General features: G+C 71.4%; 56 protein-coding genes (1 of these 56 only partly in view). 26 read left to right on the forward strand and 30 right to left on the reverse strand.

Annotated elements, in window-relative coordinates; all coding sequences use genetic code 11:
- Nucleotides 1–232: transposase family protein (locus ABZ807_RS22240; RefSeq protein ID WP_357161069.1), on the forward strand; the 232-nt coding region annotated here is incomplete at its 5' end.
- A 219-nt stretch (nt 233–451) separates the two neighbouring features.
- Nucleotides 452–1390 carry a hypothetical protein gene (locus ABZ807_RS22245; RefSeq protein WP_357161072.1) on the forward strand — a complete coding sequence of 313 codons (939 nt, stop codon included), beginning with the start codon at nt 452–454 and terminating at the stop codon, nt 1388–1390.
- Between the two features lie 35 nt (nt 1391–1425).
- Here the strand turns inward: ABZ807_RS22245 and ABZ807_RS22250 are convergent, their stop codons facing one another.
- Nucleotides 1426–2028 carry a hypothetical protein gene (locus ABZ807_RS22250; protein ID WP_357161075.1) on the reverse strand — a complete coding sequence of 201 codons (603 nt, stop codon included), beginning with the start codon at nt 2026–2028 and terminating at the stop codon, nt 1426–1428.
- A 17-nt stretch (nt 2029–2045) separates the two neighbouring features.
- Nucleotides 2046–2897, reverse strand: a complete 852-nt coding sequence (locus ABZ807_RS22255; RefSeq protein ID WP_357161078.1) for a hypothetical protein — start codon at nt 2895–2897, stop codon at nt 2046–2048.
- Nucleotides 2898–3130: 233 nt separating this feature from the next.
- Here ABZ807_RS22255 and ABZ807_RS22260 point away from each other — a divergent pair, with 233 nt between their 5' ends.
- From ABZ807_RS22260 to ABZ807_RS22275, 4 genes are all read left to right on the forward strand, one after another.
- On the forward strand, nt 3131–3748 hold the full coding sequence (locus tag ABZ807_RS22260) for a hypothetical protein (protein WP_357161081.1): 618 nt from the start codon (nt 3131–3133) through the stop codon (nt 3746–3748).
- Nucleotides 3749–4445: 697 nt separating this feature from the next.
- Complete coding sequence (locus ABZ807_RS22265; RefSeq protein WP_357161084.1) at nt 4446–4787, forward strand: metalloregulator ArsR/SmtB family transcription factor; 342 nt, start codon at nt 4446–4448, stop codon at nt 4785–4787.
- Nucleotides 4784–5257 carry an SRPBCC family protein gene (locus ABZ807_RS22270; RefSeq protein ID WP_357161087.1) on the forward strand — a complete coding sequence of 158 codons (474 nt, stop codon included), beginning with the start codon at nt 4784–4786 and terminating at the stop codon, nt 5255–5257. The genes ABZ807_RS22265 and ABZ807_RS22270 overlap by 4 nt, the downstream gene beginning before the upstream one ends.
- Nucleotides 5254–5886 carry a DUF998 domain-containing protein gene (locus ABZ807_RS22275; protein ID WP_357161090.1) on the forward strand — a complete coding sequence of 211 codons (633 nt, stop codon included), beginning with the start codon at nt 5254–5256 and terminating at the stop codon, nt 5884–5886. Before ABZ807_RS22270 ends, ABZ807_RS22275 begins: the two co-directional genes overlap by 4 nt.
- Nucleotides 5887–6826: 940 nt before the next feature.
- Here the strand turns inward: ABZ807_RS22275 and ABZ807_RS22280 are convergent.
- The 3 genes from ABZ807_RS22280 to ABZ807_RS22290 all read right to left on the reverse strand — a co-directional run bounded on the left by ABZ807_RS22280 (nt 6827) and on the right by ABZ807_RS22290 (nt 9508).
- Nucleotides 6827–7591, reverse strand: coding sequence for a DUF4097 family beta strand repeat-containing protein (locus ABZ807_RS22280; protein ID WP_357161093.1), 765 nt, complete (start codon nt 7589–7591; stop codon nt 6827–6829).
- Nucleotides 7592–7664: 73 nt separating this feature from the next.
- Nucleotides 7665–8306 carry a response regulator transcription factor gene (locus ABZ807_RS22285; protein WP_357161096.1) on the reverse strand — a complete coding sequence of 214 codons (642 nt, stop codon included), beginning with the start codon at nt 8304–8306 and terminating at the stop codon, nt 7665–7667.
- Complete coding sequence (locus ABZ807_RS22290; protein ID WP_357161099.1) at nt 8294–9508, reverse strand: histidine kinase; 1215 nt, start codon at nt 9506–9508, stop codon at nt 8294–8296. The genes ABZ807_RS22285 and ABZ807_RS22290 overlap by 13 nt, the downstream gene beginning before the upstream one ends.
- A 133-nt stretch (nt 9509–9641) precedes the next feature.
- Between ABZ807_RS22290 and ABZ807_RS22295 the strand changes: the two genes are divergently transcribed.
- Nucleotides 9642–11837: an MMPL family transporter gene (locus ABZ807_RS22295; protein WP_357161102.1), complete on the forward strand. Its 2196-nt coding sequence runs from the start codon at nt 9642–9644 to the stop codon at nt 11835–11837.
- A gap of 55 nt (nt 11838–11892) precedes the next feature.
- Complete coding sequence (locus tag ABZ807_RS22300) at nt 11893–12096, forward strand: hypothetical protein (protein ID WP_357161105.1); 204 nt, start codon at nt 11893–11895, stop codon at nt 12094–12096.
- A 52-nt stretch (nt 12097–12148) separates the two neighbouring features.
- Here the strand turns inward: ABZ807_RS22300 and ABZ807_RS22305 are convergent, their stop codons facing one another.
- Entirely contained in the window at nt 12149–13264 is a 1116-nt protein-coding gene (locus ABZ807_RS22305; protein ID WP_357161108.1) for a MerR family transcriptional regulator, read from the reverse strand.
- A gap of 560 nt (nt 13265–13824) precedes the next feature.
- The gene (locus tag ABZ807_RS22310) at nt 13825–14133 is read right to left on the reverse strand and encodes a hypothetical protein (RefSeq protein WP_357161111.1); all 309 of its coding nucleotides are present in this window, start codon (nt 14131–14133) and stop codon (nt 13825–13827) included.
- On the opposite strand from ABZ807_RS22310, the gene ABZ807_RS22315 reads away from it, so the two are divergent.
- On the forward strand, nt 14112–15968 hold the full coding sequence (locus ABZ807_RS22315) for an APC family permease (protein WP_357161114.1): 1857 nt from the start codon (nt 14112–14114) through the stop codon (nt 15966–15968). The two genes, ABZ807_RS22310 and ABZ807_RS22315, sit on opposite strands and share 22 nt — an antisense overlap.
- A 225-nt stretch (nt 15969–16193) precedes the next feature.
- On the opposite strand, the gene ABZ807_RS22320 is transcribed toward ABZ807_RS22315, so the two are convergent.
- The 3 genes from ABZ807_RS22320 to ABZ807_RS22330 form a co-directional block, all read right to left on the reverse strand.
- The gene (locus tag ABZ807_RS22320; protein ID WP_357161117.1) at nt 16194–16367 is read right to left on the reverse strand and encodes a hypothetical protein; all 174 of its coding nucleotides are present in this window, start codon (nt 16365–16367) and stop codon (nt 16194–16196) included.
- A gap of 16 nt (nt 16368–16383) precedes the next feature.
- Nucleotides 16384–16884, reverse strand: coding sequence for a hypothetical protein (locus tag ABZ807_RS22325; protein ID WP_357161120.1), 501 nt, complete (start codon nt 16882–16884; stop codon nt 16384–16386).
- A 190-nt stretch (nt 16885–17074) separates the two neighbouring features.
- A complete protein-coding gene (locus ABZ807_RS22330; RefSeq protein ID WP_357161122.1) occupies nt 17075–17203 on the reverse strand; it encodes a hypothetical protein in 129 nt (42 codons plus the stop codon).
- Nucleotides 17204–17578: 375 nt separating this feature from the next.
- Between ABZ807_RS22330 and ABZ807_RS22335 the strand changes: the two genes are divergently transcribed.
- A complete protein-coding gene (locus ABZ807_RS22335; protein WP_357161125.1) occupies nt 17579–18145 on the forward strand; it encodes a hypothetical protein in 567 nt (188 codons plus the stop codon).
- A gap of 174 nt (nt 18146–18319) precedes the next feature.
- On the opposite strand, the gene ABZ807_RS22340 is transcribed toward ABZ807_RS22335, so the two are convergent.
- A complete protein-coding gene (locus ABZ807_RS22340) occupies nt 18320–18874 on the reverse strand; it encodes a GNAT family N-acetyltransferase (protein WP_357161128.1) in 555 nt (184 codons plus the stop codon).
- A 602-nt stretch (nt 18875–19476) separates the two neighbouring features.
- Complete coding sequence (locus ABZ807_RS22345) at nt 19477–20637, reverse strand: aminoglycoside phosphotransferase family protein (protein WP_357161131.1); 1161 nt, start codon at nt 20635–20637, stop codon at nt 19477–19479.
- A 159-nt stretch (nt 20638–20796) separates the two neighbouring features.
- Between ABZ807_RS22345 and ABZ807_RS22350 the strand changes: the two genes are divergently transcribed.
- The 7 genes from ABZ807_RS22350 (at nt 20797) to ABZ807_RS22380 (ending at nt 24924) form a co-directional block, all read left to right on the forward strand.
- Entirely contained in the window at nt 20797–21504 is a 708-nt protein-coding gene (locus ABZ807_RS22350) for a hypothetical protein (protein WP_357161134.1), read from the forward strand.
- Between the two features lie 7 nt (nt 21505–21511).
- A complete protein-coding gene (locus ABZ807_RS22355) occupies nt 21512–22081 on the forward strand; it encodes a MauE/DoxX family redox-associated membrane protein (protein ID WP_357161137.1) in 570 nt (189 codons plus the stop codon).
- Complete coding sequence (locus tag ABZ807_RS22360; protein ID WP_357161140.1) at nt 22078–22626, forward strand: hypothetical protein; 549 nt, start codon at nt 22078–22080, stop codon at nt 22624–22626. Before ABZ807_RS22355 ends, ABZ807_RS22360 begins: the two co-directional genes overlap by 4 nt.
- The gene (locus tag ABZ807_RS22365) at nt 22623–23636 is read left to right on the forward strand and encodes a peptidoglycan-binding protein (protein WP_357161143.1); all 1014 of its coding nucleotides are present in this window, start codon (nt 22623–22625) and stop codon (nt 23634–23636) included. The genes ABZ807_RS22360 and ABZ807_RS22365 overlap by 4 nt, the downstream gene beginning before the upstream one ends.
- Complete coding sequence (locus tag ABZ807_RS22370; protein ID WP_357161146.1) at nt 23633–23812, forward strand: hypothetical protein; 180 nt, start codon at nt 23633–23635, stop codon at nt 23810–23812. Before ABZ807_RS22365 ends, ABZ807_RS22370 begins: the two co-directional genes overlap by 4 nt.
- Nucleotides 23813–23926: 114 nt before the next feature.
- The gene (locus ABZ807_RS22375) at nt 23927–24397 is read left to right on the forward strand and encodes a hypothetical protein (RefSeq protein WP_357161148.1); all 471 of its coding nucleotides are present in this window, start codon (nt 23927–23929) and stop codon (nt 24395–24397) included.
- Between the two features lie 92 nt (nt 24398–24489).
- Nucleotides 24490–24924 carry a VOC family protein gene (locus ABZ807_RS22380; protein WP_357161151.1) on the forward strand — a complete coding sequence of 145 codons (435 nt, stop codon included), beginning with the start codon at nt 24490–24492 and terminating at the stop codon, nt 24922–24924.
- Here the strand turns inward: ABZ807_RS22380 and ABZ807_RS22385 are convergent.
- A complete protein-coding gene (locus ABZ807_RS22385; protein WP_357161153.1) occupies nt 24902–26026 on the reverse strand; it encodes a hypothetical protein in 1125 nt (374 codons plus the stop codon). The two genes, ABZ807_RS22380 and ABZ807_RS22385, sit on opposite strands and share 23 nt — an antisense overlap.
- A gap of 252 nt (nt 26027–26278) precedes the next feature.
- On the opposite strand from ABZ807_RS22385, the gene ABZ807_RS22390 reads away from it, so the two are divergent.
- A complete protein-coding gene (locus ABZ807_RS22390) occupies nt 26279–27817 on the forward strand; it encodes a gluconokinase (protein ID WP_357161156.1) in 1539 nt (512 codons plus the stop codon).
- Nucleotides 27818–27904: 87 nt separating this feature from the next.
- Here the strand turns inward: ABZ807_RS22390 and ABZ807_RS22395 are convergent, their stop codons facing one another.
- The 11 genes from ABZ807_RS22395 to ABZ807_RS22445 all read right to left on the reverse strand — a co-directional run bounded on the left by ABZ807_RS22395 (nt 27905) and on the right by ABZ807_RS22445 (nt 40837).
- The gene (locus ABZ807_RS22395) at nt 27905–28486 is read right to left on the reverse strand and encodes a hypothetical protein (protein WP_357161159.1); all 582 of its coding nucleotides are present in this window, start codon (nt 28484–28486) and stop codon (nt 27905–27907) included.
- A 32-nt stretch (nt 28487–28518) separates the two neighbouring features.
- Nucleotides 28519–29034, reverse strand: coding sequence for a hypothetical protein (locus tag ABZ807_RS22400; RefSeq protein ID WP_357161162.1), 516 nt, complete (start codon nt 29032–29034; stop codon nt 28519–28521).
- 19 nt (nt 29035–29053) lie between these two features.
- The gene (locus ABZ807_RS22405) at nt 29054–29320 is read right to left on the reverse strand and encodes a hypothetical protein (RefSeq protein WP_357161165.1); all 267 of its coding nucleotides are present in this window, start codon (nt 29318–29320) and stop codon (nt 29054–29056) included.
- 46 nt (nt 29321–29366) lie between these two features.
- Nucleotides 29367–32117: an AAA family ATPase gene (locus ABZ807_RS22410; protein ID WP_357161168.1), complete on the reverse strand. Its 2751-nt coding sequence runs from the start codon at nt 32115–32117 to the stop codon at nt 29367–29369.
- 110 nt (nt 32118–32227) lie between these two features.
- Nucleotides 32228–32986, reverse strand: a complete 759-nt coding sequence (locus ABZ807_RS22415) for a MerR family transcriptional regulator (RefSeq protein ID WP_357161171.1) — start codon at nt 32984–32986, stop codon at nt 32228–32230.
- Between the two features lie 156 nt (nt 32987–33142).
- The gene (locus tag ABZ807_RS22420) at nt 33143–33781 is read right to left on the reverse strand and encodes a hypothetical protein (protein ID WP_357161174.1); all 639 of its coding nucleotides are present in this window, start codon (nt 33779–33781) and stop codon (nt 33143–33145) included.
- Nucleotides 33782–33991: 210 nt separating this feature from the next.
- On the reverse strand, nt 33992–36271 hold the full coding sequence (locus ABZ807_RS22425; RefSeq protein ID WP_357161177.1) for an EAL domain-containing protein: 2280 nt from the start codon (nt 36269–36271) through the stop codon (nt 33992–33994).
- A gap of 75 nt (nt 36272–36346) precedes the next feature.
- Nucleotides 36347–37840: a hypothetical protein gene (locus ABZ807_RS22430; RefSeq protein ID WP_357161180.1), complete on the reverse strand. Its 1494-nt coding sequence runs from the start codon at nt 37838–37840 to the stop codon at nt 36347–36349.
- A complete protein-coding gene (locus ABZ807_RS22435; RefSeq protein ID WP_357161183.1) occupies nt 37837–38925 on the reverse strand; it encodes a hypothetical protein in 1089 nt (362 codons plus the stop codon). Before ABZ807_RS22435 ends, ABZ807_RS22430 begins: the two co-directional genes overlap by 4 nt.
- Complete coding sequence (locus tag ABZ807_RS22440; protein WP_357161186.1) at nt 38922–40325, reverse strand: MFS transporter; 1404 nt, start codon at nt 40323–40325, stop codon at nt 38922–38924. The genes ABZ807_RS22435 and ABZ807_RS22440 overlap by 4 nt, the downstream gene beginning before the upstream one ends.
- A 218-nt stretch (nt 40326–40543) precedes the next feature.
- Nucleotides 40544–40837 (reverse strand): hypothetical protein, encoded by a 294-nt coding sequence (locus tag ABZ807_RS22445; RefSeq protein WP_357161189.1) that lies wholly within the window; start codon nt 40835–40837, stop codon nt 40544–40546.
- Between the two features lie 213 nt (nt 40838–41050).
- Between ABZ807_RS22445 and ABZ807_RS22450 the strand changes: the two genes are divergently transcribed.
- From ABZ807_RS22450 to ABZ807_RS22460, 3 genes are all read left to right on the forward strand, one after another.
- A complete protein-coding gene (locus tag ABZ807_RS22450; RefSeq protein WP_357161192.1) occupies nt 41051–41383 on the forward strand; it encodes a YciI family protein in 333 nt (110 codons plus the stop codon).
- Between the two features lie 5 nt (nt 41384–41388).
- Complete coding sequence (locus ABZ807_RS22455) at nt 41389–42594, forward strand: sigma-70 family RNA polymerase sigma factor (RefSeq protein WP_357161194.1); 1206 nt, start codon at nt 41389–41391, stop codon at nt 42592–42594.
- Nucleotides 42595–43052: 458 nt separating this feature from the next.
- Nucleotides 43053–43520, forward strand: coding sequence for a hypothetical protein (locus tag ABZ807_RS22460; protein ID WP_357161197.1), 468 nt, complete (start codon nt 43053–43055; stop codon nt 43518–43520).
- A 637-nt stretch (nt 43521–44157) separates the two neighbouring features.
- Here ABZ807_RS22460 and ABZ807_RS22465 read toward each other — a convergent pair.
- The 5 genes from ABZ807_RS22465 to ABZ807_RS22485 all read right to left on the reverse strand — a co-directional run bounded on the left by ABZ807_RS22465 (nt 44158) and on the right by ABZ807_RS22485 (nt 49225).
- Nucleotides 44158–45012: an SRPBCC family protein gene (locus ABZ807_RS22465; RefSeq protein WP_357161200.1), complete on the reverse strand. Its 855-nt coding sequence runs from the start codon at nt 45010–45012 to the stop codon at nt 44158–44160.
- Nucleotides 45005–45565, reverse strand: a complete 561-nt coding sequence (locus ABZ807_RS22470; RefSeq protein WP_357161203.1) for a helix-turn-helix domain-containing protein — start codon at nt 45563–45565, stop codon at nt 45005–45007. Before ABZ807_RS22470 ends, ABZ807_RS22465 begins: the two co-directional genes overlap by 8 nt.
- A gap of 94 nt (nt 45566–45659) precedes the next feature.
- Complete coding sequence (locus ABZ807_RS22475; RefSeq protein ID WP_357161205.1) at nt 45660–47003, reverse strand: class I SAM-dependent methyltransferase; 1344 nt, start codon at nt 47001–47003, stop codon at nt 45660–45662.
- Nucleotides 47000–48382, reverse strand: a complete 1383-nt coding sequence (locus ABZ807_RS22480; protein WP_357161208.1) for an FAD-binding oxidoreductase — start codon at nt 48380–48382, stop codon at nt 47000–47002. The genes ABZ807_RS22475 and ABZ807_RS22480 overlap by 4 nt, the downstream gene beginning before the upstream one ends.
- Before the next feature lie 120 nt (nt 48383–48502).
- Nucleotides 48503–49225 (reverse strand): FadR/GntR family transcriptional regulator, encoded by a 723-nt coding sequence (locus tag ABZ807_RS22485; protein ID WP_357161211.1) that lies wholly within the window; start codon nt 49223–49225, stop codon nt 48503–48505.
- 221 nt (nt 49226–49446) lie between these two features.
- Here ABZ807_RS22485 and ABZ807_RS22490 point away from each other — a divergent pair, with 221 nt between their 5' ends.
- The 5 genes from ABZ807_RS22490 to ABZ807_RS22510 all read left to right on the forward strand — a co-directional run bounded on the left by ABZ807_RS22490 (nt 49447) and on the right by ABZ807_RS22510 (nt 56030).
- Nucleotides 49447–51063 carry an ABC transporter substrate-binding protein gene (locus ABZ807_RS22490; RefSeq protein ID WP_357161214.1) on the forward strand — a complete coding sequence of 539 codons (1617 nt, stop codon included), beginning with the start codon at nt 49447–49449 and terminating at the stop codon, nt 51061–51063.
- An 86-nt stretch (nt 51064–51149) separates the two neighbouring features.
- On the forward strand, nt 51150–52109 hold the full coding sequence (locus ABZ807_RS22495) for an ABC transporter permease (RefSeq protein ID WP_357161217.1): 960 nt from the start codon (nt 51150–51152) through the stop codon (nt 52107–52109).
- Nucleotides 52109–54073: a dipeptide/oligopeptide/nickel ABC transporter permease/ATP-binding protein gene (locus ABZ807_RS22500; RefSeq protein WP_357161220.1), complete on the forward strand. Its 1965-nt coding sequence runs from the start codon at nt 52109–52111 to the stop codon at nt 54071–54073. The genes ABZ807_RS22495 and ABZ807_RS22500 overlap by 1 nt, the downstream gene beginning before the upstream one ends.
- Complete coding sequence (locus ABZ807_RS22505; protein ID WP_357161223.1) at nt 54070–55101, forward strand: ABC transporter ATP-binding protein; 1032 nt, start codon at nt 54070–54072, stop codon at nt 55099–55101. Before ABZ807_RS22500 ends, ABZ807_RS22505 begins: the two co-directional genes overlap by 4 nt.
- Nucleotides 55098–56030 carry a dihydrodipicolinate synthase family protein gene (locus tag ABZ807_RS22510; protein WP_357161226.1) on the forward strand — a complete coding sequence of 311 codons (933 nt, stop codon included), beginning with the start codon at nt 55098–55100 and terminating at the stop codon, nt 56028–56030. The genes ABZ807_RS22505 and ABZ807_RS22510 overlap by 4 nt, the downstream gene beginning before the upstream one ends.
- A gap of 5 nt (nt 56031–56035) precedes the next feature.
- Here ABZ807_RS22510 and ABZ807_RS22515 read toward each other — a convergent pair whose 3' ends face one another.
- Nucleotides 56036–56616, reverse strand: the 3' portion of a protein-coding gene (locus tag ABZ807_RS22515) for an acetylxylan esterase (RefSeq protein ID WP_357161229.1). 412 nt of this gene lie beyond the right edge of the window; only the last 581 of its 993 coding nucleotides appear in the window; the start codon falls outside the window, past its right edge — the gene reads right to left on this strand; the stop codon is at nt 56036–56038.

The raw sequence follows: 56616 nt of genomic DNA on the forward strand, positions 1-56616 counted from the left end.
AGCCCCGATCAAGCAACCCACCGACGGACAACGGCTCGCTCCCGACAACCGCGCCTACAACCGACTGCTACGCGGACTGCGCTGGCAGGGCGAACACGGCTTCGCAATCCTGATCGGACGCTGGAAAACCCTGCGGCATACCACCGCCAGCCCACGCCGAATCAGCGACATCGTCGCGGCCGCACTGCACCTGACCCATTTCGAGTACAAATACCTGCTGCAAAGTAGCTGAGATTACTTCAGTGTACGGTGCCCTTCTTGCACCAAGCCCTGCAAAACTACCGGATCTGCCGCCGTCCGGGCGCTGACCTTCGTCGGTGAGCGACCGGATCTGCCGATGTGGGTGCACTCGATCAGGGTCGGGGGCAGCGTTAGCAACCAGGCTGGTGATGGCACCTAGGCAGCGGTATCTCTGTCGCATCGCATAGATCCGGAGCGCTATCGTCTTCCCGTGTCGATGTCTGACCTGTGGCAGCCGCTGTCTGCTCGTCAAAGCGGGAACCAGCAGTGGAACGAGAAGGTTTCCCCGGCCCTGGCCACTGAGCTAAGGAAGTGGATCTTCCGTGCCGGTCAGGGCATAGATAGATCGGACCTTGAGCGCGTACCTGTGCTACTTGGCCTCCGGCAGGACTGGGAGCCTGAGCCATACGACGAGAGCGACCCCCCTTTCTGGCGCGACCGCCGCGTGCGGGTGTCCCACGCCTTGGCCCACGTCGTGCCGGACCGCGCCCTACTCGACCTGGTCGATGCATTCCTGGATTTGCTTCCTGCTCGCTCGCCCGAGCCGAAAGCTACCGACCCAATGTCGCGCTTCTTCGCGGCGATGGCAGCGATAAAACACGACCACCGGAAAATCCTCCAGCAGCACCTCGACGACGCCCGGCTGATCTACGTCATCTCGAAGGACGGATGTCGTCTGGTGCGCCGCACAGACCCGGCAAGTGAACTAGCGCTCAGAGATGCGAGTAGTGCGCTTGAACGGATGCCCGCGTCTGGCTCGGCTGTGGACTTCCTCCGATCAGCTTGGACCGCTATTAGTGGCCTGCACCCGGATGCCCCGCAGGCCTACAGCGACGCGATCAAGGCCGTCGAGGCCTCAGCGCATTCAATCGTGCAGCCAAACAACGCCAAGGCGACCCTTGGCACCATGCTCGGTGAACTTCGGAGTGTGCCGCATCGATTCTCGGCGGACATTGGGCAGCCTGGAACCGCCGCCGGCCTCGAAGCAGTTGTTGCGATGATGGACGTGCTTTGGAAGGGGCAGACCTCGCGGCATGGAGGACAGCGTCCGACGGTGTCGGAGACAGCGGCCCAGGCACGCGCCGCAGTGCATCTCGCCACGACGCTGGTGACGTGGTTCGCTGCAGGCGTCGTTCAGCGGCAGCCTTAGGCTGACATGTGCCCGAGACGCGCGTAAATCTGCCGTCATCCGTGTGGCGGGCGGTTCAGCCGATTCCGACGGGTTTCAGCGGGGATTTCTTGGCACGTCTTGCATTCCTTCGCGTGGCGCTCGTCTGCAAGGCCTGCCGCCCGCACAGTTTCCCAAGCCAAGACCCGTGCCGCATCGGTCGCGGCGCGAGATGCAAATAGATATTCCTTTGGCCCAGCTTTCTCGGCTACCTTCACCACGACGATATGGCCGTCATCATCACCACCACCGTGACTGGCCGAAATCTCGATACCACTTGTTGCGTCCATGATCAGCGGAGGCTGCCCCTTGCTTCGTTGGGCGTACCCATCGCCCACTACATAGGCGTCAAAATGCTCGAACCGATCCCGCAGATCCTTGAGTGCTGGTTGCGCGGTGACAAACGCGCGGACGGCCTTGCTGTCCGCGCCGCACACCTTTTCGGCCCCGCGATGGACATTGCGGATGGCGTCGACAAGCACTAGCGAAAGGGCATCTCGGGCACCAATGGAGGCCCCGACAGCCTCGTCGTCCCAGGTCGACTCAAGCTGCTGACATATGTGGGCAGCAGCTGCCGCCCACATGTGCGTCCACCTTGCGACCTCGACTGTTTGGGTCATCTATATTCCTTCGCGCTTCAGCGGCTGCAGGTGTCGGGCGGGGCGAGTAGATCGTCGATCGCCGCGTGGAACTCTTCGAACGTCCGGATCTGACCAACCCGGTCGAGATAGCGGCGAAAGGATCGACTGAAGTGGTCGGCCAGATGGCCGACCTTCTCGGTCGCTTCGGACGTCTTGACAGTGAGGTAGCTGCTGGCGCCGATACCGAGATCGTGCATCACTGCCAGATCGACGAAGATGTCACCGGGCTGCAGGATGTCGGCCAGGTATGGGCGGTCGGCCTGATTGAGCGAGGCGGCCAGAAAACCGGCCCGGGCTGGATCAGAGAGGGCGAACAGCGTGAGCTCCGAGCTGGCATCGCCTGCGACGGCCAAGTCGAGGTTGGTGAAGTCTCGGAAGCTGTCCAGCCCGAACAGGCCGGCGAACTCTGCGTGGCGGCGTTCCCACAGATCCGGCGCCGGCCACAGCGAAACGCAGGCGCGAGCGGGAACGAACCCGACGTCGGCGCTGAGGCACTCGGGCTGCTCAACGTCAACCTCATACTCCCACCGGACCAGTTGCACCGTCTGACGGTCGACGCTTAGACACTGCGCCGCCTGGTCTCGGTAGTAGGTAGGAATGGCGAACCGGCTTCGACCTGCGGTCAGGGCCCACGCCAGCGCACGCCATACTGCCAGGGCCTCCCCGTCGTTGTTGTTGATCCCGTGCCGTTGCCACGGGTTGATGTCCGGATCTTCCGGATAGTTCTGCTCCCACAACCCCGACCACGCCGGGCCAGGCAGATCTGCCTCATCGGCGCGGATCACATACGTGTGCAGCCCATCGCGGTGCTGGTGCTCGAACCTTAGAAACCGCTCCGGATCTGCCACGCCATCAGGATGCCGGAAGCCAGCCGTCGATACCGAGCCGGACCGGCACCGGCCGCGGATGGCGCACTCTCATGCCGCGAGCCGGTCACTACGGAGGGTAGCGGTTGTCTCGACAGGCGTAGACGTACGCCGAGGAGCGCCAGCGCTGCAGGCCACCCGTCGACCATGTGATGGGAGGACGTCGACCGGATCCCTGATGGCCCGTAGTCGCGGACGCCGGCATGATGACCGTCATGGACGTCGAGGAACTGATCGCGCGCCATCCGCAGGTCTTCCACACGATGTCGGCGACCGCGTGGCCATCGGTGCAACGACACGGCCTCCTGTCCACGCAGCAACTGATCGATTTGTTCGACCTCGACGCCGCCGAGCGTGACCGACTCCTGAGCGCCCCTCGCAAGCAGTCCAGCGTTCTGCGCGCGCCCGGCCTGCCGCCTGCCGTGATCCGCGATCAGAAGCCGATGAAATTCGTCGCGGAGAAGATTGATCCAAACTCCTCGCTGACCGAGTACCTCGCGGCCATCAACTCCCGGGTCTTCTTCTGGGCCAGCGCTGAGCGGCTGGACCGGCTGCGTCAAGCGAGGGAGTACCGCACCGAGGACCAGGTGGTCCTGCACGTCGACACCCGCGCCCTCGTCGAGCGACACGGCCCACGAATCGAACTTTGCCGGCTCAACTCCGGGGCCGTGACGCAGAAGAACCACCCCATGCGGGGGCATCGATCCTGGCTGCCGATCGCCGAGTACCGCCGCCGGTACGGCCGCGATGGCGCCTTGGTCGAGGTCACCGTGTTGGACGCCGTTTCTGACATCCTCGACCTGACCGACAAGATTGAAGGCACCATCGACTGAGACGCACACCCATCGCGGTCACAGGACTGCATTGCGCTCCGCCCGGCAGGCAGGCGCGCTCGTACACCTGCTCGGGATCAGCCTTCACCAACCCGCCGGGGCCTCCTCGTCCTCAACGACTCCAGTGGCCACCACTGTCCGGACCGATAAGCGGGCAGGACGCGGCGTTCATCAGCCCTACAAGCCCGGCCCCGCGTGCGGTGCGGCCTGGCTGAACTGCAGTCCTCGACCGATCTTGACATCCGGTCATGCCGCTGCGAGCGTGCTGGTGTTTGTCTCGCTGGTGACGCACGGGTGATTCGGCCCGGGTGTGCCTCCAACGCCTGCAGGCGCAGCCGCGGCGCACCGGGCCGAATGACGACCAACAGCGGGCGGCCTGCCGACGCGTCCTAACCGCCATCGACCCCGGCCGACCCAACTCTTTGACCGGGCCCGACGCCGCAATGTCCGCTCGTTCCGCCGTGAACACACAAAGCTCACCGGCGATCGTCACGCTCCGTACGGTGCTTGCAGGCCCGATCGGCGTAACTTGTGCTGTTTGTCGTTGCAGATGAGTTTGGAGACGCCGACGGGCTCCGGCCGCACCGGTCGACGATCGGGTCGCCCGCCTCCTCCTGTTGATCAAGGAAGCGGGTTGACCGCCCGCCCGGCGTCCGCGTATTCTTCCGACTAGTTAATTAACCGAGAGGTAAAGTACGTGACGGCGGACGACGAACTGAGCGTGACGTTCGCGGCACTGGCGGATCCGACGCGCCGGGCCATCCTGGCCCGACTGGCAAGGAGCGAGGCGACGGTCGGCGAGCTGGCCGAGCCGTTCGAGCTGAGCCTGCCGGCGATCTCGAAGCACCTGAGAGTGCTTCAGCGCGCCGGGCTCGTGGAGCAGAGCCGGCACGCGCAGTGGCGGCCGTGCCGGCTACGCCCGGAGCCGCTGCGCGACGTGGTCCAGTGGATGGCGCAGTACCGCGCCTTCCTGGGCCAGAGCTACGACCGGCTGGACCGGTACCTCACTGAAATCCAGGAAGGAAACGCGGGGCAATGACCGACATCCAAACCGAAGGCGCCGACCTGATCATCGAGCGCACCTTCGCGGCACCGCCGGAACTGGTGTGGCGCGCGTTCACCGAGCCCGAGCACATCACGCGCTGGTGGGGACCTGCCGAGAGCAGCACGACCGTGCTGGAGATGGACGTACGGGAGGGCGGGCGGTGGCGGTTCATCAACCGCTCGGCCGACGGGGAGCAAACGCCGTTCAAGGGCGAGTACCTGAAGATCGTGGCGCCGGAGCAGCTGGTGCAGACGTTCGTCCTGGACGTGCCCGGTTTCGACGACCAGGCGGTGTTGGAAATGACCACGTTCACAGCGACCGACGACGGCACGCGGGTCGTGACCCGGTCGCGGTTCCCCTCGGACGCGACGCTCGCTGGCGCGGTGAACAGCGGGATGGCGCGGGGCGCGACCGAGTCGTACGAGCGGCTCGACGTGCTGCTGAGCGAGATGGCCGTCCGGTGAGCGCGGCGCTGGCGGGGACCGCCGGCCGGCGGTTCGCCCTTCTCGACTGCGGGATCGTCGCCGGGCCACTGTTCGCCGGCGCGGTGCTCGTACAGGCGGCCGCCCGGCCCGGCTTCGACCCGTCCCGGCACCCGCTGAGCCTCCTGGCGCTCGGGCCGCACGGCTGGGTGCAAGTGAGCGCGTTCGTGCTCACCGGGTTGCTGGCCATCGCGGGTGCGGTCGGCGTGCGACGGGCCCTGCACTCGGGTCCGGCCGGCACCTGGGGACCACTGCTGTACGGACTGTTCGGCGTCGCGATGATCGCCAGCGGCGTGCTGCCGGCCGACCCGTACAACGGCTACCCCGCCCAAGAGGCGGAGACGATCACCTGGCACGGCGTGGCGCACGATAGCGCCGCCACGGTGAGCGGGATCGCGGTGCTGGCCGCCAGCCTGGTGTTCGCCCGCCGCTACGCCAAGCTCCGCCGGCGCGGCTGGATGGCCTACTGCCTGACTGTACCCGTACTGGACCTGGCATTGAGCGGTGCGGCGGGCGCCGCTTCCGACTTCCGGTTGCTGCTGCTGGCCGGCATCGTGGACTGGACGTTCCTGGCCGTGATCGCCGTCCAACTCCGAGGCAACGCGAAGTGATCGTCGTTGATCAAGGAACAACCGCCATGCGCCTGCCCGAACAGTCGCGTGCTGTTCATAGAACCTTTCAACCACCGGCCAAGAGCATCGGTCGACGCCTGGACATGCGACGAGTCAGGGCCTGCGGGTCTCGGACCGCGTCCGAGAATCATGGTCAGATGCACTGATCTGCCGCGATCCGCGCGGTAGCAGTCGAGCGGTGTGGCTGGGCTGTTTCGGGAGCCCGCCCATGGTGAGCGGGCTCCCCGGAGCCTGGCCCGACTCGAACGGTGCTGCCACCCCTGAGTTCAGTGACGCGCGGTACCGGCGCCGCGCGCTGGGCAGGCCGGTCCCCAATCGTAGTGCGCCCGGCCCCATTGCAGAGGCGTCCGCACATGCCGCGATCAGCGCGCTGAGGTGTCGCAGATCAGTTGGCGGACGACTGCCGCACATCAGCCGACGGAGGACAACAGGTCACCGGATGACGTTGCCGAATTCCGCTCTATCAGATCAACGCGGCCTGCAAAGCGGGCCGCGCCGGCCCGGCCCCGGCCTGCTGACGACCTCCGGCCGGCATCGGCCGGGCCGGCCGACCACGCTGTCATCGACCAGCAACGAGCCGCCGCGGCGGACGTCCACGAGACGTTCACCGCATTCCGCCACGGGCATAGCGGCGACCCTCGGATCCGACATCAAGACGATCTCACTCATGACGCGATCATCTCGCAGAGCTCACCCCGGCGAACCTTCCCGGTCACCGCACCAGTAGCGCGAACCGTACCGTTTGCAGGTAGTTGATCAAGCGCTGGCTCTAGGGCCAGCCCTTGATCAGTTCTCCTCGGTTTTCGGCCTGCGGTGTCCGCGAGCACGTGCGCGAGCGAGGGGCCGTCAGACAATCGAGCCATGTGGTGACGTAGCCGATCACACGGATGTCACCCGACCGGACTGGCTGTGATCGCCGTCAGCCCACACGGATGTCACCCGAGACCGTCTCGACGGTGATGGTCCGGTCGCCGGTCGGCGCGGAGGGCAGCGACACGTCCTGGTCGCCGCTGACGGACTTGATGTCTAGGCGGTAGCCGTCGGCCGGTGCCGGCAGATGGATGGTCACATCGCCCGAGGTCGAGCGGGCCCGCACCGTGCCCGGCGCGGCGGTGAACTCGGCCCGGATCTCGCCGGAGACCGTCTCGATCGAAGCACCCGAGGCCCCGTTGCTGACCGTCACGGCGCCAGAGGTGGCGTGCACATCGACGGCGGTGGAGTCGGCCTTCACCTCGACGTCGCCGGAGACTACGTCCAGCTTGATCCGACCGGTGAGCCCGTCGACTGAGACGTCGCCGGACGACGTCTCCGCCTGGATGGCGACGTTCGCCGGCAGCTGCACGAAATAGTCCACCGAGCAGGCGCTGAGCACAGTGTTGTCCTGGCAGTCGTGGCTGATCTGCAGGGTGGTGCCGGACCAGGTCTCGGTGACCCTCGGCTTGGTGCGGTCCCACTTGAGGGTGCGCTCGATGCGGACCTCGTCGTAGTCGCCGCCCACCACCCTGACATCACTCGCCTCGAAGTCTACGAAGATCAGCCTCTCGGGTATCCGCTGCTCGGTGTGCTGCTGGACCTCGGTCTGGTCCGGGCCGCGGGACGACACGAGCCACACGGCGGCAATGCCGGCGGCGATGGCGACGACGGTGACGATGGCGCCGACGACGATCCAGCCGACCTTGTTCATGGTGGGACTCCTCTTCGTTTCGCGGGCGCGGTACAGCGCCCGTAACGTCGTACGGGATAGATGTGAGTGAAATTCAGGCGGCCAGGAACCGCAGCACAGCAAGCACCCGGCGGTGGTCGTTGTCGGTCAGCGGAAGATCGAGTTTGGTGAAGATGTTGTTGACGTGCTTGCCGACGGCGCTCTCGCTGATGAACAGCGCCGTCGCGACGCCGCCGTTGGAGCGGCCCTCGGCCATCAGCCCGAGCACCTCGCGTTCCCGGGCGGTGAGCCGTTCCAGCGGGTCGCTGTTGCGGCGGACGAGCAGCTGGGCCACCACCTCCGGATCCAGCGCGGTGCCGCCGGCGGCCACCCGGCGGACCGCGTCGAGGAAGTCGGTGACGTCGGCGATCCGGTCCTTGAGCAGGTAGCCGACCTTGCTGGTGGTGCCGGACAGCAGCTCGGTGGCGTAGCGCTCCTCGACGTACTGCGACAGCACCAGCACCGCGATGTCCGGCCACTGCCGGCGGAGCACGAGGGCGGCGCGCAGCCCCTCGTCGGTGAAGCTCGGCGGCATCCGCACGTCCAGCACCACCAGGTCCGGCTGGTGCGTGGCGACCTCCCGCAGGAACGCCTCGGCGTCACCCGCGGCCGCCACCACCTGGAGGCCCGCGCTGTCCAGCAGCCGGATCAGGCCCTCTCGCAGCAGGACCGAGTCCTCACCGATTACGACTCGCATGGCAACTCCACGATGATCCGGGTTGGTCCGCCGACCGGGCTTTCGATCCGCAGCGTGCCGTCCACCGAACCGGTGCGCCGTGCGAGACCACGCAGCCCGGTGCCGGCATCCGGGTCGGCGCCGCCGCGCCCGGTGTCGATGATGGCGATGTGCAGCACATCACCGATCCGCGCTACCTGGACTTCGGCCCAGTCGGCCTGAGCGTGCTTGGCCACGTTGGCCAGCGCCTCCGAGACCACGAAGTAGGCGACCGCCTCGATGGTGCGCGACGGACGGGCCGGTACGGAGACCCGCAGCCGCACCGGCACCGGCGAGCGGGCAGCGATGCCCGACAGCGCGGCGTCCAGCCCCCGGTCGTCGAGCACCGCCGGGTGCAGCCCGCGCACCAGGTCTCGCAGCTCGGCGAGCGCCTGCTTGGCCTCGTCGTGCGCCTGCTCGATGGCTGCTCTGGCCTGCGGATCGGTGTCGGTGAGGCTCGCCCGGGCCATGCCGAGGTTCATCGCCAGCGAGACCAGCCGCTGCTGGGTGCCGTCGTGCAGGTCGCGTTCGATCCGGCGGCGTTCGGCGTCTGCGGCGTCCACCACGTCGGCCCTGCTCTCCGCCAGCGCCGTCACCCGCTGGGCCAGCACCTCGGCCCGGCTGGTCTGCAGTAGCGAGCCGGCCAGCGCGATGTCCAGCCGGGCCAGCCCGCGAGCGGCGACGAGCGCCACGATGATCAACGCGACACAGCCGACGCACGCCAGGGTGAGGCCGACCGGCTCGTAATCGGCGATGCCGTAGGCGCTGCCGGGCGGCAGCAGCCAGCCGAACGAGATGAGCAGCACGGTGCCCAGCGCCGCCGACCACAGGCCGACCACCAGCAGGAAGCCGGCGAAGCCCAGCGGCACGACCAGCAGGTGGTAGCACAGCGCGCGCCAGGGGCCGGGCTGCCGGGCCCGTTCCCACCAGCGGCCTGCGGTGCGACGCTGGACGGTCAGCTGCACGCCGTACCCGGTGAGCCTCGACCGCTGCACGGCGGTGAGCACGCCGACGGTGCCGAACAGCAGCGCGATCGCGATCGGCACTCCGATCACCGTCACCGCCAGCACCAGGCACAGCGCAATGGCAACCAGCAGCACGACGCCTGACAGCATCCCGACCACGCCGCCGACGACAACGAGCACCGTCGAGCGTGCTGTGCGGAACGGTCCTGTCATCTGCATGGTGCAACCGTAATAACCGGTCCTAGGCAGGCGCGATGGGGCGGGACACAGCCGCCCGGTGGGGTTTACCCCACCCCCGTAACGGAGGCCTGGCTTACTGACGCCGTGGCGCCGGTGGCCGAGGGTTGTCGGCATGCTCACACGATTGGGACGTCTATGTCACCGGCACCGCTGGCCGGTGCTCGTGTTGTGGTTGGCGGCAATGGTCGTCGGCGGTCTCGCCGCCGGGCCGGTGTTCGACGGGATGTCGAACTCCAACCAGCTCAACGGCACCGAGACGGGTGCGGCCCGGGAGGCGTTGCGAGCCGGCTCGGACGCCGGCGACGACCTGGTGGTCATCGTCGAGGGCGTCGATCCGGCGGGCGCCGCCGTCACCGCCGCGGTCACCCTGGCCCGTGCCGACCTGGCAGCGTTGCCGGGCGTGCGCGAGGTCTCGGACCCGTTGCCGGCCGTCGACGGTCGCGGGTTCGCGCTGCGGGTGACCCTCGACCGGTTCACCGATGATGATCGTGAGGAGGTGGCGGTCGAGGTCGCCTCGGCCCGGCTGCGTCAGCTCGGCGCCGACGCCGGGCCGGGCGCCGTCACTCGGCTGGGTGGCGAAGCGATCATGGATGGCGAGGTCAACGACGCCGTGCAGGCCGACCTGAGCCGGGCGGAACTCGGTTCACTGCCGCTGACGCTGCTGGTCCTGGTCGTCGTGTTCGGCGGCGTGGTCGCGGCCGGCCTGCCGCTGCTGGCCACCCTGGCCACCGTGCTCGGCTCGTTCGGGGTGCTGCTGGCCTTCTCCCGGTTCGTCGACCTGGACTCCAATGTAGTCACCGTGGTGTCGATGCTCGGCCTCGGGCTGTCGATCGACTACGGGCTGCTGCTGATCGCCCGCTACCGGGAGGAACTCGCCGCCGGCCGGGCACCGGCCGACGCGGTGGCCGCCACCTGGAGCACGGCCGGGCGGACGCTCCTGTTCAGCGCGCTGACCGTGGCCGCCGCGCTGTCCGGTCTGCTGTTCATCCAGGTGCCGCGGCTGCAGGCGATGGGTGCCGCGGGCATCTCCGCAACAGTGGTCGCGCTGCTCAGCGCGCTCACCCTGACGGCCGCGCTGATAGGGGCAACCGGCCGCTGGATCAAACCTGCCCGGCCGGGCAGGTGGCTGCGGCGGGGCCGCGCCGAGGTCTCGCCACGCGACGCGGCGGCAGCCTTGGCGGTACGGGGTGCCCGGCCCGAACCCGGGTTCTTCGCTCGGCTGGCGCGCCACACCCAGCGCAGGCCGGTGTTGATGACGGTGGTGGCCGGCGTGGTGCTGCTAGCGGCCGGTGCACCGCTGCTGGGGGCAACGATCCGGCTGCCACAGCTGGAGAGCCTGCCGCACACTATCGAGTCGGTGCAGGTCGCCGAGGATCTGGGCAGCCGGTACGGCCAGACGGTGCAGCCTGCGGTGACCGTGGTGGCCCGTACCGACCTGGCGGCGCTGGACGGCTGGGCAGCGCGCTGGGCGGCCGAACCGATCGTGGCACGGATCGATGCCGCCCGGCAGGTCGGCCCGGACCTGGCCCTGCTCACCATCGCGGTGCGCGGCGACAGCCAGTCAGCCCAGGCGCAGGACCTGGTCGAACGGATCCGGGCCGACCGACCGGCCGGCGTGCAGTCCTGGGTGATCGGCGACGCCGCCGTGCTGCTCGACCTCAACCAGCGCATCCGCGACGGGCTGCCAGCCGCCCTGCTCACGGTCACCGTGGCGATGCTGCTGCTGCTGTTTCTGATGACCGGTTCGCTGGTGATCCCGGTGAAGGCCCTGGTGATGAACGTGGTGTCGCTCGGCGCCACGTTCGGCGTGCTGGTGGCGGTCTTCGAACGCGGTTGGCTAGCCGGGCCGCTGGACACCTTGACGGTCGGCGGGCTGAGCCCGTTCGTGGTGGTGCTGGTGTTCGCGTTCGGGTTCGGACTGTCGATGGACTACGAGGTATTCCTGCTCGGCCGGATCAAGGAATACGTCGATGCCGGTGACGCCAATGACGACGCGGTGCGCAAGGGGCTGCAGCGCAGCGGCCGGCTGATCACCTCGGCGGCACTGCTGATGCTCATCGTGTTCGGGTTCTTCGCCGCCGCCCGGGTCGGCGACCTGGAACAGATCGGCCTGGGCCTGTTCGTGGCCGTGCTGGTCGACGCGTCCATCGTGCGCTGTGTGCTGGTCCCGGCGACGATGACGCTGCTCGGCCACTGGAACTGGTGGTCGCCGCCGGCCCTGCGCCGCTGGCATGACCGGCACGGGCTGCGCGAACACCAGCCGTCGCCGCTGGTCGAGGCGCCGCCGCTGGTCGGCTCGGCCGGGTGAGCATACGTGCGGGTCCAGGCGAGAAATGCCGTGGACCCGCACACCCTTGCGGATAGTGCACCGGGTCACCGGTCTGGTCACCGGCGGGATCGGGTTCTTCGGTCCGCCGGACGCCGACGGCAAGGTCGAGCTCGGGTACGGGGTGGCGCCGAAGGTCAAGGGCTGCGGTTATGCAAAACATGATTCCGAATGTGGCGGTGCCCGAACCTGCTCGGCTAGATACGTCGTGACCGGGGAGAAAGCAATCGCCCAGGCCTAGCAGCCATGGCTGCGCGGTGCAGCTTTCTGGCGGCGTTCTCGCATACGCTGGTTCATGCCACGAGCAGGCGGAGGCCGAGCTCTGCCGTGTCGAGGGCGACGAGGTCGCGGTTGCGCTCGGCCCACCGGCCTGAGGAAAGGTCTTCGCGGAGTGTGCTGACTGCCCGTTGCTCAGCCTGCGGTCCGACTCTGGTCCATACCGAAACCGCGCGGCGTACATGTTCGTCCAGGTACGCCTCAGGCCGGCGCCAGTATGCCTCGAAGAAGCCGTCAGCGCAGTCCCACGGGACGAGCACCGGCTCCGCGCGTCCTCCGATCGCGCGGGTCAGGTCGGCCAAGGACGGCCAGCCGACGAGGAGGTCTGCGAACTCAGGTAAGTAGTCGCGGGTGAGCCAGAACCGCTGACGCCAGCCGGTGTCATCGGCGTCGTACGTGAACACCACCACGCGGCGGGCCACACGCCGCATCTCACGCAGCCCGGCGACCGGGTCCGGCCAGTGATGGACGGTGCTGACCGCCATCGCGGCGTCAAAGGACTGGTCCTCGAACGGCAGACTCTCCGCAGCGGCGGCCACGCACGGCGCCGCGCCCACGGGACGCTGCGCCCGCATGACCGCCGACGGTTCTACCGCCGTGACGTCGCGGTCGGGTGGTTCGTAAGAGCCGGTGCCAGCCCCGACGTTCAGCACCGTACGTGCGTCCCCCAGCGCATCCCAGATGCGCGCGGCGATCCGTGGCTCGGTGCGCCGCGTCGCTGGGTAAGCGGATCCGATGGCGTCGTACAACTGCGCGCCGAACACTTTCAGTTGCTCCTCTGGCGTCGTCCTGATTCCCATTGCTCGTGCCTCCAGTTCCCTGTCTATGGCCGTCACCATGGCAGCAGCGCGGTCGCGCTGGTCCATCAGCAGGCCGCGCAGCCGGCACAGGTGCGCGACTGCGTCGGTGGCCGGATCGTCAACCAGATCCGCGATTTCCCGCAATCCGAAGCCGAGCCGCCGGTAGGCGAGCACCTCCCGGAGTCGCTCCACGTCGCCCGCGGAGTAGGCCCGGTGCCCAGCCGCGGTCCGCGTGGACGGCTCCAGGAGGCCGATCTCGTCATAGTGATGCAGTGTGCGGACGCTGACGCCGGCCAACTCCGCCACACGCCCCACGGTCAGGTACTCCTCCACACCACCGACTATGTGGCATGACGCCGCGTGAGGAGCAAGCGCTTCGCTGCTGGCATGATCGAGTTTCCGCTCATCGGCATGTCAGTGCACCCAAGCCGGTGGGCTTCCGCTGCCCTTCGCGGATCGGATCAGTCTGGCGGCGCTGCGGCGGGCGACCAGCGCTGAGCCGATCAGGGCATGCGTCGGCGTACGGCTGGTAGCGTCACGATCGACCCCTGAGCTGTGGGAATGCGGTTCGGGTTCTGCCACATCCGGTCCACCAGCAGTTCGTGAGCTGCGAAGGCGCGAATGCGATGTGGCGGTACCCGAACTGCTCCCAATCAGGCCGCTGGGAGCGTCAGGGCGCGCACAGCGGGCAACTCGACCAGCCGTCGGGGCAAGCTCGTTGAGGGCGGCGAATCGTGCGGCGCCTGGTGCTGTCGTCTGGCACGCAAGCCGATCAAGGTCATAACGCTCAGTAGCTGGGCCCTGAGCCGAGCGGCATCCTGTTCTGCCGAGATGAGGTGCGGGGCACGTCGTTGTCGGCTGGGCGCTTTTGTGCGTCCTCAGCTCTCCCCGCTTCAGTCGGCCTCGGCCGCGACCCCGCGGACTCCGCGTGGCCGACCTGCCCGTACCCACAGCCCGTAGAACACCCCACCGACGAGCAGCGCGGCGGCGAGGGACGCGATCGGGTAGCCGCGGGCGAGGTTCACCACCAATGTGAGGGCGACTCCGACGGCGCCGACAAGGCTGACCGCGAGCTGCACGGGTCGCCGTTCGCGACGGAAGAACACCGCCATGGCGCTCAAACCGGCGAGGAAGCTCAGGAACACCGCGACGGCGTAGAAGACCACCAGACGCTGCTCACGTGCGTCGGCGGCGACGGTCACGACGGCCGCTCGTCGCCCTGCCGGTGCTCTCCTCGGACCTGCTCTCCTCGGTGGCGTACGGCCCGGAGGCGATGCTGACCATCCTCGCGCTCGCGGGCAGCTCCGCGTTGGGCCTGTCGTTGCCGATCGCCGCCGCGCTGGTGGTGCTGATGATCGTCGTCGGGCTCTCGTACCGGCAGACCATCCCCGCCTACCCGCACGGGGCCGGCTCCTACATCGTGGCCAGCGACAACCTCGGCCGCCGGCCCGGCCTGGCCGCCGCGGCCGGGCTGATGATGGACTACGTCCTCACCGTCTCGGTCTCCGTGTCGACCGGCATGCAGACGGTCACCTCGGCCCTGCCCGTGCTCGCGCCGCTGACCGTCCCGCTCGGCCTCCTGGTGATCGCCGGGTTGCTCGCCGGCAACCTGCGCGGCGTACGCTCGGCGGGCAATCTGTTCGCCGCGCCGACGTACCTCTTCCTCGGCGCCATGATCCTGCTGCTCGCCGTCGGCCTGGCGCAGGCGGCGGGGCGCGGGTTCACCCCGGTCCCGCCAGCCCCGGTCCCCGTCGTCGAGGGAGTGGGCCTGCTTCTCGTGCTGCGCGCCTTCTCGTCCGGGGCGACCTCGATGACCGGCATTGAGGCGGTGTCGAACGCCGTACCGGCCTTCCGGCCGACGGAGTGGCGCAACGGCCGTGCCACGTTGACCTGGATGCTCAGCCTGCTGGTCGTGATGTTCGCCGGGCTGATGGTGCTGATCCACCTCGACGGCGTGGTGCCCAGGCCAGAAGAGACCGTGCTCTCCCAACTGGCCCGTCGCACGTTCCCGACCGGCCCGTGGTACGTCATCATCCAGGCCGCCACCGCGCTCATCCTGCTGTTTGCCGCCAACACGGCGTACAACGATTTTCCCCGGCTGCTGTTCTTCATGGCGCGGGACGGCTACGCGCCCCGCCGTTTCCTGCACATGGGCGACCGTCTCGGGTTCAGCAACGGCATCATCGCCCTCTCCCTCGCCGCCGCGATCATCTTTTTCGCCTTCGGCGGCCAGACGCAGTCGCTCATCCCGCTCTTCGCGGTCGGCGTCTTCCTGGCCTTCACCCTGTCGCAGGCCGGCATGGTCGTCCACTGGCTCCGACAGCGGGGGCGGCACTGGCGCCTGCGTCAGGCGGTCAACGCGTCGGGTGCGCTGCTGTCCGCCGTGGTGCTGCTCACCGCCGCGGTCACCAAGTTCGCCGCGGGCGCCTGGGTGGTGGTGATCGCCATCCCGGCCATCATCCTGCTGGCCCTGCGGATCCGCCGCCACTACGACACGGTGGAGCGCGCGTTGCGGCTGCATCCGCCGCCAACCGCCCCCAGGAAGCGACTGGTCCCGCCGCCGCCCGCCCAGCCCGCCAACTGCGCGACCGGCGGCGCGGAGATCCAGGAGACCGAGGAAAGCCCGCAGGAGGTACGGCATCTGGTCGTCGTGCCGGTCGCCCGGTTCAACCTGGCCGCGCTGCGCGCCCTGGCGTACGCCGCCTCGCTCGAGCCGCCGGCGTTCGCCGTACACATCAGCCCGGACGACGAGGAGGCGGACCGGTTCCCGGAGCAGTGGGGGACCTGGGGCGACCATCTGCGCTTGGAGATCATCGTCTCGCCGTACCGGGCGATCATTCCGCCGCTGGCGCACTATCTCGACGCGCTGCACACGCTGCGGCCGGACATCGTGCTCACCGTGGTGCTGCCGGAGATCGTGGTCCGGCACCGCTGGCACGAACTGTTGCACAGCCGTACGCGCCAGCGGCTCCGGCGAGCCCTGCGCCACCTTCCCGGGATCGTCATCACCAGCGTGCCGATCCATCTGTCCGAGTGACGCGGGGCCTACCGGCACCGTCTGCCCGACGTGGCGCCCTGTTGTGCCTGCCGAGAATCCCGTCCGGCCCGCTGTTCCCATCGGCAGGACCCGCCACAGGACGTGCGCCGGGAGGTGCTCGACGCGGCCGCCCAACTGCTCGACAACACCAGGGGCCTCGCTACTGCCGCCACCGTGCCATCACCGGCTCCGCCGGCCGGGTCGACCGCCGCCGCATGCGAGACGTCACTCCCGGCGCCCGTCGAGGCCATCAGCGCCGCCGTCGACCACGCCCTGGGCCGCCAACGGGCCAACCAACACCATGGCGTCCTCATCGTCCTCGCCCAGGTGCTCACCGAGAATCGCGTGCAGCCGGGCGATGCCTGCGACGCCTCCGGCTAGCTTCACTCTGCCCAGCACCCGGCCGGTCTCCATCTCACTTCGCCCGTGCGATATCGCGGGCGAGGTGAGAGGGGCGCAGGCCGGTAGACCGTAGCCGGCGCACGTCAGCGATCGTGTCGTGCATGAGCTGAACATGGAAGTAGTTGACGTGTTCGACGACTGCGAACAAGGCAAAGGCGAGCCCTGGCCAGGTGGCGCGCCCGGGATCCGTGGCTGTGGCGTACCCGATGATTACGACTCCAGAGCCGAGAAGCAGCGGGTTGACGGCGCGCGCAGCGCGAAAGGCAACGCCGGCCGGAAGGTGGCGCCCGTGACTGCACATCTGGTGCAGTTTGGCTCCCCAGTAGGCGGCGCCCTCGATCAGCAGGACGGCGAACAGGCCGAAGCCGATCAGGTTGGGTGCCGTGGCCGGTAAGCCGACGAGGCCGAACCACAACCCGGCCTGCAGCGGTACGTTGACCAATTCCATGGCGGTGAGCGAACGGAGCCTCCGGTAAACAGACCGAGGCATCGCGTCGGCGACGGTGGCTGGCACGCCACCATTGTGGATCATTGCCGGGTACAGCACGCATCCTCACATGCCGCGATCCGATCGCCACGTTACGTGACGGCTCTGCCCGGCTGGTCGGCGTGCGGACATGCCGATGACAGGACGGGTGACCAAAGCCTGCGCAAGGTAGAAAATCAGGCCGGGCGGCGATTGTGAATGCGAGACAGGGTGTCGGTCAGCGGAACTCGTCCGCGTGATCGGCGGCCCATCGCGCGAAGGTCGTCACGAACGCGGGCATTGCATAGATGCCGCGGAACGGCTCCGGCGGAACCGCATCCGGGCCGGCAGCGGGCACGGGGCTCATCTCAAACGCATCGTAGTAGTCACTGATGCACCCCACCCTCTAGCCTCACGCAACGTGAGGGTCAAGCCGGGCCCGTGAACCTCGCCCTACCCCAACGATGCGACCAACGTTGTGGCCGGGTACAGCTAGGACGCGGTAGCGGTGGAGGTCCAGGGACTGTTCCAGCGTGGTGCGCTCATCGGCGGTCACGACGGGAAACCCGACCAGCATCGATTTTCTCACGACGGTCCGCACGGCTCGGCGCATGATCACGTGTGCGGATCTGCCGTCGACAGCGCGTTGGAGACGACCGGATCTGCCAATTTCAGTGCGGTGCGCGGGCCAGCCGACGGGCCGACTAATGAATCGCACACCGTGCGGCTACGCTGCGGGGCAATGTCGACAAGAGAGGACCAGGTGTTTGATGCGGTGGTCCGACGGATCGCCGCTGGCGGGTACATCGACGAGGTGGCAGCCAGCCGGTTGGCGCCGCTCCGACCGGCGCCGCCTGCCGCGGTCGCGGAGGCCCAGGAACTGGCCGGCCGATCACTGCCATCGCTGCTGCGCCGGCTCTACCTGGAGGTCGGCAACGGCGGCTTCGGCCCCGGTTACGGTCTCCTCGGCCTCAGGAATGGGCATCGAACTGGCGGCCTGGACGCGCTGACCGGGCTCAAGGGCGGTGTCCTGACCCTGTGCGACTGGGGTTGCGGCATCAGCAGCGAGCTCAACCTCGCCGACGGCCAGGTCTGGGGCTACGACCCGAACCCGGCGCCGGACGGCGTGTCATGCACATTCCCGCAGCACATGACGATCGTTGACTGGTTCTCCAAGTGGGTAGAGGGCACGCTGTACCAGCCGTGGCTGGTCCAGGACCCGACGACCGGCGAGTGGCGCGGCGCAACCGACGCCGAGTACGCGGAGATGATCGAGGAGGCGTTCGGCCCCAGCGGTCCCGAGGACTGACTGACCGCCGGACGCTGAGGGCCACACCCCGCCGGCGTGCTGACGCCTAACAACGGGCACGGTGCGAACCCTGGGCCACACGCACGCTCATGCCGCCGTCCGTGCCGATCGTTGACGCGTACGTCACTGGCCGTAACCGACACTGGCCGACGCGGGTGTCCGGTCGTGCCGAGATCAGTGCGTCCGCTTCTTCCCGCTCGACGCATCGAATGGCGCGGTCTCCGTGGGCTCATCGAGGCGCAGGATTGTTTCCTCGATCTCTGTGTTCCGCCCGTTGGCGAACGAGGTCTCCGTGCCTGTGATCGCGAATCCTGCCTTCTGTAGCACCTTGAGCGATCCCACGTTGTCACTCGCGGCGCGGGCGAACAGTGGCCGGACGGGAACCGATTCGAGGAGGAGGGCAAGCGCTCGGGAGGCGATGCCCTGCCCCCAGAAGGATCTGTCGATCCAGTAGGTGACCTCGGTATCACCCTCGATTACGAAGCTGGCGATATTACCGACGAGCCCTCCGTCGAGCGTGATAATGCGGGTGGTGACCTCAGGCGATGTCCTGATCTTCGCCAGGTGGACATCGAAAGCGGTGCGATCGTCGGGATCCTTGGCGGTGAAGGCTGCCATCCGGACCGACTCGGGATCCCGCATCTGTTCGAACAACGCGTCGAGGTCGGCGTCGTCGACCGGTCGCAGCGCCACCTCAGCCACAAGCGTCCCCCAGACCTGGTCCAGCATCCATCAGCGAGGCGCACATACCAGCAGCATCCGACAGTCGGTGGAGATCCGACATCCGCATTTGCCGCGACCAACTGCTCTGCGGCGCGGGGCTCGCGGAGACAAGGCGTACCTGGCGGCCGACGGCTCCGCCGCCCCGACCAGCTGCGCGGCTGGTGTCAGCGCCCGGCTCGAACTGCTGCGTGATCGTTGGTTCCCAGGACTGGTTTCCAGCCGACGCCGCTGGCGCGCTGGAATGGCTGGCGGGCTGCGAACAGGCCGGGGACCTCGTGGGCTTCAGCGTCGACCGCTGGTCGCGTGCCGAGGTGCGGCGGCGGCCGGTCGCCGCCGGGCGACCAGCGGCCGGTGGAACGCCACCGTCAGGGCGGTGAGCGCCGCCGCGCCAACGCGAACCCGCCCGCCAACGCCGCCGAGGCGTCCGGGTCGCCATCCAGAACGGGGTGGGGCTGGAGGCGTACTCGGTCAGCGACGCCGGGTCCTGCCAGGCCGTCAGCATCGGACGCAGGTGCTGGCCGAACAGCAGGAAGGCGACGCCGGCAGGGGGCGAGGTCACCGCGGCGTGGGACCTTCGTCCCTGGTGGACGGCTCCAAACGGGTGGCGATCAGGCCGCGTCCACATAAGGGGCAGCGGCCTGCGCCAACCAGTCCGGCACGTCTGCCTCGTGGTAGACCCGCTCGCTCGGCTCGATCCCCGCCAGGAAAGCCGCGTACACCGCCGCCAATCGCAACGCCGCGACCGGCCGCAGCAGCTCCACGGCCCGTTCCGGCTCGCAGCCCGGCACGCTGGCCCGCCATCGCGCGGACCACGCCGCAAGCAGCGACGAGGCCGCCGCCGGGTCGAGCCGCTCGGTCAGCCGGAGGATGTCGAACGCCGGGTGCCCGACGAACGAGTCCCCCCAGTCGATGATCACCCGCCGCTGCCCGTCGCTCCGGACGTTGCCGGGGTGCAGGTCCCCGTGCACCAGCGTGTCCGGCAACCCGCACCGCCGTACCTCCTCCAGCCGCGCCGCCAACCCGTCGAGCAGGGCGGGGGCGGCGTGCGGAGCGAGTGCGGCGCGGATCCACCGGGCAAGGCCAGCGCCGCAGAGGTCCGGCACGCCGGCCGCCACCAGGTCGTCGGCGAGCGGCAGCGCACGTACCTGAAGGGCGTGATGGTCCGCGGCGATGGCCTGGCGTTCAGCGCTGTCTGCCTCGTAGCGGTCCTCCCCCGGCACGTGGTCGAGCAGCATCCGCCCGTCACCGTCGTCGGCGAGCAGCGTCGGCACGAGCCCGGGCACCACCGCGTCGAGCCGGCGCAGCACCGCCGCCTCGTGCCGGAAGAAGGCCGGCACCTGCTTGAGCCAGGCGGTGCCGCACGGCCCGTCGAGCCGCCAGATCGCCGACAGGTTCCAGGTCCGCTGCTGCGCCGCCTCGGTCACCGGCCGTCCGAGCCGGTCGAGCGCCGCCCGCGCCCAGGCCAGGCTCGCCGCCGGTCCGCCCGGCTCCGCCCAGGGCGCGCGCAGCGGATGCGGCGCCAGCTCCACCGACACCGGCATCAGGGGTACGCGGACCGGGCCGGCCGCCTCCGCCAGGTAGGCCACCGCACCCCCGGGCGGCGCGGGGCGCTCGCCGGCGAGCAGTCGAAGGACGGTCACCTCGACCGGCGCGCCTCGCACCACCGACTCGACCTCCTGCCACCAGGGCGTCGGCACGTCGTACGGGGGCAGCGCCCCGAGCGGCCGGCCGGCGGGGTCGACCAGGACGAGGGTCACGGTGCGAATCACGGTCGCCGACGGTAGTGCCAGGGCACGGCGGGCGGCGAACGGTTATCCCACCGGAGGCGGTTGTCGGCAGGAACCGCAGCCTGACTCTGGACAGAGACAGTCATGTGCACGGATGATTCGAGTTCACCACGTGCCGTACCTGCGGGGGAGGTGGTGGGGATGGCAGTCGCGGAGGCAGCCGTCGCGCACCGCGCCATGGATGGTCGTCGGTTCCTGCTCAGCGGCCCACTCGACTTCAGCGCGCCGTTCACCTCGGTGGTCGAGCTGACCATCGCCGGGCGGCCGCACGAGTTCACGTCCGGCTCGGTCGGCCTGGCCGACGAGTTGGCACAGGCGCTCGGCGTCAACGACTTCGACGAGGAGCTCAACTATCAGGGCGGCGTCCTGCTGACGGCGCGCGCGAGGTCGTACGACGCGCAGATCCGGCTCAGCGAGGACCGGCTGGTAGCGGCGTGGCGAGGGCGCCGATACTGCTTCGTCACCCAGCTGTACGGCGCCACGACCGCGGATCTGCTCGCGGTGCTGCGGACACTGCGGATCGCGGAGCACGCCGACGGTCTCGCCGTGCGCCCCGACAGCAGGGCCGGCAGCCGGTTCACGGCGCCGGCAACCGTGATCAAGCAGGTGCCCGGGCTCGGCCTGCTGGACATGACGCCGCTCACCGCGGAGCGCGCGCGGCAGTTGCCGTCGTGGCGAGGGTTGCCGACCCGGGCGGGAGAACTCTTCCGGGACACGCTCTCGGACGGCAAGCCCTACTTCGTGCTCGCTGGCACGGACACCTGGGTGACCGTGCTGCCACTGGCCGACACGGTGGTCGACCAGGTACCGGACCTGGTGGCTCGGCTACGCGTCCAGTCGGGCGAGTGAGGACGTCGTGTCAGCCCTCGTCGCCAGCGTCGCGGCGTACACCGTGCTGCTCACCCTGCTCATCGCCTGCGGTGAGCACCTCTCGAAGCCGGCGGCGCTGTCGGCGGCGCTGGCCGCCCACCGGGTGGTTCCCGCGCCGTCCACCGTCGCGGCGGTGGTCATCGCGACCGAGGGCCTGCTCGGCGCGGCCGGAGTCGTCGCCCTGCTCCGCGACGACGGTGGCCGGCTGCTGGGCGTGGTCCTGGCCGGCGGTGCCGCGCTCCTCGCCACGTACGCGGGCTACGGCCGGTACGTGGGGTCGACGGGGCGGGCCGTCCCCTGCGGGTGCTCGCGGGTGGAAGTGCCGATGACCGGCTGGGTGGTGGCGCGCGCGTCCACGCTCGCCGGCATGGCTCTGGTCGGATCGGTGCTGTCCGGCGCGGTCGTGCCGGTGGGGCGCGCCGGCACCGCACTCACGATCATCCTGCTCGCCGCGGCGACGTTCACCGCGCTCCTGACGCACCTGCCCGCCGCCATGCACGACCCGACCCCGGATCAGCCGGCGGCTGGGGTGACCCGAGGAGGCGTACCCGGATGAGCTTCCAGACGAGCGCGTTGATCCTGAGCTGGATCGCGATCCTGCTGCTGGCCCTCGTGGTGTCCGGCCTGGTACGTCAGGTGCACGCCCTGTCCACCGGCAGCGTCGGTCGCCCCGCGTCCGTCGGCCTGCGGCCCGGCTCGCCGGCGCCCCGGTTCCGTGACCTGGCGCCACCGTCCCCGGCCACCCTGGTCCTGCTCTTTCTGGACCACGGCTGCGCGACCTGCGACCACCTGCTCGACGAGGCCGCCGAACAGGTCCACCGGGCCGGCGTCGTGCTTCGAGTCCTCTACCGGCACACTGTCCCGCCCCGAGCGGCCGACCTGCCGATGACCGTCCTCGACGAGCAGGCCGACCTGTTCGACCGGTACGACGCGATCGCCACCCCGTTCGCGGTCGTGATCGACGTGACCGGGCGCATCCAGCGATCCGAGCCCGTCGGCTCCCGGGTGGCACTGCGCCACCTGCTCGACCAGGTCGACGACCCGTCCGGCAGCGCCACCGGACCGACCGTCCACCCGAGTCACCGGGGAGGCAGCCTGTGACCACCCTCGACGCCGTGCCCGCCCTGCGGGGAACGGACCCGGGCACCGGCACCGTGTCCTGGCGGCGCCCGCCGGCGAGCCGGACCAGGAGTGGTCTCACCACGTCCTGGGCGCTGTCCCGCCGCACGCTGCTCCAGGCCGGCACCGCGCTGGGAATGGCCGCGCTGAGCATCTTCCCGGCCGCACGCCGCGCCTACGCCGACGGATACACGATCTACGGCGGGTGCCCGGCGTACGCCAGCGACCACAACTGTTCCCCCGGCTGCGGTCCGAGCACGATCTTCGCCGCTGCCTGCAACACCAGCGGGACGTACACGGGCTTCCACAAGAACGACGGCACGAACTGGATCCTGCGGCCGAACCAGTGCTACGCCGGCACGTACGACGGCTGGCTGTGGCGCTACCAGGGCGCGTGCGGCGCGTGCGCCTGCTCGGTGGAGCGCCGCTGCCACGACGGGTACAAGAAGACCAGCTCGGGCTGGGTAAGGTCGATCTGCCGCTGGACCACCGACTGCGGGTGCCTCACCACGGTCAGCTGGCCCACCACGCGGCGCGGCCACACCGGCCCGAACGTCTACACCGTGCAACACCTGCTGACCGCGTGGGGCCATCCCACCACGGTGGACGGGAGCTTCGGCAGCGCCACCGAGACCCGGGTGAAGCAGTTCCAGTCGGCAAAGGCGATCCCGGCGACCGGCGTCGTCGACGCCCAGACCTGGCCCGTCCTCGTGGCCACCGTGTCGGCCGGGGGAATCACGGTGAGCCGCGTCATCGGCCCCCGCACGCGTCTACCCGTCCGAGTGGCCACCATGCACCGCTCGTACAGCGGGCACGTCGTGCGTGGCGTGCAGCGGCAACTCAACAAGCACGCGTACGGGCTGGCTGTCGACGGGGTCTTCGGTTCGACGACCGATACCGCGGTACGGGACTTCCAGCGGCAGAACCGGCTCACCGTCGACGGCATCGTGGGACAGAGCTGCTGGCGCACGCTCACCGGCGGCGCCGTATGACGGGTCAGCCACCACCCGTACGACCCGTTCCGCCGCCGCGCCGCTGGGCCACCGACCCGCTCGTACCCGTCCTGCTGTTCACGGCCGGCGCGATGCTCGCCGCCGCGTACGGGCACGTGCTCACCTGGGCGGTGGTCGGCGGGCTGGCCGGCTACACGCTCTCCGGCTCGGTTTGAACCCGCAACAGCGCGTACGCGCTGGCCTCGCCCGGGCGGCGAGATCGACATCCGCAGGGGAAGCTGCTCACCCTGTTCGTCCTGGGGCTGATCGCCGGTGGCCTGCTCAGCGGGGTGGCCCTCGGCGCGCTCTCCGGGCTGTCGGCGCCGCTGCCGGCGTCCTGGCGGTACGCGGCCATCGTGTCGGTGGCGCTGCTGGGCGTGCTCCGGGAGGCCAGGGTGGTGACCATCCCCCTGCCGCAGAATGCCCGTCAGGTGCCGCAGGACGTGCTGCGGCACAGCCCGCGGCGCGGAGCGCTGCGATTCGGATTCGAGCTCGGCACCGGCGTGCGTACGTACCTGTCGGCCACCGCCCCGTACGTGCTCGCGGTCGCGGTGTTCCTCGGCGGTCAGCGCCTGCAGGTCGCCGCGCTCGCCGGTGTCGGTTTCGGCGTGGGGCGCGCCACCACCCCGCTCATCCGCCGCGCCTCCGGGGCGGTCGAGGGCTGGGACGCCGACCTGCTCGGACGACTTCGCATCATCACCGTCTGGGGGTGCGCCGCGCTCGCCGCCGCCTTCGGCCTGCTCCTTCTGCACCAGTTGTAGCGGCTGCGCGCCGACGAGCCCGCACAGCGCCGTCTCCCCTCCGTCGGGACGGCACACCGCGAGGCAACGGTCCCGGCGGTACGGTCTGAGGAATGCAGCAGCGGATCAGCCTGATCACCCTCGGCGTCGCCGACCTCCCCCTCGCCCGCGCGTTCTACGAGCGCCTCGGCTGGCGCGGCCAGGAGGTCGAGGAGACGGTCTTCTTCCAGGCCGGCGGTCTCGCCCTGGTGCTGTGGGGCCGCGCCAAGCTGGCCGCCGACGCCGGCGTGCCGGACACCGGCCCGGGCGGGGTGACGCTGGCGCAGAACGTCCGCTCCCGCGCCGAGGTCGACGACGTCCTGGCCACGGCGGCGCAGGCCGGCGCGCGGATCACCCGCCCGGCGGCGCAGACCTTCTACGGCGGCTACGCCGGCTGTTTCACCGACCCGGACGGCCACGTCTGGGAGATCGCCTGGAACCCGGGCTTCCCGCTCGCCGAGGACGGCACGCTGACCGTCCCGGACTTCAGCCGAACACCGTCCGCTTGACACCACGGTGGTCGGCGCAGGCGTCACGCCGCCCACCGGTGAGGCTGACCGCGCCGTCGCGGCACTGCACCAGGTAGCCGCGCCCGGCCCAGAAGTCCTGTACGCAGTCGAAGTAGTCGCAGACCCGGTGGTCGGGCCGGCGGATGCGCGTCCCGCCGCAGAAGTCGTACCCCACGGGGTTGGCCGGCGCGCCGCAGCGCCGCTCGCGCGGCTGCGGGGGCGCGGGTGACGGGCGTCGCGGCTTCGGTGCGGCGGACGGCGGCGGCGCGGCGCGGGGGGCGAACACCCGCGCGGGCACCGGCGTCGCGGCGACCGCGACATCGGACCCGGGGCTGACCGGCGGGTCGGATTCGAAGAGCACCGCGGGCACGACCAGGGCGAGCGCGGCGGCGACGGCGACGGTGCGCCGGCCGCCGGGAAGGCGCCCGGTGAGCCGGGCCTGCCCGGGGGTGGCGATCGCCGGCCGGAACGGCCTGGTCTGCTCGTGCTCGGCGATCCTTTCGTCGAGCTGCGCGATGACCGCCGCGCGCTGCTCGATGGCGTCGGCGAAGGCCAGGGCGAGGATGAACCGGAACTCGGCCGCCGCCGTGGGTGGCACCAGCAGCCCGCAGGTCCGCTGCCGGTCGAGGACCTGGATCAGCGACACCGGGGCCGCCGGGTCGTGGGACAGGCCGGTCATCTTCCCGTACGCCCAGTCGCGCCGGCCGCGCCCGCCGAGCAGCACCAGACGACGGCTGGTGATCACGGCCATCCCGGCGTCGGTGACCTTGACGCCGTCGGGGAGCCGGTGGCGCAGCGGCGCCGGCAGCGGCTCGACGGTCAGGTCGGGGGCGGGCAGCACCGCCGTGTGCCGGACCTCGACCAGTTGCGCGGCGGGCAGCGCCCAGAAGACCACCTCGCCTGGGGTGAGTTCCAGGGGCAGCCCGTGGCCCGCTGCCACCGAGCCGTGCAGGTCGACGGCGAGGGCCCGCAGCCGCCGCAGCTCGTCGTCGCGGTGCCGCCACGCCTGCTCGGCCTCGCGGTATGCCCGCAGCCGGCGCTCGTTCTGCCGGCCCGCCCAGGTGTACCGCCAGGTGGAACCCGTCGAATCAGTTTCTGCCACGCCGACTCCTTCGCCGCGCGAGCCACCAACCGGGGTGTCACCCGGATCAACGGTGCCGGCGAGTCCGGCGGACACGCCGAAGCGGGCGAACCACCCGTTCGGGGGAACCGATCCGCACGATAGGCCGATGTTCGCTGTGTCGATTCACGTTCGGCGCGTCGGTACACCGTGCGAGGGGCCGGAACCCTCGGTAACGTCAGCCGCAGCCGGACGGCGACGAAACCACCCGGCACGCGGCGCGGAGGTGGGCCGGTGAGCGACAGCGTCGTGCTCGGCGTCGACATCGGCACCGCCAGCACCAAGGCGGTCGCCTACGACACCGCGGGCCAGCAGCTCGCCAGCCACTCGGTGAGCTATCCGTTGGACGAGCCGCACCCGGGTTACGCCGAACAGGACCCGTCGACCATCTTCGACGCGGTCGTCGAGTCCGTCCGTACCGTGGCCGGTGAGCTGCCGGGGCCGCCGGCCGGCCTGTCGTTCAGCACCGCCATGCACAGCCTGATCGGCCTGGACGCCGAAGGCGTCCCGCTCACCCCGTCGCTGACCTGGGCGGATTCGCGGGCCAGCTCGCAGGCCGAGCGGCTGCGGGCCGGGCCGTCGGGGCTGGCGCTGCACCGGCGCACCGGCACCCCCGTCCACCCGATGGCGCCGCTACCGAAGCTGGTCTGGTTCGCCGAGCAGGAGCCGAGGCTGTTCGAGCAGGTCGCGCACTGGGTCGGCATCAAGGACTACGTGCTGCTGCGGCTCTGCGACGCGCTCGTCACCGACCACTCGGTGGCCTCCGCCAGCGGGCTGATGGACATCCACAAGCTGGCCTGGGACACCCAGGCGCTGGGCATCGCCGGCATCGTCGAGGAGCAGCTGCCGCAGCTGGTCCCGACCACCACCGTGCTGCCCGGCCTCACACCCGCGGCGGCCACCGCGACCGGGCTGCCCGCCGACATCCCGGTGGTGGTCGGGGCGGGCGACGGACCGCTGGCCAACGTCGGCCTCGGCGCGGTCAGGCCCGGCGTGGTGGCCTGCTCGATCGGCACTTCCGGGGCGATGCGGGTGGCCGTCGAACGGCCCGCCGTCGACCCGCTCGGCAGGGTCTTCTGCTATGCGCTGACCGAGGACCGCTGGGTGGTCGGCGGCGCGATCAACAACGGCGGCATCGTGCTCGAGTGGGCCGGGGACGCGCTCGCCCCGGAACTGGGCGAGCACTCCGAGCAGGAACTGCTGGCGCTGGCCGAGCGGGCGCCGGTCGGCTCCGGCGGGCTGATCATGCTGCCGTACCTGCTCAGCGAGCGGGCGCCGCACTGGAGCGCGCTGCCGCGCGGGGCGTACGTCGGGCTGACCCACCGCCACCGCCGCGAGCATCTGGTCCGGGCGGCGCTGGAGGGGGTGTGCCAGCAGCTCGCCCTGGTGCTGACATCCGTGCGCGCGGCCGGCAACGAGGTGCACGAGATACGCGCCGGCGGCGGCTTCGCCCGCAGCCCGCTGTGGCGGCAGATGCTCACCGACGCGCTCGGCATGCCAGTGCGTTTCCCCGCCGGGCACGAGGACTCCACCTTCGGCGCGGCGCTGCTCGGCATGCAGGCGCTCGGGTTGATCCCGTCCATCGAGGTCGCCACCGATCTGGTGGAGATCGACGAGACGCTACGCCCCGACCCGGCCGCCGCCGCCACCTACGCCGCGCTGCTCCCGCTGTTCTCCGAGTTGTACGACGCGCTGGTCCCGACCTTCGCGTCGCTGCGACGACTGGCTCCCAGCGTCTCGCCCGAACCGTCACCCACTGCCACACCCGGGTGATCGCCCGTCATCACCTTCACCAGGCCGGCGGGGGTGAGGGCGTCGTCGGACACGCCCCGGGCGCCAACATGTCGATTCCCCCGCAGCTCAGAGCCGGCCGGCGACCGTACGGGCCAGGTCCGCCAAGGGCTTGCGGTACTTGGCCGGGTCGTCGGTGCGGACCAGCCGGATGGAGACCCAGACCCCGCCCTTGTTGAGGAAGACCGTGCCGTCCTCGGCGTACGCCTCGTCGCCCGCTCCGGCGATCGGGCTGAACTCGTGCCCGAGTTCGCGTTCGATGTCGAGGAACTTCTTCGCACCGTCACCGACGAACACCTCCACCTGGGCGGTCGGGCCGGTGACCGGTCCGGTGTAGGTGCAGGTCTCCCGGACCGCCATCGGGTCCTCGAGCGGGGTGCCGGCAACCTTCTCGGCCTCCTGCTTGGACACCAGGGAGCAGGCGTCGACCGACGCCGCGGCCGACGGCTCCTCCGTGGCGGTGGCCAGCGGGTCGCCACCCGGCGTCGACGTGGCCGCCACGCCCTGGCCGCCGCCTGCTGCCGGGGCGTCCCCGCCGTCGCCGGTGCCGCCGATCAGTCCGCAGCCGCCGAGTGCGGTGACCGTCAACACGGCGGCGACGGCGGCGACGGCGGGGCCGGTCCGCCGCCGGCCGGTTCCGAGGTACGTCATCGTGGGTTCACTTCCTGTCGTGGGGCTCGGCGTCACAGCGGGAGGGCGTCGAGCAGGCCGCGCAGCGTCCGCTCGTATCCGTCGGCGCTGGCACCGAGTCGTTCGAAGCTGCTCAGGATCACGGTGTAGCTACCGGCGCGGCTGACCACGACGGCCTCGGCCTCGATGTCCTTGACCGCGAGGTACGCCTTCTCTCCCTTGTCGACGTCCTTCACCTCGCGGTACACCTGCGTGGCCTGTTTCCGCTGGTAGTCGTAGGTGGTTTCGCCGGCGAGCGGGGAGGCGGTGGTGACGGTGAGCAGGGCGACGCCCTTGCCGTCCCCGAACAGGCACCTGCCCTGGTCGACCATGGGTTGGCCGACGATCCCGGACACCTGGGTCGCGGTGAACGGGCACGGGGGCGCGGGTGTGTCCGGCACGTCGCCGCCGGCGTCCGCCTCGACGCCGGCCCCGGTGGCCGGGTCGGGGCCGCTGGTGTCCTCGGCGCCACAGGCGACGAGCGGGAGCAGCAGGAGCGAGCACCACACGGGTGCGATCAGACGGCGCACGGTCATGCACCTTTCACAGTCATGGGAGGTCCGGGTTTGTGGGACCGGTCCGGGGTGGATGGATCCACCGGGCCGGGATCAGCCGGTCGACCCGCCAGGCGACGGCTGCTGCGGCGGCGGCCACCACGTCCGCGTCGGGGCCTTCGACCAGCGCGATCACGACGTCGTCGGTGGGTAGCCGGACGGCGGCGACCAGCCGGCAGTCCGGGGTACCGAACGCCGGCACCGACCCGTCCGCGCCGGGTGAGCAGTCGTACTGCTCCAGTGCGAACAGGTGGCGGGTCATGAGCTGAGGCTAGGTCGGACCGGGCGGCGGGGAATCGGGTGTTTCCCTATGCTTCCGCGTCGCCCCTCGTCATCGCGGCACCCAGCTCGGCGCGGGTGGTGATACCGAGCTTGCGGTAGATCCGGGCGAGGTTCGCCTCGACGGTCTTCGGGCTGACGAACAGCTCGTCGGCGATGGCGCGGTTGGTTCGCCCGCGTGCCGCGAGCCGGGCCACCCGCTCCTCGGTGGCGGTGAGGTGCCGGGACGTCGACGGGCGGCCACCAACGCGGGCCAACTCGGCCCGGGCCCGGTCCGCGAACGCCGCCGCGCCGATCGCGGTGAACTCCACGACCGCCGCCTCCAACGCCTGCCGGGCCGGCAGCTTGCGGCGGGACCGGCGGTGCACGATCCCGGCCGCGAGCAGGCAGCGGGCGCGGTCCAGCGGCAGCACCTCCGGCGGTACGGCGTCCCGCGCCGCCGTCAGCGCGTCGAGCGCGGCGCTGGGGTCGACGCCGGTGGCACTGTCCAGCAGCGCCCGGGCACGGGCGGAGCCCAGGGTCGTCCAGGGACGCGGCAACCGGCGGTGTCGGGCCGTCAGCCGGTCCAGCACGGCCGCCGCCCGGTCGAGATCGCCCGCCCCGACGCACGCCTCGATCCAGTCCGGCTCGAACCGCATGGCGAGCGGCTCAACCAGGCCGGTTCCGTCGATCATCGCGGCCAGGCCGGTGTAGGCGGCCGCCGCCTCCGCCATCCGGCCGGCGGAGAGGGCCACGAACCCGGCCAGCTGCTGGTGGATCCGCCTGCACCAGGCGTCGTCCAGTTCGTCGGCGAGCCGCAGGCCGGACTCGACCACCCGCGTCGCCTCGGCCAGCCGGCCCCGGTGCGCGTCGAGCAGTCCGGCCAGCCAGGTCTCCCCGACCAGGCCGGTGCCGAGCTGGTCACCGAGGTCACGGGCGGCGGTGATGTGCCGCTCGGCCTCGGCCCACCGCCCGGCCAGCAGCTCGGCCTCGCCCAGGTGGGAGAGCAGTTCGTGTTGCAGCGGCTCGTCGCCCCGGGCCTCGGCACGGCCGAGCATCCGGTGCAGCCGCCGCCGGGCCCGCTCCGCGTCGTCGATCGACTTCCACCAGATCGCGGGCACCGTGCTCGCCAGCCAGGCCGGTTCGTCGCCCTCCAGGCTGAGGGCACGGTCCAACAGTTCGGTACGCGGCACCCGGCCGAGCCGTACCTCCTGGAAGAAGAGCAGGACCAGGGCCGCAGCGAGCAGGTCCTGGTCCTCGTCGCGCCCGTCCAGCAGCGCGGCGGCGGCCTCGGCGTGCGCCCGGGCCGATTCCGTGAGGTCATCGAAGACGGCGAGGTGGGCGTGGATGCGGCCGGCCAGGGCCGAGCCGGGCCGGGCCGCCGCCAGCGCCCGGGTGCCGTTGTCCACCGCCACCCGGCCGGCCTCACCGCCACACCAGGCCACCACGGCGCGCAGCAGCAGCGACTCCGCCCGTACGTCACCGGTGAACTCGGCCGCGACCGCCTCGGCGGCGCACCGGGCCGCCGGGAAGTCCCCGCTGTCGAACCGGCAGCGGGCCGCCGCCAGCCGCCGACGGCCCAGGCGTACCCGGTCGTCGGCCGGGGTGAGCTGCCCGGCGCGCTCGTAGAGCTGGGCGGCGAAGTCGGGCGCGCCCCGGGTGTGCCACCGTCCGGCCGCAGCGGCGAGGGTCTCCGCGACGACCGGGTCCGGGTCGGTCGCGCAGAGCGCAAGGTGCCGCGCCCGCTCGTCCGGATCCGCGACCAGTCCGGCGAGCTGCCGGTGCAGCCGGCGGCGGACCCCCGGCGGGATCCCGGCCCGGACCGCCGCCGCGTACACCGGGTGGGTGAACCCCACACCGGTCGGCGTCACGACGAGCAGCCCGGCCTCCTCGGGCGCGTCCAGCGCGGCGGTGGGCACCCCCGCCGCCGCCAGGTCAGCCACCGCGGGCACGGTCAGCAGCGCGGCCAGCCGCACCGCGGCACGGCTCGCCGGTGGCAGCCCGGCAAGGACGTCCGCGAGCAGGTGGTGCATGGACGCGGCCACCGGCAGGTCGTCACCGGGTGAGGGTTGGCGCGGCAGGCGTTGCAGCGCGCGGGCCACCTCGATGGCCAGCAGCGGGTTGCCCCCGGCCTCGCGGGTCACCCGGACGAGCATCGGCCGGCTGAGCGTGACACCGAGCCGCTCCCGCAGGACGTGGTGGAGCGCGCCGACGTCGAGCGGGGCCACCTCGACCCGGCCGAGCCGGCCGCCGTCGCGGCCCTCGTCGAGCCCGAGCGGCACGTCCTCGGGTGCGGTCCCGCCACGTCGACGGCTCACCAGCGTGGCCAGGCCGCTCACCCGGCGCAGCGCGAACCGCAACGCGCGTTCGCTGGGCCCGTCCAGCCAGGGCGCGTCGTCCACGGCGACGAGCACCGCCGGGTGGGTGTTCGCCGCCGTCGCGGCCTCCAGCAGCGACCGGGTGGCCGCCCCGACCGCCCGTACGTCGACCGCCTCATCGGCGTCGCCGGAGAGGAGCACGACCTCGGCCGCGACCCGCTGCGGCCGGGGCAGCTCGGCGACCCGGTCGGCGAGCGGGCGCAGCAGGTCGGCCAGGGCCGCGTACGGCAGCCCGGATTCGGCCTCGGTGGGCGCGCAGCTCAGCACCAGCCAGCCTGCGTGCGCCGCCTCGGCGACCAGCGCCCGCCACAGGACGGTCTTGCCCATGCCGGCCGGCCCCTCCAGCAGCACCGGCCCAGGTTGGCTCAGCAGTCGCCAGACCCGGCCGAACACCTCGTCCCGCCCGACGATGGCGTGTCGCATAGAGGCAGTCTGGCACCGCCACGGACGACGGACCATCCCGCCAACAGCTGACCGAGCGAAGCTCCTTGTCGCCGATCCGACAATCGGGGACCAGGAGGCAGACATCGAGCTCAGGCGCGGCTGATCGCGTTGGCGTGGATCGCCTCGCTGAGGTACGCCGCCATTCCCGGCGCGATCTGCTCGTAGTGCGCGGTGAACCGGGGATCGGCCAGGTACATGTCGGCCAGCCCGGTGTGGACCTCGTACGAGCAGTCGTAGAACCAGCGGACAATGATCTGCCGGTGTTCCTCGGCCAACGCCATCGTCTCCGGCGAGTCGGCCGGCGCCCCGGCGGCCATCACCGCGACGAACCTCCGCCCCCAGTCCTCGTTCTCCGCCTTGATCCGCAGCCAGTCGTCCTTCGAGTAGCGTGCGGCTCGCCGGTTCGACTCCCGGTACGCCTCGCCGCCGCCCCAGCGCCGCTCCGCCTCCTCGGCGTGCGCGTCCGGGTCGAAGTCCCCGAAGACCTCGAACCGCTCCTCCGGGGTCAGTCTGATGTTCATCCTCTTCGCCTCCATCGCGAGTTCGATCGCGGTGAGGATCTCCTGGAGCTTCCCGATCCGCCCGGTCAGCAGCTCGTGCTGCCGGCGCAGGTGCGCCGCCGGGTCGGCGGCCGGGTCGTCGAGGATCGCCGCGATCTCCTCCAGCGGGAACCCCAGCTCCCGGTAGAACCGGATGTGCTGCAACCGCTCCAGGTCCGCGTCGTCGTAGCGGCGGTAGCCCGCCGCGGTGCGCCCGCTGGGCGACAGCAGCCCGATCTCGTCGTAGTGGTGCAGCGTCCGGACCGTCACCCGGGCCGCCTTCGCCACCTGTCCCACCGTGTACGCCATGGTTTCCCTCCCTTCCGCGACCAAGGCTCCCGCCTGCCGTTGCGTGAGGGTCAAGCCCGATTCTGCGCCGCCGGGCCGGGCCGCCGCCGGACGGGCACACGCGAGCGCCCCCGGCCTCCTGAGGGGGTGGAGGAGGCCGGGGGCGCTCGGCTCGGGTCAGGCGGTGGCCCGGTCCTTCGCCCGCTCCGGGGCGGCGAAGGCCTCGGTGGCCGGGGTGCGGAAGGCGTGCACCAGGCCGGCGATCGACAGCAGCAGGAGCAGCCCCGCCCCGATGAACGTCACCAGGGCCGCCTGGCCGGCCTTGACGCCGAACTCGCTGAAGCCGTACGAGGTGAGCAGCATGCCGCGCAGCGACTCGCCCTTGAACACGGTCTCCCGCTGGCCGCTGACCTCCGCCAGCTGCTTCTGCAGGTCGGCCAGGGCCGGGTCGTTGGTCGTCGTGGCCTGCTGGACCTTGGCCCGCAGCTCGCTCTCCGGCGCGCCGAGGTCGGCATAGGTCTTCCCACCCGAAATGGACTTCAGGTGCAGCCCGATGAACTCGTTGGCGTAGCACTCGGCCTGCTTGCCGGTGGTCATCTTCTGGCCGGCGTACTCGACCAGGCAGTCCGCCTTCTTCTCCTCGTCGGTCAGCTTGTCGGCCGGCTTGAAGGTGATGTGCTGCGCGCCGAGCTGGTCGCGTACGTAGTCGTTGGCGAAGTTCGCGTTGGTGTTGAGGACGATGCCGGCGACGAGCAGCAGGACGGTGAGGCCCAGCCCACCGATGCTGAACAGCAGGTCCAGGGTGCGTCGCTTCATGTCGTAACTCCCGTGCGGGTGTGGGGGCGTCGTTCGTGTTGATCCCATCATGGCCGCGCGGACGGTCGGGGGTCAGGGCCGAACCCCCTGTCCCTTCCGGGACCTTCGACTCCCACCGTCCCGGGCCATCCGGCCGCCGCCACGCCCATCGCGGGCAGCCGCCGGGCACCCGAGAGCCGGCCGCAGGCCGGGCCGAACGGCGGGGCTCGGTCAGACCGGCGCGGAGACCGCACGCAGGTCGGCCAGGCCACCGGGGCGGCCGTAGCGGTAGCCCTGCCCGTGCACGCAGCCGATCGCGGTGACCGCCGCGTGCTGCCCCTCGGTCTCCACCCCCTCGGCCACCACCGCCAGGTCGAACGCGTCGGCCAGCCGGGTCACCATCTCCACCGTCGCGTACGCCCGGGCGTCGGAGTCGAGCCGGGAGACGAACGACCGGTCGATCTTCAGCTCGGTGGCGGGGATGCGGTGCAGGTAGCTCAGCGACGAGTAGCCGGTGCCGAAGTCGTCGATGGCGATCCGGATGCCCAGCTCACGCAGCTGGGCGAGCCGCTCCAGCACCGCCTCGCTGCCGTCGATCAGCGCCGACTCGGTCAGCTCCAGGGTCAACGCCCGAGGAGCCAGGCCGGCGCTGGCGGTGGCCGCGGTGACCGTGGCGATCAGGTCCGGCCGGCGCAGGTGCGCGGCGGCGATGTTCACCGCCACGGTGGCCTCCGGCGCCCGCTCCCGCCAGGTCGCGGCGGCCCGGCAGGCCTCGTGGATCACCCAGCGGTCGATCGGCACGATCAGCCCCGTCTCCTCGGCCAGCGGCAGGAACGCGGCCGGCCCGAGCAGCCCCAGCCGGGGATGCCGCCAGCGGACCAGCGCCTCCGCGCTGCGTACCGCGCCGGTGGCCAGGTCGACGATCGGCTGGTAGTCGAGGTGGAGCTGCTGCTCGTCGACCGCCCGGCGCAGGTCGGCGATCAGCTCCGCCCGGGTCACCGCCGACTCGCGCAGCCCCGGGGTGCAGGTCCGGTACGCGGACTTACCGGCGGCCTTGGCCGCGTACATCGCGATGTCGGCGTCGCGGAGCAGGTCGGTGTGGGAGGCGTGCTGCGGGCCGTACTCGGCGATGCCGATGCTGGCCGACGGGTGGGTGCCGACGTCCTCCTCGCCCTCTGCGGGTTGCAGGGCGGCGAGCAGCCGCTCGGCGAGCCGCTCCGGCGCGACCGGCCGGTCCCCGTCGACCAGCACGGCGAACTCGTCGCCGCCGAGCCGGGCGATGGTGCCGTCGCCGCCGACCGCGTCCCGCATCCGGTCGGCGATGCTGATCAGCAGGGTGTCCCCGGCGGCGTGCCCGAACCGGTCGTTGACCTGCTTGAACCCGTCCAGGTCCAGCAGCAGGACGGCGACCGGTGGCCCGTCACGCAGCGCCCGGCGCAGCCGCCGGTTGAACATCAGCCGGTTGGGCAGGCCGGTGAGCTGGTCGGCGTAGGCCAGCCGGCGCAGCCGCGCCACCAGCCGCAGGTTCTCGTTGGCGGCCAGCCCCTGCCGCAGCGCCAGCGCGCCGAGCAGCGCCATCATGCCGATGAAGACCAGATGCGGGGTCTGCCCGGTGGGGCGCCGGGCCAGCACCACCGCGATGATCGCCCCGCCGACCGGCAGGTACGGCAGGGCGACCCGCCACCAGGGCGGCAACGGTGCCTCGACCGCGTCGTCGCCACCCTCGCCGACCGGCGGCGGCGGATACGTGGCGGCCACGCCGATCACCAGGTAGCTCAGCGGCCAGCAGACGTCGATCACATGCCCGGGGGCGTAGGTGCCGTGCGCGACGAGCGAGACGTAGACCGCGTCCGCGCCGGCCCGGGCGGCCAGGCTCGCGCCGATCAGGGTCAGCGGCCGCCAGACCGGGCGGGACGGGCCGGCCACCGCCACCAGGATGGTCAGCTGCACCAGGTCGAGCATCGGATAGAGCAGGCCCAGGCTCCGCAGCGGATCGGCGAGGTCGGCGGCGGCGACGTCGCGGAACACCACCACCCAGCCGATCGGGATCAGGGCCAGCCCGACGATCACCCCGTCCAGCAGGGTGCGGGCCCGGCCCACCGCGCTGCGCGGGGCGGCGAGCGAGAAGAGCAGGGCCGCGGTGCCGGTGACGATGCCGGCGGTGAACACGGCCCCGATCAGCGCGGTGTGCGGCAGCGCCCCGCCATTGAGGCGCTGCAACGTCCACAGCGTACGGCCGGCGGCGGCGAGGGCCATGGTGATCGCCAGCAGCGTCCAGAACCGGCGCAGCGCCAGGGGGTGCCGGCGGGCCGCGCCGACGCAGGCGACCGCCGACCAGCCGGCCAGCGTGATCGCGCCGAGGTCGCTGACCAGGGCGGCCCCGGGCAGCGCGGCGGCCAGCCAGACCGCCTCGGCGAGGACGACCGCCGCCGCGACGAGGGCACCCATCCGGCGGGCGCGGGCCGGTCGGGACGGCGCGACGGCCTCTCGGCGGGCGTCATCGGGCAGCACGATGGTCGCTCCGGCTCTCTCTCCTGTGCGCACCTCGACGGACCGGACCGGTCACGGGCGGCGAACCACCGAAGCCTAGTCAGCGGCGGGGCGGCCCGCCAGGGCCGACGACCCCGTCGGGCCGCCGTGTGTCCACGGGGTCTCCTCCGGCGTGGGGAACGCCCCGGTGGGCAGGAACGCGTCGGACAGGGTGGTGCAGCAGAGCCGCTCCCCCACCTCCGGCACGCTGCCCGGCGGCGCGGTCAGCCCCCGGCCCATCCCGCCGGAGAGCTCCAGCACCACCTCGGTCTTGCCGTCCACCGCCGGGGTCAGGAAGACCACCTTCGCCTTCTGCGCCGGCCGGGCCGGCGAGTACAGCGTCGCCCCGACCGGCACCAGCACCGGCTCGGTGGTGACCAACTGGATCCGGGGGCGCAGCACCGGCCGCTTCCCGGTGTCGTCCACCCGCGTCGGGTCGGCCAGCGTCACGTCCCCGACGAACGCCTCCCCGGTCAGCCGGTGCTCGGCCATGACGAGGGGGTCGTCGTAGGCGCGCTGCACCGCGTACGAGGTCAGGGCGCGTTCCAGCCGGTGCAGCCGCTGGGCGGCCACCACCGCGCCGTCGCGCCGCGGCTGCGGAGGGCCGCCGGCGTCGACGTGCTCGGCGTGGCCGGTGAAGGCGTCCTTGTCGCCGTCCCAGCGGCCGGCCACCCGGGCCCCGGGCGGCAGGGCCCGCAGCAGCCCGACGCCGCGCCACATCAGCTCCCAGGTGGGCGTCAGCTGGTCGCGCAGCACCCTTTCCAGCTCCGCGTACGCCTCGGCGCGCGCCACCGGGTCGTCCTCCGCGTCGGCGTACGCGGCGACGGCCGGGGCGAGCACCCGGTTGTCGAACTCCGGGTCGGTGGCCGGGCCGGCGGGCGGGCAGACCGTCGGGTCCTCCGCCCGGGCGGCCGCCTGCGCACCGGTCAGCCCGGCCGGCGGGTCGATCCAGCCGAGCAGCGCCGGCAGGTGCAGGTCCTCCACCACGCTCTGGCCGGTGGCCCAGTGCAGGGTCAGCGCGTCAGTCATCGCCACCAGCGCCGACGAGCCGGGATGCTCGGCCCGCTCGGCGAAGAAGGTCAGCCAGCGCCCGAGCAGCGGCACCGAGGGGTGCACGGGGTGGTCGCCGTCCGGGCGGCGGAACCGGGTGGAGCGGCCGAACAGCCGCAGGAAGGTGATCCCGGCCGGGTTCGGCACCAGCAGCTGCGGCGCGTCGACGTACCGGTGCCGGACGTCCCGGCCCCGGTCGACCGGCACCGCCTCGGTGACGTCCCGGAACTCCTCGAGGTACGGCAGCACGATGTCGGCCAGCTCGGCGGCGAAGCGGAACCGCTGGTCCCGGTTGCGGGGCTGCGGCACGATCAGCAGCCGCGCCTCCTCGGGGGCCGTGCCGACCAGGGTCGCCAGCGGGGCGTTCGCCTCGCCGGCCATGGCCAGGGGCACCAGCACCAGCGGGCGCGCCGACAGGTGCAGGTGCCGGACCGTGGCCACCGGCTGGGCCACCCCGGCGGCCAGCGCCTGCGCCTTCGCCAGCGCGCGGAGCGTACTCATGCGGGGTTGCCGGCGAGGGCGTCGGCGCGCAGCCGGGCCGCGGCCCGCAGCAGCGCGGCGGCCTCCTCCTGCTCGGGCTCGGCGGCGCGTTCGCCGGTCGCCAGCGCCAGCACCTCGGCGACGGTGGCGACGCCGCCCAGCGCCTCCCGCACCGGCCGGCCCAGCGCCCCGGTGTGCCCACCCGCCTCGTCCCGGCAGAAGTACGCCAGTTCGCAGCTGGCCAGGCACTCCGGCGCGTAGCGGGCCGGCACCCGGCGCAGCCCGGCGGCCAGCGTCGCCGGGTCGGTGGCCGGGTCGGCGGTGAAGTCCGCCGGCACGGCGTCGAGCAGCCCGTCCAGCCTCGCCATCCGGTCCAGCTGGCGGCGCAGCACCAGCAGCTGCTTGCGGACGTCCAGCAGGCTGGCCACCGGCTGGTTGCCGAAGTCGCGCGGGCAGACCAGCACCACGTCGTGTGAGATCAGGTCCTCGGAGTGCCCGTCGGCGGCGAGCAGCTCGCGCAGCGCCAGCACGTAGGCGGCCGACTGGATGGCGGCCGCGGCGACCTTCGCCGGGTCGGCCTGCCCGTCCACCACCGGGAACGACTTGATCTCCACCACGTGGAACCGGCCGTCGAGCCGGGCGGCGACCAGGTCCGGTTCCAGGTGCACCCGCTGCCCGGCGACGTCCAGGCCGAGCAGCGGATGGTCGAACAGCGCCGCTTCGGGCCCCTCGGTGGTCAGCGCCCGGCGGGACCGCTCGTGCCGGTCCGGCAGGTCGTCCGCGCCGCCCAGGTCCGTCCAGCTCGCCCGCTCCGGCACCGGTACGCCCAGCCGCTCGGCGACCAGCCGTAGCAGCTCCACCCCGCCGTCGGCCTTCACCTGCGCCTCGAACGCGTTGCCCCGGGTGATGGCGAACCGGGACTGCCCGAAGCGGGCCGGGAAGCCGATCCGCTCGGCCAGCCTCGGCTTGTCCACCCCGGCGCCGTCCAGCACCGCCCGGCGGACGCAGCCCGGGTTGCCGGTCAGCGCGGCGATGGTCCGGGCGTTGTGCCGCTTCGGCGGCAGGTCGCCGCGGATCGCGGCCAGGCGCTGCGCGGTGCTCGTCACGATCCGCCAGGATAGGCGTTCACCGCCGGTTCGGCGCGGACGCGGGCGCGGCGGACCAGCACGGCGGTCAGCACCGCGGCGACCAGGGCCGCGCCGGCCATCGCCCAGAGCACCGTACGCAGGCCGGCGGTGAAGCCCGGGTCGGCGAGCCGACCGGCGGTGGTGCTGGCCAGCACCGCGCCGACCACCGCGATGGCGACCGTCTCACTGGCCAGCCGGGCGGTGTTGATCATCGCCGCGCCGGTGGCCGCGCGGTGCGGGGCGACGCTGCCGATCGCCAGGGCGTCGAGCAGGCCGATCGACAGGCCGACCCCGACGCCGATGGTGAGCAGCGGGCCGGCCAGGACGGCGGGGCCGCTGTCCGGGGCGAGCACGGTGGCCCAGGCGGCGCCGACCGCGACCACCGCCACCGAGGTGACGATCACCGCCGGGGCCGGCACCAGCCGGGTCATGGCCCCGCTGAGCAGCGGCAGCACCAGGGTCGGCGCGGTCAGCAGGATCAGCGTGGCCCCGGCCCCGCCGGGCCCCATGCCGACCACCGTGGTCAGGTACGACGGCAGGTAGACCAGCAGCGGCACCAGCACCGCGACGACGGTGGCCGCCGCCAGGCAGATGCCCAGGAAGCGGGGGCTCGCCAGCAGGGCCAGGTCGAACATCGGCTCGGCCCGCCGGCGTTCCACCCGGACGAAGGCCACCAGCAGGGCCACCGCCGCGGCGAAGGCCGCCACGATCACCGGGGCGGACCAGCCCAGCTCGGGCCCCTGCACGAAGCCGAAGATGAGCAGCAGCAGCGCGGCGGTGAAGGTGACCGTCCCCGGCCAGTCGATCCGCCCGGCGTGCGGCTGGCGCGACTCGGGCAGCAGCGGGATGAGCGCCAGCACCGCCAGGGCGGCCAGCGCCGGCGCGGCGAACACCGCCCGCCAGCCGAACGCGGTGATCAGCAGGCCGGCGACGGAGGGCCCGAAGGCCAGGCCCGCGCCGATGGTCGTACCGAAGAGGCTGAACGCCCGGGCCCGGGCCCGGCCCGGGAAGGCGTGGGCCAGGAGGGCGGAGGCGCTGGTCGCGGCGGCTGCCGCGCCGATGCCCGCCAGCGCGCGCAACACGTCGAGCAGCACGATGTTCCCGGCGATCGAGGCGAGCAGCCCGGACCCGGCGAAGATCGCGAGCCCGATGGCGAAGACCCGGCGCCGGCCGAGCAGGTCCGCCAACGCACCGGTGGCCAGCATGAAGCTGGCGAAGGTGGCGTTGTAGCCGTTGACCACCCACTGCACGCCGGCCAGCCCGGCGTCGAGGTCCCGCCCGATGTCGGGCAGGGCGACCGACGCGCCGGTCAGCGACATCGGCAGCGCAAAGGTGGACAGCAGGACGGCGACCAGCACAACGGCCGGGTGGTTACGCAAAGATTCTCCCCGTTCGGACGGCGGCCCCAGCCTAGAACGCGAAGGTGGGGACGGATCCGGTACGGGCGGAAGGTCACATGGTCAGCGCTCGGCGGACCGGTTCCCGAGTGAGCGGGGCCACCGGGCCCGGCCAGCGGCCGGCTGCGACGGCGGTGCCGGCGTGCAGGGCGGGCGGGAGACGGTCTGCACCGGCGCGGGGGACGTTCACACACCCCGGTTCACGACGTGGTTCGCCGCCACGGCCGGCGGGCGTCGAGCTGGGCGGCGAGCAGGTCCAGGAAGGCCCGGAACCCCGCCTCGCCGTGCGGGGTCGGCATCTCGTCGGTCAGCGGGCCCCGGTGTCGCCGGGCCCTTGTGATCGCTGCGGCGTAGACGCCCGGACCGGCGCCGAAGGACCGGCGTTCGACCATCGCCTCGGCCATCCGGGCGGCGGCGACGTCGTCCAGCTCGGCGGTGAAGATCAACCCGTAGAGGATCTGGTTGACGACACCCTTCCAGTCGTCGCGGGGCATCGCGGTCCTCCTCGGTAACTGAATCGCCGGTGATCGGTGCCGATGACATGATCTACCCCTGCCCGGCCCCGACCCGGTGGACCCGCCGTACCGGTGGGATCTCGATCGGCCGGCTCTGCGCCACGCCGCCGAAGATTTTTCCACCGTCGGTGTCCGGATCCGGGTCCGGCGTTCGTCACCCTGGTGAGGCCACGACACCGAGGAGCGCGACCGATGAAGTTCATGATGTTCGTCTGCAACGACACCGAGCCGGACGCCGACCCGACCGCCGCGCCCGACATCGAGCAGTGGGTGGCCGAGCGGGACGCCCGCGGCCAGCGCCTTGAGGGCAGCGTGCTGGTGCCGCCGTCGGCGGCCACCACGGTCCGGGTACGCGGCGGCGAACTGCTGTTGAGCGACGGCCCGTTCGCCGAGACCAAGGAGGTCATCGTGGGGTTCGACATCCTGGAGTGCGCCGACCTGGACGAGGCGATCGAGGTTGCCCGCGCCCACCCGATGGCGTATGCCGGGCGGATCGAGCTGCGCCCCTTCGCTGACCTGGACTGACGCGGGTGCTCGACGCGGCCGACGCGGTGGCCGAGGCGGGCGCCGAGGCGTACCCGCCGATCGTCGCCGCGCTGATCCGGGTCACCGGCGACTGGACCCTCGCCGAGGACTGCGCCCAGGAGGCGCTGGCCTCGGCGCTGGAGCGCTGGCCCCGCGACGGCGTGCCCGGCAACCCGGGCGGCTGGCTGATGACGGCCGCCCGGAACCGGGCCGTGGACGTGCTGCGCCGGGCCTCGGTGGAACGTCGCAGGCTGCGGGATCTGGCACTGCTCACCGACCCGACGCCACCGACCGGCACGGAGGGGGACGTGGTGGACGACCGGCTGCGACTCGTCTTCACCTGCTGCCACCCCGCGCTGGCCCTGGAGGCGCGGGTCGCCCTGACGTTGCGCACGGTGGCCGGGGTGCCCACCGCCGACATCGCCCGCGCGTTCCTGGTCAGCGAGTCCACCATGACCCGACGGATCACCCGCGCGAAGACCAGGATCGCCACGGCCGGCATCCCGTACCGGGTGCCGGCCGGGTCCGCGCTGGTCGAGCGACTGCCGGGCGTCCTGGCCGTGCTCTACCTTCTCTTCACCCGGGGGTACGACGCCGACGGCGAGCCCGCCTTCGCCGACGAGGCGATCCGGCTGGCCCGGTTGCTCGACCGGTTGATGCCCGACCAGCCGGAGGTCGCCGGGCTGCTGGCCCTGTTCCTGTTCCAGAACTCGCGCCGCGCCGCCCGCCGCGACCCGGCCGGTGACCTGCTCACCCTCGACGAGCAGGACCGCTCCCGCTGGGACCACGCCGCCATCGTCGAGGGACTCACGGCGCTGGCCCGCGCCGGCCACGGCCCGTACGGGCTCCAGGCCCGGATCGCCGCCGCCCACGCCACCGCCCCGACCGCCGCCGACACCGACTGGGCCGCCATCGCCAGCTGGTACGACGAGCTGGCCCGGATCCGCCCCACGCCGGTGATCCGCCTCAACCGGGCGGTGGCGCACGGCTACGCGTACGGGCCGGGGGCGGGGCTGGCCCTGGTCGCCGAGGCCCGCGCGGGCGGCACGCTCGACGGCTACCCGCCGGCGCTGGCCGCGCAGGCCGAGCTGACCGCCCGCCACGGCGACCCGGTACGCGCCGCCGCGCTGTTCCGGACCGCCGCCGGCCTCGTCGGCTCCGACCCGGAACGGCGGGCGCTGCTACGCCGGGCCAGCGAGCTGGACCACTGACGCACGGGTTGGGTTGGGGCGGCCGGCGCCCCGGACGCGCACGGCTGAGTCGCGTCGACGCCCACGTCGGCTCTCAGAGGGCATCCCGGTCAGGTACGTGATGGTGTGTCTGTTTCGGGTTGATGGTCGCGTCAGGATGGCGTCCGTTACGACTGGAACGTTGGCAGCTGAGCTAGTCGACACGCCGGGGCGACTACAGCTGAGCCGCCAACGATCACGGGCTGGATGGGAAGCGATTGCGGCACGGGCGGCGCCGCGGCCGACCAGCAGGGCACCAACCAGCGTTTATCAGATCAAACCTGGATGAGATGCCCTCTCAGGATCTACGTGACAAATCAGTCTCGGTCTCACTCACGAGGACAGACCACTGGTGCTGATGACCTGGGTGGGAAGATGCACTCCGCCTGACCGAAAGCTGCGGTGGCGGGTGGAAGGGGCGCGGAGTGAGATACGTCAGCGTGGAGCGGGCCAGGGACGGCATAGCGCTGGACCCGACGCCATACCTGCGTCGGCTGCCGTCGTTGGCTGACTCGTTGCCCGCGGGTGCGAGGAGGTTCGCCACTGACCCGGACCACTACGACTTCTTCGGTCAGCGGTGCGTCAAGGACCTCAAACCCGCTCGACTGACGTCCGGTGAGGCGGGCGGGATCCGCTGGGTCGAGCTGCAGCTGCGGCACAACTGTTGGAAGCACGAGGAAGACCTAACGATCCGCTACAGCGGTGTGCAGAGCCTGACGATCGAGCCCGCCGATGATGGGCTGGACGTGGCCCAGCTCCGGGACGTGATGCTGGACGAAGTGCTGCCGCACGAACTCGGTTGCCGACACGAGGTCGTCTGCCTCGCCGGATCGCTGACCGTGACGAGCCAGGATTTGGCCGCTACCTGGTTGCACGCCGACTGTCGGGAGCGCGAGCCGAGCCAATGAGCGGGCCAAACGCCGACGTCCCAGCGGCGGTCATCGAGACCGGCAGCGCCGTTACCAACCGCTCATCTCCGGCACAGTCGGCGGAGTGTCGCGCATGTCCTGATACCGGTCTGTCACGCAGGTCCTTGCTCATCCCGGATAGGTCGGCACCGGTGGCAGGTCAGGTCCCGCCCGCGCTCTCGGCCGCTGGCGGCATGGCGTATGGAGACAGCGCGCAAATTGACGGCGTTGTCGCAGCAGTTGCCGTGTTCGCGCCCTTGAAGCTGATGACGCAAATGGATCGGGCCGCGAAGAGGTGTTCGCGCACACCATTGGCCGCCCGCGCCGGGCCGCCCAGGCCCGGACAGCACAACCGGCCTCCCCGCCGCACCCTCGCGTCCTGGCCGCTCTCCGGACTGACTTGGCCGTAGGACTGCTCGGTGGCACCGCTCTCGCCGGCCCATGCGGCGGCCCTACGCCCGCCCGTCCGCCGGCCTGCGCCGGCCCACGGCGGGTGGCGGGTGGCGGCTGGCAGACCGCCAGCCTTCACGCCCGAACAGGTTGCCGCCGTCCACGGCCCGGCCAGGCCGAAGACGCAATGCGGACCACGGGCCGCACCACGACGGGTGCGGCCCGCGCCGGCGGGAGGGCCGGACGGTCACGCGCCGGCCGGGATCTCCTCCATCACCCAGATCGGCTGCCAGTCGGCCATCTCGTGGTAGCGGCGCAGCTCGGAGAGGCCGGCCACCGACCCGCTCCACGCCGCGTACGGCGGGTTGCCCTCGTCGAAGCCGCTCTGCACGAAGGTCAGCTTCGTCTTCCCGTCGGACTCGGCCAGCTCCCAGGTGCTGACACCGGTCGGTCCCCAGTCGACCGACATCCTGCGGGCGGGCTCCAGGTCGACCACCTTGGCCGCGTACCCGGCCTCGAAGCCGCCCATGGCGTACCGGCCACCGACCCAGGGCTCGATGCCGATCGGGTAACCGAACCAGGCGCTGGCCTGTGCGGAGTCGGTCAGCGACTCCCAGACCCGCGACACCGGCGCGCCGATCAGCAGCTCGCCGCGCAGGTCGGCGGAGGTGAAGTCGGTCTTCGGCAGCAGCGGCCGCCCCTCCAGGTGGGCGGCGAGGTTGGCGATCGACAGGCTCCACCAGGTCTGCAGGACGCCGCGGATGGTGCTGCCGTCCAGCGCCTCGGCAAAGTTGAAGTGGCTCTGGGTGACGGTCAGCAGCGTCGTGTCCGGGCCCTCCGGGGTCAGGGTCATCTCGCTGGTGGTCTCCACCCCGTCGAGCAGCCAGGCGAAGCGCACCGTGTGGTCGTCGGCGTGCAGCAGGCGCTGGTGCGGCGCGTCGCCGTCGGGCGTGTAGCGGCCCCAGAACTCGTACCGTCGTGGCAGCTCAACCTCGACGTGCTCGGCGAACCAGACGCACAGCTCGGCCGGGTCGGTCAGGGCCCGCTGGACGGCCTCGACCGGCGCGGCGAGACGGGCACCCAGCTTCAACGGTTCACTCACGATCATCCCCCTTGGGGTAGCAGGCCACGGCGAGCTTGAAGGCATCCCCCTCGGCGCCGCCGTAGCGCGTGAACAGGTCCCGCAGCGTGGACTGCAGGTCGTGCAGGAACTCCTGCCGGCGCTCGGCCGGCACCCGGATCTCGCCGGATACCCCGATCGAGGGCAGCTCCGGCGCGGACCGGTCGAGGGCGGCGACGTCCGCCTGGACCTCCTCCATCAGGTCGAGCAGGTAGCCCAGGCTGAGCTCGTCCCGGGCGCGGCGCAGCCCCCCGACCCGCCCGACGAGGCGGGGCGAGAGCCAGTACGACCGGGCGGCGGCCTGGTAGATGCCCTCGGTGATGCCGCGCACCTTCCGGGTCGACACCTGGTCGACCAGCCCGGCCGCCACCAGCTGTTTGACGTGGTAGTAGACGCGCTGCGGCGTCTGCTCCAGCCGGGCGGCGACCTCGGTGCAGGTGCGGGGCTCGGCCAACTGCCGCAGCACCTCGACACGCTGCGGCTTGAGCAGGACCTCGGCCTGCTCGATCTGCTCCAGGTACAGGACGTCTCTCATGGCACAAATGAGCTTGTACGTAAAAACTCTTTTTGTCAACGGGTTCGAGGAAAGCCGCGCCGGTCCGGCGCGGCTTTCCTCGGACAGTTCCCGGTCAGGGCGCCCAGTCGGGACGCAGTGGATACGACGTCGCCCCGTCCGGCCCGTTGCGGGTAGCCACCACCTGATGCAGCTGGATGTCGTTGCGCTCGAAAGCCATCCGCGACCCGGCCATGTAGAGGCCCCACACCCGGGCGGTGCCCTGGCCCACCTCGGAGACGCAGAAGTCCCAGTGCTCCACCAGGTTGCGGCACCACGCGGCCAGCGTCAGCGCGTAGTGCTGGCGCAGGTTCTCCTCGTGGTGCACCTCCAGCCCGATGTCGTGGATCTCGCCGATCAGCCGGCCCGGCCCGGCCAGCTCGCCGTCCGGGAAGACGTACCGGTCGATGAACGCCCCCGAGCGGTGCGGGGCCCGGTTGTCGGCCCGGGTGATGCAGTGGTTGAGCAGCCGGCCGTCCGGCCGCAGCCGGTCGCGCAGCGCCCCGAAGTACGACGGGTAGTTGCGCACTCCGATGTGCTCGGTCAGCCCGATCGAGGAGACCGCGTCGAACTGCTGCCACGGAGCGTCCCGGTAGTCCAGGTGGCGCACCTCGGCCAGCTCGGTCAGCCCCTCCCGCTCGATCGCCGCCTGCGCCCACCGCGCCTGCTCCCTGGACAGGGTCACGCCGAGCGCCCGCACGCCGTACTCCCGGGCGGCGTGCCGGACCATGCCGCCCCAGCCGCAGCCGACGTCGAGCAGCCGCATCCCCGGCTTGAGCGCCAGCTTGCCGGCGACCAGGTCGTACTTGGCCGCCTGGGCCTGCTCCAGCGTGTCGCCCGGACTGCGGAACACCGCGCAGGTGTACGTCATCGACGGGCCGAGCACCTTCTCGTAGAAGGCGTTCGAGACGTCGTAGTGGTGCGAGATCGCGGTGCTGTCGCGCAGGCGGGAGTGGCGCAGCCCGTTCATCACCCGCCGCCAGCGCGGCTGCGCCTCCTGGGGCGGAGGCGGCGGAGGCAGCAGCCGCTCCCAGCCCAGCCCGCGCACCAGCGCCAACCCCTCGGTCAGCGAGGGAGCCTGCAGCCGCAACTCGTCCTTGAGCACCCGCAGCGCCTCGTACGGGTCACCCGGGTGCACCCCGTCCAGCCCCAGGTCACCGCTGACGTAGGCCCGGGCCATGCCCAGGTCGCCCGGCGCGGTGAGCAGGTACGACAGGCCCCGCTCGGAACGGATCGACAGGGTGATCCCGGCATCGGCCGGGCCCAACGAGCTGCCGTCGTACCCGGTGATGCGGACCGGCAGGCCCCCCGGGGTGACCGCGCGGATGACGTCGGCGACGCTCGTGCCGCTGCGCCGGCCCCCCGCCGGTGGCCTGGGCGGCGTGGCGGCCGCCCCCTGTTCTCGGTCGGTCAGGCTCATTTGTTCGCTACCGCCTTCTCGTACAATCCGGTGAGCCGGTGGTCCGGGTCGTAACGCTCCTTCACGGCACGCCAGACGTCCCCGCCGTAGAGCCGGTCGAACGCTTCCCGGTCGTAGTACGCATCCGAGTAGAGCGACTTGTGACCGCCCATCTCGGACACCGCCCGCTCGATCGAGCGGTTCACGTCGCCGTCCGCCGCTCCCCCGGCGATCGGCACACTCCCCCAGAAGCCGACGTTGACGTAGGTCTGCCCCGGCCCGAGCGGATACAGCGGCCAGGCCCGCGCCGACCCCGCCCCGGCCGGCTCGCGCAGCCGCAGCGGGCAGAGCCAGACCGGGGTCATGCCCACATTGGCGGCGAACCAGCAAAGGAACTCGCCCGTGGCCTCCAGCGGGATTTCGACGTCCTGCACCACCCGCTCGCGGGCGGGGCGCCCGCGCCAGCGGTCCACCCGCGCGGCGACCTGGTGCCGGTGTTCCAGCCGGACCAGCCGGTGGTAGAAGTCGCTGCGCCGCCACCGCGCTGGCCAGATCCGGCGGACGGCCGGGTGCTGGACCCCGAACGCGGCCGAGCACCAGAACCAGTCGGTGTCCCAGCGCCAGAGGTAGTCGTGGGTGGTCAGCGCGTCGCGGGTGCGCCGGCGCAGCGAGCGGTAGTAGATCTCCTGGCCGGTGTAGTCGCTGCGCTGCGGCGCGTCGTCGGTGAAGGTGCCCAGGGTGAGGTACGCCTCGCCGGGGCTGAACATCACCCCGTCCATCGCGTCGACCGGCCGGCCCTCCCACTCGCCCTTGACGACCACGTCGCCGATCGCCTCGGTCAGCTCCTCCAGGCGGCTGAAGCGCACGTTGCGCAGCGCCACCGCGTGGCGTACGGGTTGGAGCTCGATGCGCAGCCGGGTGGCATAGCCGAGGCTGCCCAGCGAGTTGGGGAAGGCCGCGAAGAGGTCGGCGTGCTCGCCTTCGGGGCGGGTGGTGACGATCTCGCCCGCGCCGGTGAGCACGTCCATCTCGGTCACCGACTCGTGCGGCAGCCCGTTGCGGAACGAGGTCGACTCGATGCCCAGCCCGGTGACCGCGCCGCCCAGCGTGATCGTGCGCAGCTGCGGCACGACCAGCGGCATCAGCCCGTGCGGGAGGGTGGCGTCGACCAGGTCCTCGTACGTGCACATGCCCTGCACGTCGGCGGTGCGGGCCTGCGGGTCGACCGCCAGCACACCGTTCAGCCCGGAGACGTCCAGGCCGGGCGAGCCGGTGGCCGTCCGGGGGCGGAAGAGGTTGGAGGTCCGCTTGGCGAGGCGGACGGGTTGTCCGGGGGGCACTGCGGCGTACGACCGCCGTAGCGTGTCCACCGCCTGGCCATGATCACGCAGCGCGCGCATGAGATCACCTTACGCGCCGAACGCTCTGTGCGTGGGATGTCCACGGTGGCCTTTTCGCGTCCACAATCGGACAGTCGCGTTACCGTGGCGACGTGCCGTCACCCGCCCTCGCCGCCCGGGTCAGCCCTGGCCACGCAGCCGCGCCAGTCGCCCGCGTACGCCGTCGAAGTGGGCCTGGACCGCGGTGACCGCAGCCTCCTTGTCGCCCGCGACCACCGCATCGTGGATCAACTGGTGGCGGCGCACCACCTCTTGCGACGGCTCGCTCGGCGCGCCGAGGTCCAGCCGCAGCTGGTGGTACACGTCCCAGAATGCGCCCAGCAGCTGCCCGACGAGTGGATTGCCCAGCGGGAGGTAGAGCACGTCGTGGAAGAGCCGGTCGGTCTTTGGGGAGACGCCCCCCAGACGCGCCTCCGTCTCCATTCGGGCCAGCACGTCGGCCGCGGCGGACAGGTCGGCCTCGCGGCGCCGGTCGATGAGCTGCATGACCAGGCCACTCTCCAACGCCTCCCGGACCTGCATGAGATGGGCGAGGTGATGACCGCTGTCGGTTGGGGTGATCCGGCCGTGGAAGGCCAGTCCATCGACCAGTCCACCCAGTGACATCCGCCCGACGAACATGCCGAAGCCGTGCCGGATCTCCACGATGCCGACGGCCTGCAACGCCTTGAGCGCCTCCCGGACGGAGTTGCGGCTGATTCCGAGCTCCTTCATCAGCTCCGACTCGGTGGGCAACGGGTCACCGGCGCTGAGGCCCCGGTCGAGGATCAGGCTTTTGACCGCCTCCCGGGCTTCGGCGGCGCGGCTCGTTCGAGGGCGGGCGGGACGGTCGGCAACGCTCATGGGTCAGGCTCAACTTCCGCTGGACATCCTATGAATCGCAGCCCGGCCGGCGCGGGCCGACTGATCGGGCGGCAGCCGCAACCTTCCGGAAACCTGGCTGACTCTTTCCCTTGACCCGGGCGCTGCGGCCACTCTAGCCTCCACTCTAGCCCTAGAGGTGGGATGTGGAACGTCCCACGTCCTAGCCAAATAAACGTCACACCTCAATCGGAGGAGGCACCGTGAGCGCCCCGGTATTCCGGCCCCACCACAGCCGCCGCGACTTCCTGCGCTTCAGCGGAATGCTCGGTGCGGCCGCCGTCGTGACCGCCAACATCTCCGCCTGCGAATCCGGACCAGCCTCCACGAGTTCGGTGGGTGCCGGCGCCGACAAGGACCTCGTCACCGCGGTCATCGGCTACGGCAACGACCAGAGCTGGGACCCCACGATGACGGCCTCGGCCTTTTCCATGGCCGCCAACCAGCACATCTACGAAGGCCTGATCGAGACCGACCCCGTCACCCGCGAGCCCTACCCCGCGTTGGCCACCGCCCTGCCCACCGACACCGCAGCCACCACCTGGCGATTCACCCTGCGCGAGGGCGCCAAGTGGCACAACGGGCAGCAGGTCACGGTGGACGACGTGCACTTCACCTTCGACCGGGTGCTCGACCCATCGACCCTGGTCAGCTCCTTCTTTCGCTCCTGGCTCAAGGAGGTCAGGAAGGTCGACGACCGCAGCGTCGAGCTGGTCTTCAACTTCGCCTTCCCCGACGCCCTGCGCCGCCTCTCCATCGCGAAGATCATGCCGAAGCACGTGTTCGGGGTCGCCGGGGGCTGGGACGCCGCCAAGGGCGGCAAGGCGGTCGGGTCGGGTCCGTACCGGCTCACCGCGCACAACCCCAAGTCGAACAGCACCTTCGAGGCGTTCGCCGACTACAACGGGCCGCGCAAGGCACGGTTCAAGAAGATGAACTGGCTGTCCATCGTCGACAGCTCTGCCCGGGTCGCGAAGATCTCCGGCGGGTCCGCCGAGGCGCAGATCGCGGACAACATCCCGTACGCCAACATCGACCAGCTCAAGAAGTCGGGCCTCACCGTCGACGGCGGCAAGGGCATGAACCACATGTTCCTGATGTTCAACACCGGCGCGAAGCCGTTCGATGACGTGCGGGTCCGGCAAGCGCTGCTCTACGCCATCGACACCCGGAAGATGATCGAGGTGGCACTCAAGGGCCACGGGACAGCGTCGACCAGCTTCCTGAACGAGCAGAACCCCTCGTACGCCAAGGCCAAAACCGTCTACGGCTACGACCCCGCGAAGGCCAGATCGCTGCTCGCGGCGGCCGGCGTCACCAACCTGTCGGTCACCCTGATGTCGGTCAACGTCAGCTGGATCGCCGACTGCCTACCCACCATCGCCAACTCCTGGAACGCGATCGGCGTCAAGACCACCCTTCAGCCGCAGGACACCAGCGCGCTGTTCACCAAGATGGACCAGTCCCAGGACTACCAGGTCGTCGCCGCCGCGTCGAACCCCAACCAGTTCGGCCTCGACGCCGACCTCATTCTCCGCTACAACTACACCGCCGGCGGCACGTGGATGAAGTACACCAAGTGGGACAGCAGCGCCGTCGCCAAGAACCTCTTCGCGCTGATGGATCAGGCCACCCGTGAGCCGGACCAGACCCGCAAGCTCGCGCTGACCCACCAGTACCTGGACGTCATCGCCGAGCAGGCCGTGCTCTACCCGGTGGTGCACACCGAGCTGATGACGGCCTGGGACCCGAAGAAGATCTCCGGCCTCCGTCCGCAGGCCTACCCGGGCATCAACCTGCTGCAAGCGGAGCGCGCCTGACGCCCAGGGCGGGCGACGGCGACACCAGCCTCGCCCGCCCTGCAGCCCCGCCCGGCCCGGACGCCCCACCCGCCGAGGAGTGAACCGTGGCAGTGATCGCCAGAATGCTGCTCCGCCGCCTGCTCATCCTGATCCCGCTCCTGCTGGGCGTGATCCTGTTCGTCTTCATCGTCATGCGGTTCTCCGAAAACAAGCCCGAGTACGCCTACTTCCAGGGCGCGAACCCCACGCCGGAACAGATCCACCAGTTCCAACTGGAGAACGGCCTGCTGGATCCGCTGCCGATCCGCTACCTGCGATTCGTCGGCGACCTCCTGCAGGGCGACATGGGCACCAGCGTCCTGACCAGGGCACCGGTGCTCGACTCGGTGCTCACCGCACTGCCGCTGACCCTCCAGCTGACCTTCCTCGGCCTGCTGATCGGCGTGGTCACCGCGCTGGTCCTCGGCATCACCGCGGCGCTCTTCCGGGACCGCTGGCCCGACCAGCTGATCCGGGTCCTGTCGCTGACCGGCGTCGCCGCGCCGTCGTTCTGGCTGGCCCTGCTGATGATCCAGTATCTGGCCGTCGACGCCGGCCTCTTTCCCACCGGCGGGTACATCAATCCGGCCGACTCCTTCAGCGGCTGGCTGCGGTCACTGACCCTTCCGGCGCTGGCCCTGTCGCTGCCCGTCGCGGCCCAGCTGACCCGGATCGTGCGCACCTCGATGGTCGAGGAGTTGGACAAGGACTACGTACGCACCGCGATCGGCAGCGGCCTGCCACCGGTCGTCGTGGTCGGCCGCAACGTGCTGCGCAACGCGCTGATCAATCCCCTCACGGTGCTCGGCCTGCGGGTCGGCTACCTGCTCGGCGGCGCGGTGGTCATCGAGACGATCTTCTCTCTGCCCGGGATGGGGAAGCTGATGATCGATGGGGTGACCAACGGCGACCCCGCGGTGGTGCAGGGCGTGGTGCTGACCATCGCCACCGGCTTCGTCGTGGTCAATCTCGTCGTCGACATCCTCTACCTGCTGGTCAACCCACGCCTGAGGAGTGCTGGCTGATGCGTCGACGACTCGCCGAACGGCTGACCCGACCCGGCATCGGGTTCCGCCGGCTCCCGCTGCTGTCCTGGGTCGCGCTCGGTGTCCTGGTGGTGGTCGCCTTCGCCGCAGTGCTTGCCCCGGTCATCGCGCCGCACTCCCCACTGACCCAGCACTCCACCAGCGGCGGTCCGTCCGCCACCCACTGGATGGGCCTGGACAGCGCCAACCGGGACATCTTCAGCCGACTGCTGCACGGGGCACGCTGGTCGCTCATCATCGGGATCGGCGCGACCGGCCTCGCCCTGCTCGCCGGGGCCGTGATCGGCGCCGTCGCCGCCACCAGTCGCAAGTGGGTCGACGAGGGCGTGATGCGCGTCCTCGACGTGATCATGGCCTTTCCCGGCATCGCGCTGGCCGCGGTCCTGGTCGCGGTCTTCGGCGGCGGGGTCGGCGTCCTGGTGACCGCGATCGGCTTCCTCAACACCCCGCCGGTGGCCCGCATCGTCCGGGCGAACGTGCTCGCCCAGTACGGGGAGGACTACGTCGCCGCCGAGAAGATCATCGGCGCCCGTACGCCGTACATCCTGGCCCGACACGTGGCGGTCAACTGCGCCGCACCCATTCTGGTCTTCTGCACGGTCATGGTCGCCGACGCGATCGTGTTCGAGGCGTCGCTGTCCTTCATCGGCGCGGGCGTCCGCCCGCCCGACCCGTCCTGGGGCAGCGTCATCGCCGACGGGAAGAACCTGGTGCTGCTCGGCGGATGGTGGGCCACCGTCTTCCCCGGGCTGCTGATCCTCGTCACCGTGCTGGCGCTGAACATGCTGTCCGAGGGCATCTCCGACGCCTGGGCGACGCCGACCGCGCGACGCGCCCCCGCCCGTCGAGTCGGCGACGTCGACACGTTCGAGCAGGCCCGCCCCGGCTCGGGTGAGGTCACCGAACTGCCCGGACTCGTCGAGGCCGCCCAACGGCTCGCCGAACGGGCCCGCCCACTGCCCGACGGCCCACCGATTCTGCAGGTGAGCGACCTCGCCATCGGATTCGACGGCCGGCACGACGGGGTGGACATCGTCGACGGGATCTCGTTCGACCTCCGGCCTGGGGAGGTGCTGGGACTCGTCGGTGAATCCGGCTGCGGCAAATCGCTGACCGCACTGACCATCATGGGTCTGCAACCGCCGGATGCCCGGGTCCGCGGCACCATCCGCTTCGCCGGTGCCGACCTGCTCCGCATGCCCCGCTCGGCGCGGCGGCGGCTGCTGGGGCACGACCTGGCCATGATCTACCAGGACGCGCTCTCGTCGCTGAACCCGGCGATGACCGTCCGCGCCCAGCTCAAGCAGGTCATCCGGAGAGGCGGTCGGCGCAGCGCCACCGAGCTGCTCGAGCTGGTCGGGCTCGACCCGGACCGCACGCTCTCCGCCTACCCGCACGAGCTCTCCGGCGGCCAACGGCAGCGGGTCCTCATCGCCATGGCCCTGTCCCGGCACCCGAAGCTCATCATCGCCGACGAACCGACCACCGCGCTGGACGTGACGGTGCAGGCACAGGTGATCGAGCTGCTGCTGCGGCTCCGGGCGGAGCTCGGTTTCGCGCTGATCCTGGTGTCGCACGACCTCGCCCTGGTCGCCGACATCACGGACCGGGTCGCGGTGATGTACGGCGGCCAGATCGTCGAGACCGGCGTGACCGCCGAACTGGTCGGCGCACCCGCCCACCATTACGCCCGGGGCCTGCTCGGTTCGGTGCTGTCCCTGGAGGCCGGGGCGTCCAGGCTGTCCCAGATCCGCGGCGTCGTACCGTCCCCCGCCGACTTCCCGGCCGGCTGCCGCTTCGCCGACCGTTGTCCGATGGCGGCCGACGTGTGCCGCACCGTCACACCCGACCTGGCCGGTGACCCACGCCGCCACGCAACCGCCTGCCATCACCCCGCGATCGATCTCACCCAGCCGCTGGCGGCGGGAACGGAGGCCCGGTGAACCCGATCGAACCGGTGGGAAGACCCCTGCTGGAACTCGCCGACGTACACGTCGTCCACCGGGCCCGCTCGGGCGGCCTCTTCTCCAAGGACCGGGTGTACGCGTTGACAGGCGCGGATCTCACCGTCGGGCCCGGAGAAACGGTCGGCATCGTGGGCGAGTCGGGCTGCGGCAAGTCGACGCTGGCCCGGGTGCTGGTCGCGCTGCAGCGCCCGACCGCCGGGGCGGTCCGCTTCCGGGGCGAGGACGTGTGGTCGATGCCGCAGTCGCGGCGCCGACGGACGATCGGCGCGACGACCGGCATGGTGTTCCAGGATCCGTCGACCGCGTTGAACCGCCGGCTGTCCGTCCGGCAGATCCTGCGGGACCCGCTGGACGTGCACCGGCGGGGAGCGCCGAGCCACCGCGAGCCGCGGGTACGCGAACTGCTCGACCTCGTCGGGCTGCCGGCCAGCTCCGCCGACCTGCTGCCCGGCCAGCTCTCCGGGGGGCAGCGGCAGCGGGTCGCCATCGCCCGGGCACTGGCGCTGGAACCCGACCTGGTGGTGGCGGACGAGCCGACGAGCGCGCTGGACGTGTCGGTGCGGGCCCAGATCCTCAACCTGTTGCTGGACCTCAAGGACCAGCTCGGGCTTGCCATGGTCTTCGTGTCGCACGACATCCAGACGGTACGGCGGATGAGCGACCGGGTGGTCACCATGTACCTCGGGCGGATCGTGGAGCAGGCACCAGCCCGGTCGGTGCCGCAACAGGCACGCCACCCGTACACCCGGGCGCTGTTCTCCGCGACCCCGGGCCTGCTCTCGCCGATCGACCCGATCCCGCTGTCCGGCCTGGTGCCCTCCGCGACCCGGCCGCCGTCCGGATGCCCGTTCCGCACCCGCTGCTGGAAGGCGGACGACGCGTGCGCCCGCGAGCTGCCCGTGGCGCAGGGCGTGACGGACGGCCACCTCTTCCGCTGCCACCACCCCGTACCGGGCGGTGCCACCGACCTCGAACTGATCAGCCAAGCACAGGAGCGTCCATGACCATCGCCGCCGCACTCACCGGCGTCATCCCCCCGGTATGCACCCCACTGACCCCCGACTTCGAGGTCGACACCCGTTCGCTCACCCGACTCGTCGACCACCACCTGCGGGGCGGGGTGAACGCGCTGTTCGTGCTCGGTTCTTCGTCAGAGGTGGCCTTCCTACCCGACACGCATCGCAGGATCGTGTTGGACACGGTGATCGGTCATGTCGCGGGTCAGGTGCCGGTGCTCGCCGGCGTGATCGACATGACCGCACTGCGGGTACTCGACCACGCCCGGGTCGCGGCGGACGCCGGAGCGGCGGGACTGGTGGCCACCGCGCCGTTCTACGCCCGTACCCACCCGGTGGAGATCGACGCGCACTTCCGGGCAATCGCCGACCGGGCCGGCCTGCCGCTGTACGCGTACGACCTGCCGGTGTCGGTGCACAGCAAACTGGGCGCGGAACTGGTGCTCGGGCTGGCCGCCGACGGGGTGCTGGCCGGCATCAAGGACTCCAGCGGCGACGACGCCAGCCTGCGGGGGCTGATTCTCGGCCGGCGTGACCGGCCGGAGATCACCGGGTTCAGCGTGTTGACCGGATCGGAACTCACCGTCGACTCGGCGCTGTGGATGGGCGCCGACGGGGTCGTGCCCGGTCTGGGCAACGTGGACCCGGACGGTTACGTGCGGCTCTTCCAGGCTGCCGCCAAGGGCGACTGGTCGGCCGCGCGTACGGAGCAGGAGCGGTTGCTGCGGATGTTCGAGCTGGTGTTCGTGGGGGCGCACCGGATGGGGGGCAGCTCGTCCTCGCTCGGCGCCTTCAAGGCCGCGCTGCACCTCCGGGGGATCATCGACCATCCGACCACGGCACTGCCCCAGGTGCCGCTGAACAGCGAGGAGACCGCCCGGGTCGGCCGGTACCTGGCCGACGCCGGGCTGCTGTAGCACCGTCACGGGGTCCACGGGCCGCCGGGGCATACCCGCTTGCCGAGCCAGCGGAGCTGCTCCACCCGCTGGAAGGCGGCCCCACCCTCGTGCCCGTTGTACGGCCACACCACGATCTCCTTGTCCGCGCTGGCGCAGTGGTTGTAGGCCGCGAAGACCGTCGACGGCGGGCAGATCCGATCCATCAACGCCACCGACATCAGCACCGGGGCGGCAATCCGGGACGCGAAGTTGAGCCCGTCGAAGTAGCCGAGCGTGTGGAAGACACGGTCCACCTCACCACGGCGGGTCTGCAGGTACGAGGCCAGTTCGGCGTACGGCCCGGCGTCGGTGACGTCGACGGCCCGGCGGAAGTGGCACAGGAAGGGCACGTCGGCCAGGACGCCGGTCAGCCCGGCGACCAGCCCGGCGACCGCGAGCGCGATCCCGCCGCCCTGGCTGCCCCCGGCGACGGCGATCCGGGTCGGGTCGACCTCCGGGATGTCCCGCGCGGTCTCCACCGCCCGTACCGCGTCGGCGAGAACCCGCCGGTAGTAGTAGCGGTCGGCGTCGGTGACGCCCCGGGTGAGGAAGCCGTTGGCCTGCG

This window comes from Micromonospora sp. NPDC047548, assembly GCF_040642975.1.
Taxonomy (GTDB): domain Bacteria; phylum Actinomycetota; class Actinomycetes; order Mycobacteriales; family Micromonosporaceae; genus Micromonospora.

Excerpts from the sequence above, each read along its gene's own strand:
- ABZ807_RS22250 (WP_357161075.1), bottom strand. The coding sequence starts at position 2,028 with ATGACCCAAACAGTCGAGGTCGCAAGGTGGACGCACATGTGGGCGGCA.
- ABZ807_RS22260 (WP_357161081.1), top strand. The coding sequence starts at position 3,131 with ATGGACGTCGAGGAACTGATCGCGCGCCATCCGCAGGTCTTCCACACG.
- ABZ807_RS22270 (WP_357161087.1), top strand. The coding sequence starts at position 4,784 with ATGACCGACATCCAAACCGAAGGCGCCGACCTGATCATCGAGCGCACC.
- ABZ807_RS22280 (WP_357161093.1), bottom strand. The coding sequence starts at position 7,591 with ATGAACAAGGTCGGCTGGATCGTCGTCGGCGCCATCGTCACCGTCGTC.
- ABZ807_RS22285 (WP_357161096.1), bottom strand. The coding sequence starts at position 8,306 with ATGCGAGTCGTAATCGGTGAGGACTCGGTCCTGCTGCGAGAGGGCCTG.
- ABZ807_RS22290 (WP_357161099.1), bottom strand. The coding sequence starts at position 9,508 with ATGCAGATGACAGGACCGTTCCGCACAGCACGCTCGACGGTGCTCGTT.
- ABZ807_RS22295 (WP_357161102.1), top strand. The coding sequence starts at position 9,642 with ATGCTCACACGATTGGGACGTCTATGTCACCGGCACCGCTGGCCGGTG.
- ABZ807_RS22330 (WP_357161122.1), bottom strand. The coding sequence starts at position 17,203 with ATGAGCCCCGTGCCCGCTGCCGGCCCGGATGCGGTTCCGCCGGAGCCG.
- ABZ807_RS22335 (WP_357161125.1), top strand. The coding sequence starts at position 17,579 with ATGTCGACAAGAGAGGACCAGGTGTTTGATGCGGTGGTCCGACGGATC.
- ABZ807_RS22340 (WP_357161128.1), bottom strand. The coding sequence starts at position 18,874 with ATGCTGGACCAGGTCTGGGGGACGCTTGTGGCTGAGGTGGCGCTGCGA.
- ABZ807_RS22350 (WP_357161134.1), top strand. The coding sequence starts at position 20,797 with ATGGCAGTCGCGGAGGCAGCCGTCGCGCACCGCGCCATGGATGGTCGT.
- ABZ807_RS22360 (WP_357161140.1), top strand. The coding sequence starts at position 22,078 with ATGAGCTTCCAGACGAGCGCGTTGATCCTGAGCTGGATCGCGATCCTG.
- ABZ807_RS22370 (WP_357161146.1), top strand. The coding sequence starts at position 23,633 with ATGACGGGTCAGCCACCACCCGTACGACCCGTTCCGCCGCCGCGCCGC.
- ABZ807_RS22380 (WP_357161151.1), top strand. The coding sequence starts at position 24,490 with ATGCAGCAGCGGATCAGCCTGATCACCCTCGGCGTCGCCGACCTCCCC.
- ABZ807_RS22395 (WP_357161159.1), bottom strand. The coding sequence starts at position 28,486 with ATGACGTACCTCGGAACCGGCCGGCGGCGGACCGGCCCCGCCGTCGCC.
- ABZ807_RS22405 (WP_357161165.1), bottom strand. The coding sequence starts at position 29,320 with ATGACCCGCCACCTGTTCGCACTGGAGCAGTACGACTGCTCACCCGGC.
- ABZ807_RS22410 (WP_357161168.1), bottom strand. The coding sequence starts at position 32,117 with ATGCGACACGCCATCGTCGGGCGGGACGAGGTGTTCGGCCGGGTCTGG.
- ABZ807_RS22415 (WP_357161171.1), bottom strand. The coding sequence starts at position 32,986 with ATGGCGTACACGGTGGGACAGGTGGCGAAGGCGGCCCGGGTGACGGTC.
- ABZ807_RS22420 (WP_357161174.1), bottom strand. The coding sequence starts at position 33,781 with ATGAAGCGACGCACCCTGGACCTGCTGTTCAGCATCGGTGGGCTGGGC.
- ABZ807_RS22430 (WP_357161180.1), bottom strand. The coding sequence starts at position 37,840 with ATGAGTACGCTCCGCGCGCTGGCGAAGGCGCAGGCGCTGGCCGCCGGG.
- ABZ807_RS22445 (WP_357161189.1), bottom strand. The coding sequence starts at position 40,837 with ATGCCCCGCGACGACTGGAAGGGTGTCGTCAACCAGATCCTCTACGGG.
- ABZ807_RS22450 (WP_357161192.1), top strand. The coding sequence starts at position 41,051 with ATGAAGTTCATGATGTTCGTCTGCAACGACACCGAGCCGGACGCCGAC.
- ABZ807_RS22470 (WP_357161203.1), bottom strand. The coding sequence starts at position 45,565 with ATGAGAGACGTCCTGTACCTGGAGCAGATCGAGCAGGCCGAGGTCCTG.
- ABZ807_RS22475 (WP_357161205.1), bottom strand. The coding sequence starts at position 47,003 with ATGAGCCTGACCGACCGAGAACAGGGGGCGGCCGCCACGCCGCCCAGG.
- ABZ807_RS22480 (WP_357161208.1), bottom strand. The coding sequence starts at position 48,382 with ATGCGCGCGCTGCGTGATCATGGCCAGGCGGTGGACACGCTACGGCGG.
- ABZ807_RS22485 (WP_357161211.1), bottom strand. The coding sequence starts at position 49,225 with ATGAGCGTTGCCGACCGTCCCGCCCGCCCTCGAACGAGCCGCGCCGCC.
- ABZ807_RS22500 (WP_357161220.1), top strand. The coding sequence starts at position 52,109 with ATGCGTCGACGACTCGCCGAACGGCTGACCCGACCCGGCATCGGGTTC.
- ABZ807_RS22510 (WP_357161226.1), top strand. The coding sequence starts at position 55,098 with ATGACCATCGCCGCCGCACTCACCGGCGTCATCCCCCCGGTATGCACC.